This is a genomic window from Longispora albida DSM 44784, assembly GCF_000379825.1.
Lineage (GTDB): Bacteria > Actinomycetota > Actinomycetes > Mycobacteriales > Micromonosporaceae > Longispora > Longispora albida.
Genome location: NZ_KB903814.1, coordinates 115,344 through 173,014 on the forward strand (window position 1 = coordinate 115,344; position 57,671 = coordinate 173,014).

At 69.8% G+C, this 57,671-nt stretch carries 50 protein-coding genes and 1 tRNA gene (2 of these 51 cut by a window edge); 25 read left to right on the forward strand and 26 right to left on the reverse strand.

Annotated elements, in window-relative coordinates:
• The 3 genes from A3G1_RS33185 to A3G1_RS38150 form a co-directional block, all read left to right on the forward strand.
• A protein-coding gene (locus A3G1_RS33185) for a pyridoxal phosphate-dependent decarboxylase family protein (protein WP_051110427.1) crosses the window boundary here: on the forward strand, nt 1-23 show its 3' end. 1,384 nt of this gene lie to the left of the window's left edge; the window shows 23 of its 1,407 coding nt (coding positions 1,385-1,407); its start codon lies beyond the left edge, outside the window; its stop codon occupies nt 21-23.
• 467 nt (nt 24-490) lie between these two features.
• Nucleotides 491-1,282, forward strand: coding sequence for an AfsR/SARP family transcriptional regulator (locus tag A3G1_RS0104855; protein WP_018348342.1), 792 nt, complete (start codon nt 491-493; stop codon nt 1,280-1,282).
• A gap of 266 nt (nt 1,283-1,548) precedes the next feature.
• Nucleotides 1,549-2,187, forward strand: coding sequence for a helix-turn-helix transcriptional regulator (locus tag A3G1_RS38150; protein ID WP_018348343.1), 639 nt, complete (start codon nt 1,549-1,551; stop codon nt 2,185-2,187).
• 191 nt (nt 2,188-2,378) lie between these two features.
• Here A3G1_RS38150 and A3G1_RS0104865 read toward each other — a convergent pair whose 3' ends face one another.
• The gene (locus tag A3G1_RS0104865) at nt 2,379-3,404 is read right to left on the reverse strand and encodes an adenylosuccinate synthetase (RefSeq protein ID WP_018348344.1); all 1,026 of its coding nucleotides are present in this window, start codon (nt 3,402-3,404) and stop codon (nt 2,379-2,381) included.
• On the reverse strand, nt 3,401-4,309 hold the full coding sequence (locus A3G1_RS0104870) for a TrmB family transcriptional regulator (RefSeq protein ID WP_018348345.1): 909 nt from the start codon (nt 4,307-4,309) through the stop codon (nt 3,401-3,403). Before A3G1_RS0104870 ends, A3G1_RS0104865 begins: the two co-directional genes overlap by 4 nt.
• Nucleotides 4,310-4,416: 107 nt before the next feature.
• Between A3G1_RS0104870 and A3G1_RS0104875 the strand changes: the two genes are divergently transcribed.
• On the forward strand, nt 4,417-5,310 hold the full coding sequence (locus A3G1_RS0104875; protein WP_018348346.1) for a sulfite exporter TauE/SafE family protein: 894 nt from the start codon (nt 4,417-4,419) through the stop codon (nt 5,308-5,310).
• Between the two features lies 1 nt (nt 5,311).
• On the opposite strand, the gene A3G1_RS0104880 is transcribed toward A3G1_RS0104875, so the two are convergent.
• A complete protein-coding gene (locus A3G1_RS0104880) occupies nt 5,312-5,959 on the reverse strand; it encodes a GmrSD restriction endonuclease domain-containing protein (protein ID WP_018348347.1) in 648 nt (215 codons plus the stop codon).
• 165 nt (nt 5,960-6,124) lie between these two features.
• Here A3G1_RS0104880 and A3G1_RS0104885 point away from each other — a divergent pair, with 165 nt between their 5' ends.
• Complete coding sequence (locus A3G1_RS0104885; RefSeq protein WP_018348348.1) at nt 6,125-7,639, forward strand: carboxylesterase/lipase family protein; 1,515 nt, start codon at nt 6,125-6,127, stop codon at nt 7,637-7,639.
• 42 nt (nt 7,640-7,681) lie between these two features.
• On the opposite strand, the gene A3G1_RS0104890 is transcribed toward A3G1_RS0104885, so the two are convergent.
• The 5 genes from A3G1_RS0104890 to A3G1_RS0104910 form a co-directional block, all read right to left on the reverse strand.
• Nucleotides 7,682-8,137: a Cif family virulence factor gene (locus tag A3G1_RS0104890; protein ID WP_018348349.1), complete on the reverse strand. Its 456-nt coding sequence runs from the start codon at nt 8,135-8,137 to the stop codon at nt 7,682-7,684.
• A 137-nt stretch (nt 8,138-8,274) separates the two neighbouring features.
• Entirely contained in the window at nt 8,275-8,946 is a 672-nt protein-coding gene (locus A3G1_RS0104895; RefSeq protein WP_018348350.1) for a thioesterase II family protein, read from the reverse strand.
• 1 nt (nt 8,947) lies between these two features.
• On the reverse strand, nt 8,948-10,477 hold the full coding sequence (locus A3G1_RS0104900; protein ID WP_026211821.1) for a long-chain-fatty-acid--CoA ligase: 1,530 nt from the start codon (nt 10,475-10,477) through the stop codon (nt 8,948-8,950).
• 5 nt (nt 10,478-10,482) lie between these two features.
• The gene (locus tag A3G1_RS0104905) at nt 10,483-14,109 is read right to left on the reverse strand and encodes a type I polyketide synthase (protein WP_018348352.1); all 3,627 of its coding nucleotides are present in this window, start codon (nt 14,107-14,109) and stop codon (nt 10,483-10,485) included.
• Between the two features lie 29 nt (nt 14,110-14,138).
• The gene (locus tag A3G1_RS0104910) at nt 14,139-14,438 is read right to left on the reverse strand and encodes a hypothetical protein (RefSeq protein ID WP_157640916.1); all 300 of its coding nucleotides are present in this window, start codon (nt 14,436-14,438) and stop codon (nt 14,139-14,141) included.
• Nucleotides 14,439-14,659: 221 nt separating this feature from the next.
• Between A3G1_RS0104910 and A3G1_RS0104915 the strand changes: the two genes are divergently transcribed.
• From A3G1_RS0104915 to A3G1_RS0104965, 11 genes are all read left to right on the forward strand, one after another.
• Nucleotides 14,660-15,040 carry a cupin domain-containing protein gene (locus A3G1_RS0104915; protein WP_018348354.1) on the forward strand — a complete coding sequence of 127 codons (381 nt, stop codon included), beginning with the start codon at nt 14,660-14,662 and terminating at the stop codon, nt 15,038-15,040.
• Complete coding sequence (locus tag A3G1_RS0104920) at nt 15,037-16,296, forward strand: LLM class flavin-dependent oxidoreductase (RefSeq protein WP_018348355.1); 1,260 nt, start codon at nt 15,037-15,039, stop codon at nt 16,294-16,296. Before A3G1_RS0104915 ends, A3G1_RS0104920 begins: the two co-directional genes overlap by 4 nt.
• Nucleotides 16,293-17,084, forward strand: coding sequence for an alpha/beta fold hydrolase (locus tag A3G1_RS0104925; RefSeq protein WP_018348356.1), 792 nt, complete (start codon nt 16,293-16,295; stop codon nt 17,082-17,084). Before A3G1_RS0104920 ends, A3G1_RS0104925 begins: the two co-directional genes overlap by 4 nt.
• A 138-nt stretch (nt 17,085-17,222) precedes the next feature.
• Complete coding sequence (locus A3G1_RS0104930; RefSeq protein WP_018348357.1) at nt 17,223-17,990, forward strand: bestrophin-like domain; 768 nt, start codon at nt 17,223-17,225, stop codon at nt 17,988-17,990.
• Between the two features lie 67 nt (nt 17,991-18,057).
• On the forward strand, nt 18,058-18,312 hold the full coding sequence (locus tag A3G1_RS0104935) for a PLD nuclease N-terminal domain-containing protein (protein ID WP_018348358.1): 255 nt from the start codon (nt 18,058-18,060) through the stop codon (nt 18,310-18,312).
• Nucleotides 18,313-18,488: 176 nt separating this feature from the next.
• A complete protein-coding gene (locus tag A3G1_RS0104940) occupies nt 18,489-18,791 on the forward strand; it encodes an acyl carrier protein (protein ID WP_018348359.1) in 303 nt (100 codons plus the stop codon).
• Between the two features lie 168 nt (nt 18,792-18,959).
• A complete protein-coding gene (locus A3G1_RS0104945) occupies nt 18,960-25,061 on the forward strand; it encodes a type I polyketide synthase (RefSeq protein WP_018348360.1) in 6,102 nt (2,033 codons plus the stop codon).
• A complete protein-coding gene (locus A3G1_RS0104950) occupies nt 25,061-25,828 on the forward strand; it encodes a thioesterase II family protein (RefSeq protein ID WP_018348361.1) in 768 nt (255 codons plus the stop codon). Before A3G1_RS0104945 ends, A3G1_RS0104950 begins: the two co-directional genes overlap by 1 nt.
• A gap of 8 nt (nt 25,829-25,836) precedes the next feature.
• Entirely contained in the window at nt 25,837-26,205 is a 369-nt protein-coding gene (locus tag A3G1_RS0104955) for a hypothetical protein (RefSeq protein WP_018348362.1), read from the forward strand.
• A gap of 92 nt (nt 26,206-26,297) precedes the next feature.
• Complete coding sequence (locus A3G1_RS0104960) at nt 26,298-26,666, forward strand: hypothetical protein (protein WP_018348363.1); 369 nt, start codon at nt 26,298-26,300, stop codon at nt 26,664-26,666.
• Between the two features lie 57 nt (nt 26,667-26,723).
• The gene (locus A3G1_RS0104965) at nt 26,724-27,758 is read left to right on the forward strand and encodes a BUD32 family EKC/KEOPS complex subunit (RefSeq protein ID WP_018348364.1); all 1,035 of its coding nucleotides are present in this window, start codon (nt 26,724-26,726) and stop codon (nt 27,756-27,758) included.
• Here the strand turns inward: A3G1_RS0104965 and A3G1_RS33195 are convergent.
• From A3G1_RS33195 to A3G1_RS0104980, 3 genes are read right to left on the reverse strand one after another with little or no spacing between them, the layout of a single operon-like run.
• Nucleotides 27,743-29,338, reverse strand: a complete 1,596-nt coding sequence (locus A3G1_RS33195; protein WP_018348365.1) for an FAD-dependent monooxygenase — start codon at nt 29,336-29,338, stop codon at nt 27,743-27,745. The two genes, A3G1_RS0104965 and A3G1_RS33195, sit on opposite strands and share 16 nt — an antisense overlap.
• Nucleotides 29,314-30,405, reverse strand: a complete 1,092-nt coding sequence (locus A3G1_RS0104975; protein WP_245563447.1) for an alpha-hydroxy acid oxidase — start codon at nt 30,403-30,405, stop codon at nt 29,314-29,316. Before A3G1_RS0104975 ends, A3G1_RS33195 begins: the two co-directional genes overlap by 25 nt.
• Before the next feature lie 2 nt (nt 30,406-30,407).
• A complete protein-coding gene (locus A3G1_RS0104980) occupies nt 30,408-30,962 on the reverse strand; it encodes an EF-hand domain-containing protein (RefSeq protein WP_018348367.1) in 555 nt (184 codons plus the stop codon).
• A gap of 328 nt (nt 30,963-31,290) precedes the next feature.
• Between A3G1_RS0104980 and A3G1_RS0104985 the strand changes: the two genes are divergently transcribed.
• The 3 genes from A3G1_RS0104985 to A3G1_RS0104995 are packed head-to-tail and all read left to right on the forward strand — an operon-like array spanning nt 31,291 to nt 33,896.
• Nucleotides 31,291-32,709 carry an MFS transporter gene (locus A3G1_RS0104985; protein ID WP_018348368.1) on the forward strand — a complete coding sequence of 473 codons (1,419 nt, stop codon included), beginning with the start codon at nt 31,291-31,293 and terminating at the stop codon, nt 32,707-32,709.
• A 30-nt stretch (nt 32,710-32,739) separates the two neighbouring features.
• Complete coding sequence (locus A3G1_RS33200; protein ID WP_040477659.1) at nt 32,740-33,255, forward strand: HutD/Ves family protein; 516 nt, start codon at nt 32,740-32,742, stop codon at nt 33,253-33,255.
• On the forward strand, nt 33,252-33,896 hold the full coding sequence (locus A3G1_RS0104995) for a class I SAM-dependent DNA methyltransferase (protein WP_018348370.1): 645 nt from the start codon (nt 33,252-33,254) through the stop codon (nt 33,894-33,896). The genes A3G1_RS33200 and A3G1_RS0104995 overlap by 4 nt, the downstream gene beginning before the upstream one ends.
• A gap of 2 nt (nt 33,897-33,898) precedes the next feature.
• On the opposite strand, the gene A3G1_RS0105000 is transcribed toward A3G1_RS0104995, so the two are convergent.
• Together A3G1_RS0105000 and A3G1_RS0105005 are read right to left on the reverse strand one after the other, a co-directional pair.
• A complete protein-coding gene (locus tag A3G1_RS0105000; protein WP_211216223.1) occupies nt 33,899-35,173 on the reverse strand; it encodes an MFS transporter in 1,275 nt (424 codons plus the stop codon).
• Nucleotides 35,174-35,196: 23 nt separating this feature from the next.
• Complete coding sequence (locus A3G1_RS0105005; protein ID WP_018348372.1) at nt 35,197-35,838, reverse strand: hypothetical protein; 642 nt, start codon at nt 35,836-35,838, stop codon at nt 35,197-35,199.
• A gap of 1,068 nt (nt 35,839-36,906) precedes the next feature.
• Here A3G1_RS0105005 and A3G1_RS0105015 point away from each other — a divergent pair.
• Nucleotides 36,907-37,890 carry a phosphotransferase enzyme family protein gene (locus A3G1_RS0105015; RefSeq protein ID WP_018348374.1) on the forward strand — a complete coding sequence of 328 codons (984 nt, stop codon included), beginning with the start codon at nt 36,907-36,909 and terminating at the stop codon, nt 37,888-37,890.
• Between the two features lie 249 nt (nt 37,891-38,139).
• Here A3G1_RS0105015 and A3G1_RS38155 read toward each other — a convergent pair whose 3' ends face one another.
• Nucleotides 38,140-39,027, reverse strand: coding sequence for a hypothetical protein (locus A3G1_RS38155; protein WP_018348375.1), 888 nt, complete (start codon nt 39,025-39,027; stop codon nt 38,140-38,142).
• A 261-nt stretch (nt 39,028-39,288) separates the two neighbouring features.
• Between A3G1_RS38155 and A3G1_RS0105025 the strand changes: the two genes are divergently transcribed.
• Together A3G1_RS0105025 and A3G1_RS0105030 are read left to right on the forward strand one after the other, a co-directional pair.
• The gene (locus A3G1_RS0105025; RefSeq protein ID WP_157640917.1) at nt 39,289-39,912 is read left to right on the forward strand and encodes a hypothetical protein; all 624 of its coding nucleotides are present in this window, start codon (nt 39,289-39,291) and stop codon (nt 39,910-39,912) included.
• Between the two features lie 157 nt (nt 39,913-40,069).
• Complete coding sequence (locus A3G1_RS0105030) at nt 40,070-42,061, forward strand: galactose-binding domain-containing protein (protein ID WP_018348377.1); 1,992 nt, start codon at nt 40,070-40,072, stop codon at nt 42,059-42,061.
• 305 nt (nt 42,062-42,366) lie between these two features.
• Here the strand turns inward: A3G1_RS0105030 and A3G1_RS0105035 are convergent, their stop codons facing one another.
• Genes A3G1_RS0105035 through A3G1_RS41120 form a run of 3 tightly spaced genes read right to left on the reverse strand, consistent with a single transcriptional unit; the run spans nt 42,367 to nt 45,019 of the window.
• On the reverse strand, nt 42,367-43,032 hold the full coding sequence (locus tag A3G1_RS0105035) for a response regulator (RefSeq protein WP_018348378.1): 666 nt from the start codon (nt 43,030-43,032) through the stop codon (nt 42,367-42,369).
• The gene (locus A3G1_RS41115) at nt 43,029-44,105 is read right to left on the reverse strand and encodes a sensor histidine kinase (RefSeq protein WP_018348379.1); all 1,077 of its coding nucleotides are present in this window, start codon (nt 44,103-44,105) and stop codon (nt 43,029-43,031) included. The genes A3G1_RS0105035 and A3G1_RS41115 overlap by 4 nt, the downstream gene beginning before the upstream one ends.
• A gap of 5 nt (nt 44,106-44,110) precedes the next feature.
• Nucleotides 44,111-45,019: a hypothetical protein gene (locus A3G1_RS41120; RefSeq protein WP_018348380.1), complete on the reverse strand. Its 909-nt coding sequence runs from the start codon at nt 45,017-45,019 to the stop codon at nt 44,111-44,113.
• Nucleotides 45,020-45,180: 161 nt separating this feature from the next.
• Between A3G1_RS41120 and A3G1_RS0105050 the strand changes: the two genes are divergently transcribed.
• From A3G1_RS0105050 to A3G1_RS40330, 3 genes are all read left to right on the forward strand, one after another.
• The gene (locus A3G1_RS0105050) at nt 45,181-45,522 is read left to right on the forward strand and encodes a hypothetical protein (protein ID WP_018348381.1); all 342 of its coding nucleotides are present in this window, start codon (nt 45,181-45,183) and stop codon (nt 45,520-45,522) included.
• Entirely contained in the window at nt 45,519-47,108 is a 1,590-nt protein-coding gene (locus A3G1_RS0105055) for a hypothetical protein (protein WP_157640918.1), read from the forward strand. The genes A3G1_RS0105050 and A3G1_RS0105055 overlap by 4 nt, the downstream gene beginning before the upstream one ends.
• Nucleotides 47,109-47,184: 76 nt before the next feature.
• Nucleotides 47,185-47,273, forward strand: a tRNA-Arg gene (locus A3G1_RS40330).
• A 5-nt stretch (nt 47,274-47,278) separates the two neighbouring features.
• On the opposite strand, the gene A3G1_RS0105060 is transcribed toward A3G1_RS40330, so the two are convergent.
• The 9 genes from A3G1_RS0105060 to A3G1_RS0105100 all read right to left on the reverse strand — a co-directional run.
• Nucleotides 47,279-47,824 (reverse strand): 3'-5' exonuclease, encoded by a 546-nt coding sequence (locus A3G1_RS0105060; protein ID WP_018348383.1) that lies wholly within the window; start codon nt 47,822-47,824, stop codon nt 47,279-47,281.
• A 60-nt stretch (nt 47,825-47,884) separates the two neighbouring features.
• Nucleotides 47,885-49,345, reverse strand: coding sequence for an aminotransferase class I/II-fold pyridoxal phosphate-dependent enzyme (locus A3G1_RS33225; RefSeq protein ID WP_018348384.1), 1,461 nt, complete (start codon nt 49,343-49,345; stop codon nt 47,885-47,887).
• Nucleotides 49,338-50,912 carry an amino acid adenylation domain-containing protein gene (locus tag A3G1_RS33230; protein ID WP_051110430.1) on the reverse strand — a complete coding sequence of 525 codons (1,575 nt, stop codon included), beginning with the start codon at nt 50,910-50,912 and terminating at the stop codon, nt 49,338-49,340. Before A3G1_RS33230 ends, A3G1_RS33225 begins: the two co-directional genes overlap by 8 nt.
• Nucleotides 50,913-50,995: 83 nt before the next feature.
• Complete coding sequence (locus tag A3G1_RS0105075) at nt 50,996-52,861, reverse strand: ABC transporter ATP-binding protein (protein ID WP_018348386.1); 1,866 nt, start codon at nt 52,859-52,861, stop codon at nt 50,996-50,998.
• On the reverse strand, nt 52,858-54,609 hold the full coding sequence (locus A3G1_RS0105080; RefSeq protein WP_026211825.1) for an ABC transporter ATP-binding protein: 1,752 nt from the start codon (nt 54,607-54,609) through the stop codon (nt 52,858-52,860). The genes A3G1_RS0105075 and A3G1_RS0105080 overlap by 4 nt, the downstream gene beginning before the upstream one ends.
• Nucleotides 54,610-54,641: 32 nt before the next feature.
• Nucleotides 54,642-55,823 (reverse strand): nucleotidyltransferase family protein, encoded by a 1,182-nt coding sequence (locus tag A3G1_RS0105085; protein ID WP_018348388.1) that lies wholly within the window; start codon nt 55,821-55,823, stop codon nt 54,642-54,644.
• Nucleotides 55,813-56,871 carry a pyruvate kinase gene (gene pyk, locus A3G1_RS0105090; protein ID WP_018348389.1) on the reverse strand — a complete coding sequence of 353 codons (1,059 nt, stop codon included), beginning with the start codon at nt 56,869-56,871 and terminating at the stop codon, nt 55,813-55,815. Before pyk ends, A3G1_RS0105085 begins: the two co-directional genes overlap by 11 nt.
• A complete protein-coding gene (locus A3G1_RS0105095) occupies nt 56,865-57,656 on the reverse strand; it encodes a hypothetical protein (protein WP_018348390.1) in 792 nt (263 codons plus the stop codon). Before A3G1_RS0105095 ends, pyk begins: the two co-directional genes overlap by 7 nt.
• On the reverse strand, nt 57,653-57,671 hold the final stretch of the coding sequence (locus A3G1_RS0105100; protein WP_157640920.1) for a nucleoside monophosphate kinase. It continues 695 nt past the right edge of the window; the window shows 19 of its 714 coding nt (coding positions 696-714); its start codon lies beyond the right edge, outside the window; it ends in the stop codon at nt 57,653-57,655. The genes A3G1_RS0105095 and A3G1_RS0105100 overlap by 4 nt, the downstream gene beginning before the upstream one ends.

Consider the following 57,671-nt stretch of genomic DNA (forward strand, 5'->3'; position numbering starts at 1 on the left):
CGCTGGCCGCGTCGGGAACGTGACAGGACTGGGATCACCGGCAGGGCCGGACCCGCTTCGCAGCTCCCGGGCGCAGGACGCCCCGGGGGCTGCGAGCGTGTACGGGGCCCCTGGTCAGCGGGCGATCCGGGCTGCGGGCGCCCCGGCATTTTATCGCCGTCCATTGTAGACAATCCATGCCTGTTCTATCGGGTGAAACGGCATTCGGAGACTGTACGAACGTATTGAATGTCTCATGTGGGGTATGGGAGTATCCCCCGGTGCACCTGAGTCGTTTTCACACTTCTATCCGCCGGAGGCTGAGAAGTAAGTGATCAATAGCATCCGGCCGTGATCACGTGCGATGTCAGTAATCGTGTGATCAACGACGGATGCCCCAGCCCCTCCGAGCGTGTCCGCTACCGCCCGTATGTCGCACCGCTGAACAGGAGGCCGCCGAAGTGCCGCATGACTTGATCGCAACGACCGGATCGCAGGGCCAGGTGCCCCGATGTTGAACTATCTCGTCCTCGGATCGATGGAGATCCGCGGACCACAGGACAGCATCGTCCGCCCGGCGGGGACGATGCGCCAGACACTGCTCGCCACGTTCCTCGCGGCCGGCGACAAGCTCGTCACGATCGACGCGCTCGCCGAGGAGCTGTGGGGCACCACCCCGCCGTCCAAGATGGAGAACGCGCTCCAGGCCCAGGTGTCCCGGCTCCGCAGGACACTGGCGAAGCTGGAGCCCGACCGCAGGGAGCCGAGGCTGACCACGACAGCCTCCGGATACCGGCTGAACGTGCACTGGAGCGAGCTGGACGCGTGGTCGTTCCTCCGCACCGTCGAGGCCATCCGCAACCGGGCCGGCACCGACCTGCACCGCGACATCGCCGAGCTGCGTGAGGCCCTGGCACTGTGGCGGGGCCCGATCTTCGGCGGCCTGGCCGGCGGCCCGGTGTGCCAGACCGCAGCCATCAAGTACGCCGAGGCGCGGACCACGGCACTCGAGCTGCTCTACGACCTGGAGCTCAAGACCGGCGGCCACACCCGGATCATCCCGGAGCTGACCGAGCTGGTCGCGCAGAACGCGATGCAGGAGCACTTCTGCAGCCTGCTGATGGTCGCGCTCTACCGTTCCGGGCGGCAGATCGACGCGCTCACCGTGTACCGGCAGCTCCGCTACCGGCTCGCCGAGGAGCTGGGGGTCGAGCCCTCGCCGGTGCTGCGCAGGTACGAGAAGGCCATCCTGGACCACGATCCGCTCCTGATGCGGATGGAACACCAGATGGCGATGCGTTAGCGAGCCAGCTGGGCAACCGGGAAGGGGCGGCCGGGTGCGAGACCCGGCGCCGGGCAGCTGATCGTCACCCGCCTGTGATCAGCCAGCCGGCCGGCCACCGTCCCATCTCCGGCCGCCCGGCGCCCTGCCGGATCCCGCGTTCCAGGCCAGCAGCCCTGCGGCTGCGGGTCAGGTCACGCCCTGACGTTATGGCCGCGCGGCGCGCTGGCAACAGGACTCATGCCGCCGTACAGGGAACTTCAGCCGTCAGCTTCTACAGTCGCCGCATGATCAGCGATACCGTGTCCGGCCTGCTGGCCCGGGTCGTGCTGCACGCCGCCTGGCTCTACGGAGTGGAGGCGGCCGAGTTCGGGCGACTGCCGGGGCTGACCGCACCGGCTCTCTCCGCGACCGGCCCGGACTCCGGGCTTGTCCGGGTACCGGCAGCTTCGATGACCCGGCGGTGGAGCCTCGTGCAGCACCCGGCCCCGCCCCGGCACCAGCAGCTCGCCGAGGAGAGCATGGACAGCCCGCTCCCCGGCGCCGATCCGCACATGGCCGCGATGCTGCGGCGGTACGCGGAACTGGCCAGCCTGACCGCCCGCCTCGCACCGTGCTGGCTGGAGAAGTTCCGCTGCGAGCTGCTGGCCGCCCTGTCCAGCGGGGACTGCACCCTGGACTCCGTCGCCCGGCGGCTGACCGTGAGCGGGCGGAGCATGCAGCGGCGGCTCGCAGAGAAAGGCACGAACTGGCGGTCCGAGCTTGAGGCCGCGCGCTGCGAACAGGCGGCTGGCCTGCTCCGGGGCACGGATCTGAGCACAGAGGCCATCGCGGCGCGCACCGGCTACAGCGACGCGCGGGCACTCCGCCGGGCCTTCCGCCGCCGGATGGGGCGGACACCGGCGGAGTTCCGGCGCGAGCGGTAACCGGCAGCCCCCCACGGTTCGCGGTTTGCAGCTCAGTGCTCCGGGCTGCCGCACACAGCCCGGGCCGCGTGGCTGAGCGGCGGGCGGAGAATGCCGGCCATCCGCCGCGTACCGGTGTGGCCGGTCAGCGCAGGAGCGCCCAGAGCGCGAGCCTGGGCGCTTCCCGTCAGCCGCACAGCGGGGCGGGCCGCTCAGGCCGGCACCGGCGCCAGGTCGATGACGTCGCCGAGGCGATGGCCGGTGTCCAGGAAGGTCACTGGCGCGCCGGCTGCCTCCTCGACCTGGCGGATGAGGTCCCGCACGCGGGGCGTGATGGCGCCGGAGTCGCGGGCGCCGCGCATCCCCGGCTCGTAGTGGTCGCAGAACGTGAGGGCGATCTGGGTCGGCCCGTTGAGCATCGCCGCGTACTCCAGGAGCGCGAAGTCGATGCTCTCCGCCTTGCGCCGCGCCCGCCCGGTGACGACCCCGTACTCAGCGATGCCGCGCGCCACGGCCTCCGCCTCGGTCATCTCGTGGGGCAGCGGGCCCTGGCCGACCCGCGTGGGCATGGCCTTGACGACCATGACGACGTCGGTGGCCAGCCGCCAGTTGAGGCCCACGTCGTCCATCGCGGCGGCGGCCGTGCAGTTGTCCGACGTGGTGTAGGGGTAGTCGGGGCTGAAGGCCAGGGACAGCATCGTGCCCTGCGAGCCCTCGACGATCGCGGTCTTCCCCTCGGCGGCCGCCACGGTGTTGACCTCACGGGCGACGTCCATGACGTACGGGGCGAGCTCGGGGAGGTCCCGGGCCTGCTGCGCGCGGCGGAGGATGAAGTCGGCGCGGGCGTGGCCGTTGCCGGTACAGGTCGAGCCGATCAGCCCGGCGAGGTGAGCGTCGGCCTGCTCGGCCCGGATGTGCTCGGGGGTGATCACGGCGCAGCGCCCGTCGACGAACGCCCGGCCGGCCAGGCCGAACCGCTCGATCTCCCCCGCCAGGACCTGCGGGTCGACCAGGACGCCGGAGCCGACGGCGACCCTGGTACCCGGGTTGAGCCAGCCGGTGGGCAGCTGGCGGGCCTTGACGAGCGTGCCGTCCTCCAGGGTGACGCTGGCTCCGGCGTTGGTGCCGACCCCGGCGCGCACCGTGAGGTCCGCGTTGTGCTTCCTGGCGAGGTGGGCCGTTGTCTTGCCCTTGCCGGAGTCGCCCCACAGGGCATCGACGACGATGATGGCGCTCACTGGTGGCCTTTCTCGGGGGTGGCCGGCACCGGGCCGGTACCAGGGGTTGTCGCCGCCGGGTCCAGGAGGGCGGCGATCCCCTCGCCGCCCGCGCCGAACCCGACGATCGAGATGAGCTGCCGGGCCTGTTCCGGCGGGAGCAGGCGGGCCCGGAGCTGGACGAGGTGCGGGCCGAACTCCGCTTCGAGCTGCGGGCCGAGCCGCTCGTAGATGGCCGCCATGTAGGTCTCGTCGCGGATGAGCTTCTCCACGACCCACACGAGCGCCGGATGACGGGTGTAGACAGCGCCGACCGGCTCGTCGAACGACGCGACCAGGGCGGTGGTGTGGTCCGTGGCCAGGGTGAGCACGTGGCCGCCGACGCTGCGGGCTGCGGGCTCGTGCCGGTAGACCTCCGCGAACGCAAGGTCTGAGGACTCGTCGCCGGACACGTTCACCACGACCTGGCAGCCGGCCTCCGACGCCGCGCGCAGCGGGCCGGCCAGCCAGGTCAGGTCGCTGGCCGTCAGGCACAGGGCGACGCGCCGCCGGGCCTCCGCTACCAGGGTGAGGACCTGGCTGGTCACGGCGTCGCGGTCGCGGAGTGTGTACGCGGCCTGTTCCTCGGGGGCCGCGATCGCGCTCAGGTCGGCTATCAGGCTGTCGGCCCGCTCGGCGGTCTGCTGCTTGATCCGGCCGAGGACGTCGGCGGGCGGGCAGGCCACGTACCGGGCGGGGCCCTCCTGGGTGGCGCTGGTGACGACGCCACGGTCAGCCAGCGTGCCCAGGACCTGGTACACGTTCGCCCGGGGCATGCCGGCGTGCTTGGCCACCTCGTACCCGGTGGCGAGGGGCTGCTCCAGCAGCGCGACGTAGACGCGGGCCTCCTGTGAGGAGAAGCCCAGCTCAGTGAGGCGGTCGATCACATGGGCACACGCTACATGGGCGTAGTAGTCCAAGCAACTACTACTAGGCCGGCCAGGCCGGCGGGTAACTCTTGATTTTCCCTACTGGTTGAGTAGAGAATTGGCCGGTGATTGACTGGACGGTGGCTGCGGCCGGCCTGGTGGTCGGCCTCGTCGTCGGCCTCACCGGCATGGGCGGCGGCGCTCTGATGACGCCGGTGCTCGTCCTCTTCTTCGGCGTGCCGCCGCTGACGGCGGTGTCCAACGACCTGGTGGTCAGCGCGCTGATGAAGCCGGTCGGCGGGGCCGTGCACATCCGGCGGAAGACGGTCTCCTGGCCGCTCGTCGGGTGGCTGTGCGCGGGTAGCGTGCCTGCCGCCTTCGCCGGGGTCGCCGTGACCCGGGCGCTCGGCGGGGCCGACACCCAGCTCGTCGTCAAGATGGCTCTCGGGATCACGCTGGTGCTCGCCGCGGCCCTGATCGGCGTGAAGCAGTGGCTCCAGTCCCGGCGTACCGCTGCCGACGGCGGCGAGATCGTGGTCCGCCCGGTGCGGACGGTGCTGATCGGCGTCGTGGGCGGGCTGGTCGTCGGCATGACCTCGGTCGGGTCCGGCTCGCTCGTGGTGGTGGCGCTGCTGCTCGTGTACCCGGCGCTGGCCGCGAGCAAGCTGGTCGGGACGGACCTGGTGCAGGCCGTGCCGCTCGTGGCCGCCGCAGCGACCGGGCACCTGCTGTTCGGCGACTTCCACCTCGAACTGACCCTGTCGCTGCTGGCCGGCTCGATTCCCGGCGTGTGGGCCGGGGCGCGGTACTCGTCGCGGGCCAACGGGACGACCCTGCGGGCGCTGCTGGCCGTGGTGCTGCTCGCGAGCGGGCTCAAGATGCTCAACGTGCCCAATGAGCCGCTGGTCGTGGCGATCGTGGTGGCGGCGGGGCTGGTGGCGGTGGCCACCGTGCGAGCCAGGCGGGCCGCGGGTGGGGCACCCGCGCAGGCCAGCCCGGCTCTCGCCTCGGTCGACTGAGTTACTCGGTGCAGGTGCCGAGCATCTGGAGCACGGCTTCCTTCTCGGTCTCGGTGACCGCGAGGTCGTAGACGTACTTGATGTGGCCCCACGCGCGGGCGTATCCGCACCAGTACGTCCACAGTGGTGGCTTCCACTGGTCCGGCGACTGGTCGCCCTTCGCCCGGTTGGACGACGCGGACACCGCGATCAGCTGCGAGTGGACGAGGTCGTTGGCGAACACGCGGCGCTCGGCCGTCGTCCACGTGTCGGCACCGGAGCGCCACGCGTTGGCGAGCGGCACCATGTGGTCGATGTCGACGACGCCGGCGGAGCCGAGCACCCTGCCGTCGTACTCGCTGTACCAGCTGCCTTCCACCGCCCGGCACTCGCTGTCCTGGGTGACGCCGAGCCCGTCCCTGGCCAGCACGACCTCGCGGGTGTCGCAGGTGCCGTCCTGCTTGACCCAGTGCGGGAACAGCGCCCGCGAGTACCCGGTCATCGGGTGCGGGTCCTCGACGCGGAGCGTGTTCAGCTCGGCGCGGACCTTCTCGGCGGACGGCGGGGCGGGCATCGCCTCGGCCTGGCCTGCCAGCGCGGGGGCCGCGGCCCACAACAGCAGGGCGGACGCGGCCAGCGCCGCGGCGAGCGCTCTTCTCAGGACAGTCACACGGTTCTCCGTTCCACTATGGGCATTTCGGAGTTTTGGGGTGGCTTGGGTGTGAGCGTAATCGGCAAATGTGCTGGCGGGTGTGGTGACGCGGCCGGAACAATCGGCTGTGTTCCCGGCCGGAGCAGCGATCCGCGCCCGGCCCGCCGCGAGAAGGAGTCAGCGATGACCGTTGCCGGACTGTCCGGAGCCGAGCCCGAAGCCCGCGTGGCGGCCGGGGTGGTGCGCGGCAGGCGGGAGGCGGGCCTGGCGGTCTTCCGGGGCGTTCCTTTCGCCGAGCCGCCGGTCGGAGCGCTGCGGTTCGCGGCGCCGGAACCGGCCGGGAGCTGGAGCGGAGTGCGCGACGCCGGCACGTTCGGCCCGCCGCCTCCGCAGGCCAGCGTGTTCGGCATGGACGCGCTGCCGGAGGGCGCTGACTGGCTGACGATCAACGTGTGGTCTCCGGCTCAGGATCCTGACGCCGGGCTGCCGGTCATGGTGTGGATCCACGGCGGCGCGTACGTGATCGGCATGTCCGGGCTTCCGGAGTACGACGGCGGGCGGCTCGCGCGGGATGGCGGGGTCGTCGTGGTCACCTTCAACTACCGGGTGGGCGTCGAGGGGTTCGCGCAGATTCAGGGCGCGCCCGCGAACCGGGGCCTGCTCGACCAGGTCGCCGCGCTGGAGTGGGTGCGGGACAACATCCGGGCCTTCGGCGGCGACCCCGGGCGGGTCACGGTCTTCGGCGAGTCGGCGGGCGCTGGTTCGATCGCGGCGCTGCTGGCGATGCCCCGCGCGGCCGGGCTCTTCCAGCGGGCTGTCGCGCAGAGCGTGCCGGGTACGTACTTCACGCCGGAACTCGCCGCCGACGTCACCGCCGCCTGCGCTGCCGAGCTGGGCGCAGAGCCCACAGTGGCCGGGTTGTCGGCAGTGGACCCGGCCCGGCTCGCCGCTGCCGGGGACGCGGTCACCGCGAAGATCGGTCAGTGGGCCGGGCGCTGGGGGCAGCCGGCGCACAGGTCGATCCCGTTCGCACCCGTCGTCGACGGCGACGTCCTGCCCGTCACGCCCTGGCAGGCTCTCGCGGCCGGCGCTGCCCGGGGCATCGATCTCGTCGTCGGCCACACCCGCGAGGAACAGCGGTTGTTCACCGCGATCGAGGGGCTGCTCGGGCAGGTGACGGCCGAGCAGGCGGGCACGGCGCTGGAGCTGTTCGCCCCGGGCGGCGCACGCCCGTACCGGGAGGGGTTTCCGGAGGCTGGGCCGGACGAGCTGTACGAGCTGGTGCACTCCGACTGGCTGTTCCGGATGCCTTCGCTGCACCTCGCCGAGGCGCAGGCCAGGGGCGGCGGGCGCGCGTACCTGTACGAGCTGACCTGGCCAGCCCCGGGGATGGGTGGTGCGCTCGGTGCCTGTCACGGACTCGACGTGCCGCTCGTCTTCGGCAACCTGGGCGGTGGCCAGGCGGCGATGCTGATCGGGGAGGGTGAATCCGCGGAGGCCGAGGCGTTGTCCGCGTTCGTGCGGGGAGCGTGGACGGCGTTCGCTGCGAACGGCGATCCTGGCTGGCCGACCTACGACACCGGCGCACGTCTCACGCAGATCCTCGACGTCGAGCCGGTGGTCATCGCGTACCCGGAAGAGGTTTCGCGCGTGATCTGGCAGGACCACGTCTTCGGGCCGCTGCCGCTGAACGGGTAGAAGGGAAGGGCCGGGCGGTCACCGCCCGGCCCTGAAGCGTGGTCAGGAGGCCTGCACCAGCGTCGGCTTGGCCGGCCGGGTCACCTTGCCCGTCTCGTCGAACCCGTCGTTGTAGACGAACGCCGTCGGGATCCGGTCGTGGAACTGGTAGTCCGTCACGATCCGCCCGTCCTCGCCGAGCGCCACGACGTTCTGCCCGGCCATCTGCGGGTCGAGGCTCTGCTCGTGCACCATCACCCAGCTGAACCGGATCAGGTTGTGGTGCCCGATCGCCGTGTAGACCGGCTTGAACACGTAGCCCAGCGGCTGGTAGATGTCCGCCGTGTACGTGACCTGCTCGGCGATCGCGTCGTGGCCGACGAACGGGTCGCGGCGGTAGAAGACGTAGAGCGCGTCGGGCGCGTAGAGCTCGGCGACGCCACGCCTGCGGGTCTCCACGTCGGTGGCGTTCCAGAGCTTGACGTAACGCTCGGCGAAGGTGTTCGGGTTGGACTGCATGACGCCTCCAGATCAAGAGCGGGAACATTCAAGAACATCGAGTTGTACGAGTGACGATCTCCCCCGGCCCGGCACAGCACCCGGCCGTCAGGCGCACCTGTTCCGCGCGAGGCACCACGAGGACCGGGCACCCCGTTTCACGTCACCTCCCGGATCCGCCGGACCAGGTCCGCGACCACCGCCGGGGCCTGGCCAGCCAGGAAGAAGTGGTCGCCGGGGAACGTGGTGACCCCGGGGAACGAGGCCGCGCGGCTCCCCCAGTCCCGGTGCGCGGCCGGCGTGAACAGCTGGTCGTCCCGCCCGGCGTACGCGACGACCGGGCAGGCCAGCTTCGCGTGGTCGTCCCGGTAGCCGAGGACCACCGTGGTGTCGGCGGTCATGGCCGGCGCGATCAGCCCGCCCTGGGGAATCGGTGGCAGCGCCGCCGTACCAGGCTGGGCGTCGCCGGGCGACAGCCCGGCGGGAGCCCAGCCGGCCACCGCCAGCAGGGCGGGCACCGGGCGGGCGCTCAGCGCGAGCCGGTAGGCGAGCAGAGCGCCCATCGAGTGCCCGAACAGGACTCTCGGCCGCCCGTCGTGCTCGGCCGCCAGGACGCGGCCGAGTTCTGTCACGAGCGGGTCGAGCTCGGTGTAGGGCTGCTCGGCGTGCCGTTCCTGCCGGCCGGGCAGCTGTACCCGGCGGCAGGCGATGTCGCTCGGCAGGAGTTCCGGCCAGCCGCCGTACATGGTCGCGCCAGCCCCGCTGTGGTGGAACAGGTACAGCAGGACGCGCGCGTCGGGGTCCGGGTCGGACGGGTGCAGCCAGCCCATGTCAGGCCGGCTGGTACTCGTCGCGCAGCACCCGGCGGAGCACCTTGCCCGTCGGGTTCCTCGGCAGGTCCGGCACGAACTGGTAGCCGGTCGGGATCTTGAAGTCGGCGAGTTTGCCCCGGAGGAACTTCATCAGCTCGCGAGGCGTGGCCTCACCGCCCGGCCGGAGTACGACGGCGGCCCGGACGGTCTCGCCCCACCGCTCGTCGGGTACGCCGAACACGGCCACGTCCTCCACTGCCGGGTGCGCGCGCAGGTGGTCCTCGACCTCGACCGGGTAGATGTTCTGGCCGGCCACGATGATGGTGTCGTTGATCCGGTCCCGGAGGAACAGGTACCCGTCCTCGTCGAGGTAGCCCGAGTCGCCCATGTACAGCCAGTCGCCGCGGATCATGTCGGCGGAGGCTTCGGGCCGCCGCCAGTACTCGATGAAGTGGGCCGGGCTCTGGATGCAGACGCGGCCGATCTCGCCGCGCGGGAGTTCCTTGCCGTCCTCGTCGACGATCTTCACCTCGTTGCCGGGCATCACCCGGCCGGCCGAAGCCAGCTTCGGGTTACCCGGTACGTGCTCGGCCGCCGTCAGGCAGGTGACGAAGCTGCCCGTCTCCGCCGAGGCGTAGGCCTGGACCAGCTCGCACGGGAAACCCTCCGCGCAGCGGAGCATCAGCTCGCGGGTGATCGGCGACCCGCCGTAGACGATCTTGCGGAGCGAGGCGAACTGCTCGCGGCTGGCGGCCGGCTCGGCGAGCAGCATGTGCAGCATGGCCGGCGCGGCCCAGATCGTCGTGACCGCCTCGTCGTGGATCAGCTTGACGGCCTCCTCGGCGATGAAGGACCGCATCACGATGCTCGTGCCGCCGACGTTGAACTGGTGCATGAACCACGCCATCCCGCCGGCGTGCAGGCCGGGGAAGAGGCTCAGGCTCCGGTCCTCGGGCCGCCAGTCGATCCAGTCGAGGTGGTGCCGCTGCATGTTCGCGATGAACGTGAAGAACGTGCGGTGCGCGAGAACGACGCCCTTCGGCATCCCCGTCGTCCCGCTCGTGTACATCTGCACCACGGGATCGTCAGTCGTCGTACCGGGATGAAGGTCCTCAGTGGACGCTCCGGCCTTCCATGCCGCGAAACCGGCCCCGCCGTCGAGGTCGACCACCTTGCGGACGGTCGGCAGGTCACCGAGCGCCCGGTCGGCGACCTTGCGGAACTCCGGCTCCACGAACAGCACCTCGGCCTGCGAGTCGCGCAGGATGTGGTCGACCTCGGCGGCTGTCAGCCGCCAGTTGATCGGGACGAGCACCGTGCCGCTCTTCGCGCAGCCGATCGCCAGGTCGTAGTAGTAGTCGGTCTCCCGGCCGAGGAAGCACACCCGGGAACCCCGGCCCAGCCCCTCGGCGAGCAGGGCGTGCGCTGTCTGGTTGCTGGCCAGGTGCAGCTGGGCGTAGGTGGTGGCCCTGCCCTCGAAGACGATCGCTGGCACGTCCGGCCGGGTGCTGGCGTGCAGCACAGAACGGTCTTGCAGTGTTTCCGCCATGCTGGCTACCTCCTGCTGTGGACGGCCGACAGGTGGGCCGCGAGCGCTTCGGGGCTGGGGTGGTCGAAGACGACGGAGGGTTCGAGGGGCTGGCCGAGCGCGGTCTCCAGGGCCGTGCGGGCGTCGGCGGCGACGAGCGAGTCGACGCCGAGCTCCAGGAAGGTCGCCTGCGGGTCGATCCGCGCCGGGTCGTCGATCCGGAGCAGCCCGGCCAGGACCCCGAGCACCACACCCAGGGTGGTCCGCTCCCCCGGTTCCGTTATGACGTGCGGCTTGTCTTGTGCCAGGGCAGCGGCGGCGCGTACCCGGAGGAAGCTGATCCCGTGCAGCTCCGCGATCGTGTCGTCGCCGTCGAGCAGCAGCCCGTCGGCCGTGAAGCCGACGCCGATCGGGCCGGGCGGGGCGACCCGCAGCATGGCGCGCAGGCGTTCCCCGCGTGGCTTCCGGAACACCCGGACCGAGTGGATGCCAGCCGTCACGTACGTCGCGCCCGGCTCCACGAGTGCCGCGAGCCCGTGCGTGACCGCGTCCAGTACCGGCGGCGGCATGTGCTCCGACGCGGCGATGTCCCGGCCGTGCAGCTCGGCGACCGTCACGTCCGGCCCGTACCGCTCCACTGAGGACACCCGGCGGAACTGCGGGCCGTAGTCGAGCCCGACAGCCTCGTACGCCGCGTAGACCTCGTCCGCCGACAGCACACGGCCGGGAGCCCCGTCCGGAAGCCGCCAGCCCGAGTGCTCCGGCTTGTCGCCGAGGCGGGCGGTCACGAGCAGCCGGCCCCCGCTGCGGATCTCCACAGCGGAATCCTCGACCCGCGTTTCCAGAGTCACCTGCTCGTCCACGAAAAGCGCCTCGTGGAACCGGATCTGCTCGATCGTGCGGATCTCGCCGTGCACGGCGTCCGACAGTTCGAGCAGTGACTCGACGTACGCGGTGGCTGGGATGAAGACGCGGCCCTGGGCGGTATGGTCGGCCAGGTACGCGGGATTGCCGCGAGTCAGTCGCGCGCTGTGCTCCCGTACAAAATCGTGGTTGGAGGTCTCGGCACCCAGCAGGACTGGCCCGGTGGCCTGGCCCGATCCCGGCGGCAGCCAGTGCCTGCGGGAGTCGAAGGCATAGGCGGGAAGCTCGATCCGGTGCCCTGGCAGGCTTTTGTGCACCGCGTGCCAGTCGACGGAGTGCCCGGCCGTGTAGACCTCGGCCAGGGCCCGGCGGATGGCCGTGCCGTCGGTGTCGCGCGCGCTCAGGCTCGGAATCCAGCGGTGGCCGTCATCGGTGACGGTCTGGCGGCCGAGCGACAGCAGCGCGGAGGCCGGCCCGATCTCGATCATGACGTGCTTGCCGCGGTCGGCGACGGTGCGCATGCCCGCCTCGAAGTTCACCGCCTCCACCAGGTGCCTGGCCCAGTAGTCCGGCGTGGCCGGGTCGCCTTCGAGGTGCGTGATGAGCGTGAACTGCGGCTCGCCGAACTCGACCGCCGCCAGCGTCTCGCGCAGCCGGTCGGCCGCGTCCTTCAGCAGTGGCGAGTGGAACGGCGACGCGACGTGCAGCCGCGTGACGCCCTTCAGCTTCTTCGTGACCTCGGCGAGCGATGCGGCCCCGCCAGAGATCACGCACTGGTGGGGCGAGTTGATGGCTGCGATGGCCAGGTCGGGATAGCCGTCGAGCAGCGGAGCGACTTCGCTCACCGGGGCGGCCACCGCGGCCATCCCGCCCGGCGTCGGCACGCTCTCGATCAGCCACGCGCGCCGGACCAGGAAGGCGATGCCGTCGGCCAGGCCGAACAGCCCGGTGACCGTCGCGGCCACGATCTCGCCGACGCTGTGGCCGATCAGGGCGTTCGGCCGGATGCCCCAGGAGAGCCACAGCTGCGCGAGCGCGTACTCCACTGTGAACAGTGCGGCATGGGTGTGCACGGTCTCGCCGAGCCCGTCACCCGTCCACATCACGTCGAGGATCGAGCGGCCGATGAGCGGCGCGAACAGCCGGTCACACTCCTGTGCCGCCTCCCGGAACACCGGGAACTGCTCGAAGAGCGGCCGTCCCATGCCCGCGTACTGTGACCCGGAGCCGGTGAACAGGAACGCGACCTTGCCGACGCGCTTGGTGTCCGCCACCTCACGGGACAGCAGCCGTCCGAGGTCTGCGCGATCCTTCACGACTCCGGCGATGCGGTGCTTGAAGTGGGTGCGGCCGGCGTTGCGGGTGTGGCAGATGTCCGCGAGACCCAGCTCCGGGCGGGCCTCCAGGTAGGTGGCCAGGCTGCTCGCCTGGGCCTTGAGCGCTTCCCGGGATTTCGCGGAGAGCGTGAGTACGTGTGGGCCTCCGGCGGCCGGGGCGATGGCGGGCGCGACGCGCGGCGGCTCTTCGAGGATCGCGATGCCGATCGCGCCGGCCAGCCCGAAGGCGTTCACCGCGGCCCGGCGCGGGGTGTCCGCCTTCCACGGCTCGCACTCCACCGGGATGCGCACCGGGATGCTGTCCCACGGGATCCGGCTCGACGGCTTGTCGTAGAGGTGCGGATAGAAGACCTCGTTGGCGAACTGGAGAACGACCTTCACGATCCCGCCGAGGCCGGCAGCCGGTTCCATGTGCCCGATGTTCGACTTGAGCGACCCGACCGTCACGCCGCCGAACACCGAGACGATCGAGCCCATCTCGATCGGGTCGCCGAGCGGGGTACCGGTGCCGTGCGCCTCCACGTACTGGAGGTCGCCGTGGCCCAGCCCGGCGTCGGCGAGGGCCGCCCGCATGACGCCTTCCTGCGCGGTACCGTTCGGCGCGGTCAGGCCCGCGCTCTCCCCGTCCTGCCCGATCGCCGTGCCCGTGACGAGCGCGAGCACCCGGTCGCCGTCCCGCTGCGCGTCGGACAGCCTCTTGAGGACGAGCACGCCACAGCCCTCGGCCCTGCCGTACCCGTCGGCCGCGTCGTCGAAGGCCTTGCACCGCCCGTCCGGCGAGAGGACCTGGCCGTGGGAGAGGATCGTGAAGATCCGCGGATGGTGCAGGGCGTTCACTGCCCCGCACAGCGCGACCTCGCACTCGCCGTTGCGCAGGCCCTGGACGGCCTGGTGCAGGGCGGTGATCGACGAGGAGCAGGCGGTGTCGACCGTCAGGCTCGGCCCGCGCCAGCCCAGGAAGTAGGACAGGCGGCCGGACAGCGGGTAGCTGCCTATGCCCGTCGACAGGTTGCCGTCGAGCTCGGCGTACGACAGGTACTCCAGTTCGAGCGTGTAGTCGAAGGGTGTGGCTCCAATGTAGACTCCCCCGTTCCCGTGCTTGAGCTTCGCGTTGTCCAGCCCGGCGTTGTCCAGGGCCTCCCAGGCCGTCTCCAGCAGGAGCCGCTGCTGCGGGTCCATGTACTGCGCCTGCTTCGGCGAGATGTTGAAGAACCCGGCGTCGAACTCGTCGATCCGGTCGAGGAACCCGCCGGCCGTCGTGCCGAAGATCCCGGTACCGGGAGCCCACCGCTCCACCGGCAGCGGGCCGATGCCCGACCGCCCGGCGGCGAGGAAGTCACCGAATCCGTCCAGCGTGCGGTTGCCGCCCGGAAACCTCAGGCCGATCCCCACGATCGCCACCGGCTCCGGCTGATCGCGCCTGTCCTGCCTCGCTGCCGCCGCCTCGGCCATGCCCGCGCCCCCTTCCTGACCTGCTCGGTCTACAACTGCACGACGCTGCGCATCACGACGTCCCACAGCGCCGGCCTGCGCACGGGCGCCGGCACGACCGGCTCGGCGAACAGGTCACGCAGCGGGCCCGCTGCCAGGTACGCCATCAGGTCGGCTGTGGTGTCCATCCCGGACGGCTCCGCCGGCCTGCCGAACAACTCCACCAGCCGGGGGCCGATGTCGGGGGCCGCCGGGTCGACCTCGGTGACCAGCAGGGCCTCCAGCGCGCTGTGCCGCTCGGAGACCGGCAGGGCCAGCAGTCGCCGCACGGCCGGAGTAGGACCCGTCATCGCGCACATCCATTCAGCCGAGTCGGCGGTGGGTTCAACCTGGGCGGGTGGTTTGAGCTCCCTGGCGTGCTTTCGTACGCAAAGTCAAACAGAGCGGCTTGACGCCCGGCTGACGAGTCACTGACCGTCCACATTGGCCCTGTTCGGGTACCGCGCGCGTCAGTGTGCCGTCAGCACGCTTTGGGAGGCTGCGGCGGGAGTTTCTTTCACTGGAGGCCACTATGTCCGAGGGATCCCGCAAAATCGCCATCGCCCGGCTCTATACCGACGAGGCCGGCGAGTCGCACTTCATCGACGAGCTCGTCGAGGCACACGACGCGAACTTCGCCCCGCCGGCCCCGTCGATGTACGTGTCGACGCCGCAGGAGGCCAAGGCGTCCCTGTTCCTGCTGCTGCCCGCGGGCTACGACAGCCCGCTGCACCCGGCCCCGCGCCGCCAGATCATGACCCTGGTCAGCGGGGAACTCGCCGTCACCACCAGCGACGGCGGGGTCCGCCGCTTCCTGCCCGGCGAGACCGTGCTGGTCGAGGACACCTCGGGCAAGGGCCACGGCACCCGTAGCGTCGGCGGCGAATCCGTCGTGGCGGTGGTGCAGCTATGAGGATCACCGCCTTCGCGCAGGCGCCGTACCGGTTCATGCCGGACGACTTCGAGCAGCACCACAACTCGGTGTGCGACACGCCGTACTCGCTGGCCAACCGCGACGGGGTGTACGCCTCGATCAAGGACTTCATGGACGAGCTGCTGCACGCGGCCCGGGCCGGCCTCGACGGCATCACGCTCACCGAGCACGGGCAGAGCAGCTACGACATGATGCCCAACCCGGACCTGGTGGCCAGCGCGCTCGCGTACGCCACCGAGCTGGAGGGTCTCGACGTCGCGATCTACCCGATGGGCCGCTCGCTCGGCAAGACCCGGGAGCCGATCCGGGTCGCCGAGGAGTACGCGATGCTCGACGTGATCAGCGGCGGGCGGCTGGTGGCTGGCATCCCGGTCGGCCTCGGCTACGACGCCGCGATCAACAACGGCGTACCGCCGATCCAGATCCGCACCCGCTTCGACGAGAACCTCGAGCTCGTGCTGCGGGCGTGGCGCGACCAGGAGCCGTTCGCGTTCAACGGCCGGCACAGCCAGTACCCGATGGTGAACCTGTGGCCGCGTCCCCTCCAGGACAACGTGCCGGTCTTCATCACGGGCATCGGCAACCCGCGCACCATGCAGCTGACCCTCGAACGGGGCTTCGGCTTCAACTACTTCAGCTTCGGCGGCGCGAACCTGACGGCCCGCCGGATCTTCCCCAGGTACTGGGAGATCGCCGACTCGCTGGGCGTGCCGCGCAACCCGTTCCGGGTCGGTTTCCTCCAGACGATCGGCGTGGCGGCGACGGACGCGGAGGCCGAGCGGATCTACGCCGGACCGGCGGAGTACGCCTTCCGCAAGGGCCTCGGCAGCATCCCCTCGGAGAAACTGCTGATCCCCGGCGGGCTCGACATCCGCGGCCTGCAGGCCCTGCTGTCCGACCCGGCGGACTTCGGCATGACGGCGCAGATGAAGAACGCCACGTTCAAGGAGCTGTCCGACGCCGGCGCCGTGATCGTCGGCAGCCCGGCGACCGTCAGGGACCGGCTCACCGAGTTCTGCAAGGAACACGGCATCGGCAACCTGCACGCCATGCTCAGCTTCGGCAACCTGTCCCGGCAGGACGCCTTCGCGAACATCGAGATGTTCGCCTCCGAGGTCGCACCGGCCCTGCGCGGGCTGTGGGACGGCTCCGGATTCGCCCACCACTGGTGGCCGGAACGCCTCGGCGGCCAGCCCCAGGCCCACACCCCGGCAGCGGAGAGGGTCACACCGTGAACGTCACCGAACAGACCCTGGAGGTATGGGGCGGCAGGCTGTCCGTCCGGGTCAAGACCGCCGGCTCCGGCCCGCCGCTGCTGTACTTCCACCAGTCGGCAGGCCTGGCCATCGACCCGTTCGTTTCCCACCTCGCCGAGAAGTACACGGTGTACGCGCCGGAGCTGCCGGGCACCTCGGCCGGTGACCCGTACGCGATCCACGCCGTCGACGAGCTGTCCGACCTCGTGCTCGTGTACGAGGAGGTCGCCCGCAAGCTGGACATCTCCTCGGCTGTCCTCGCCGGCCAGTCCTTCGGCGGCATGCTCGCCTGTGAGCTGGCCGCGGCGTACCCGAGCCTGGCCACCAAGCTCGTCCTGCTCGCGCCGCTCGGGCTGTGGCGGGAGGACCTGCCGGTCACGAGCTGGATGACCGAGGCGCCGGAGAAGCTGCCCGGGCTGTTCTTCCACGACCCGGCCGGGCCGATCGCCCAGGCGGCGCTCAAGCTCCCCGAGGAGCCGGCCCAGATGGTCGCGGCCATCGCCCAGCGGGTGTGGAACAACGGGTGCGCCGGCAAGTTCATCTGGCCGATCCCCGACCGTGGCCTGCGCGGCCGCCTGCACCGGATCACCGCCCCGGCGCTGGTCGTGTGGGGCAAGGACGACCGGATCGCCCCGGCCGGGTACGCCGGGGAGTTCTCCACGCTGCTGTCGGGCAGCAAGGTCGCCCTGGTCGACGAGTGCGGGCACCTGCCGCAGGTGGAGAAGTACAAGGAGACGGCCGCCGCGGTGGACGAGTTCCTCGCCTGACGCACCGTGCGCCCCCGGCCGCTGCTCGGCGGCCGGGGGCGATCACCATCCATCGTGGACCGCTCCCACAGTGGAACGCGCACGCCATTCCTGGCGTGTCCCGGCCGGCCAGCGGCACGCGGCGGCAATATGGTTGCTATGCAGCACTTCGCCTGGATCATCGCTGTCCTGGTCGCGTGTTTCCTGGCCTGTACCGCCATGCTCGCGCTCCTCCGCCATCGGCGCCGCCGGCGGGACACCGACTCGCACAACGAGGCGTCCGCCGCGTTCATGGGCGTGGCCGGCACGTTCGCCGCGATCATCCTCGCCTTCGTCATAATCCTCGAGTACGAGGCGCTCAGCAGCGCGGAGCAGCAGACGTCCACCGAGGCCAGCCAGCTCCTCGAGCTGTACTGGGCCGCCCACGCCCTGCCGCCGGCCTCCGGTACGCCGCTCAAGGAGGCCGTCCTGCGCTACGGGGAACTCGTGGTCGGCGTCGAGTGGCCACGGATGGTGGACGGGAAGGTCGACGCGACGGAGGGCTGGGCGGCCGTGACGCGCATCCGGCTCGCCGTCGAGAACATCCAGCCGGCCGACGCCCGCCAGGCCACGTTCCTCGCCAGCGCCCAGCAGGCCACAGCCGACCTGGTCGCGGCCCGCCAGGCCCGGCTCGCCCTGGTCAACGCGACCGTCTCCCCCATCATCTGGCTCGTGCTGATCACGAGCTGCGCGGCGACGGTGTCCTGCGGGTTCCTGTTCCGCACCGAGCGGCTGAGCTCCCACGTGGTCATGATGGGCTCGATCATCGTCGTCATCGTCCTCAACCTCCTCGTCGTGTACGAACTGGACCATCCCTTCAGCCGGGGCATCGCCGTGTCCCCAGCGTCCATCAGCGACGCGCTCGACCACATCCGCAGGCTCGGTTGAGCGCTCCGCTGTGACCTGACTCGGAGAAAGTCGCATTCGACCGGGTACGCATGGGTTAGCGTGAACTATGGACCTCTACGCGGGGCTTGTCGACGACGACAAGAATGGTTTCTGGGCGTTCCTCACCGGCACGTGTGGCCTGCTGTGCTCACTGGGCAGCCTGGTGCTGTTCATCGCGGCCCTGATCAGCATCCTGCGCGCCGACCGGCTCAGCACGGCGGGCAAGGTGCTGTGGGCCGTCGTCGCGTTCGCGTTCCCCTTCGTCGGCAGCCTCGCCTGGTTCTTCTGGGGCAAGAACAACCAGGACAAGCTCGCCAGGTAACCCACTCGAAACGACCCGGGGCCGGCATACCGGCCCCGGATTTTTTACGCGCCGCGAACAGTGCCTGACACCGTCGCGGGACGGGATTTCGCGAGGTCAGCGACGATCAGTCACACGTCAGGAGGACGTCAGGCCCGGCTGCTTCACTCACTGGTGAGCCCGTCGGAAGGATCACCATGACGCCCACCCTGACCCGCCTGCACGGCATCCCGCGCTCCGAACGGTACGAGGCGCTCGAAGAGCTGGTGGTCGGCGAGTTCAAGGCCACACTGCTCATGACGCCGGACGAGGAGCTCCCGCTCGACGAGAGCTTCTTCGACATCGGCTTCACCTCGCTGCTGATCGCCGACATCAAGCAGAAGCTCGAAACGCTGCTCGGCTGCACGATCAGCGCGAACGTGCTCTTCAACAGCCCCACTGTGGAGCGGCTCGTCGAGCACCTCACCGACGAGGTGCTGACAGACCTGTTCCCGCGCTAGCGCCGCTGCCGCCGCTAAGCCCTGCTAGTCCTTCCTCCCCCCCTTGTTTCCTCGCTGGGCGCACCTGGCGCGATGAGCGCTGGCCGAGTCACCGCCAGCACGGCAGGCCGGCCGCCCAGCGAGCCCCCGCACCTCGCCGGGACGAACCCGGCGCGGAAGGAGTCTGCCATGCCTGCAGTGCCGGAGTCCGCGGTGGACGGACAGCCTGAGCCGGTCGCGATCGTCGGCGCTGGCCTGCGTTTCCCCGGCGGGAACGAGACCCTGGCCGGATTCGACGAGTTCCTCAGGGAGGGCCGGACCGGGATCGGGCCGGTGCCCGAGGACCGGTGGGATGCCGGGGCGTTCAGCTCGGACGATCCCGAGGCCAAGGGTGTCATCAAGACGATCGGGTGCGGGTTCCTCGACCAGATCGACCAGTTCGACGCGCCGTTCTTCAGTGTGTCCCCGCTGGAGGCGCAGTACACCGACCCGCAGCAGCGGCTCCTGCTGGAGACGGCGTGGGAGGCGCTGGAGAACGCCAACATCAACCCGGCGGCGCTCCGGCACGGCAACGGCGGCGTGTACATCGGGGCCAGCTCGATCGACTACGCGCTCGAACTCGACTCGATCCCCTACGACGAGCTCGACGGGCACCTGGCCGCCGGGATCACCACGTTCCCGATGTCCGGCCGGTTGTCCTACTTCCTCGGCTGGCGCGGGCCGAGCCTGAGCACCGACACTGCCTGCGCCTCCTCGCTGACGGCCCTGCACCTGGCCGCCGAGGGGCTGCGGAGCGGGCAGTGCGACATCGCGCTGGCCGGTGCCGTGTCCGCGATCCACCACCCGAAGATCCTGGTGGTGTTCTCGCACGCGAACATGCTCGCGCCGGACGGCCGGTGCAAGACGTTCGACGAGTCGGCCGACGGGTACGTGCGGGCCGAGGGCTGCGGCGTGCTCGTCCTCAAGCGCCTGTCCGACGCGCAGCGCGACGGGGACCGGATCCTGGCTCTCGTGCGGGGTACCGCGATCGGCCAGGACGGGGAGAGCGCCGGCCTGACCGTGCCGAACGGTACGGCGCAGGAGCGGGTGATGCGCTCGGCCATCGCGAACGCGAAGCTCGACCCGGCCGACATCCAGTACGTGGAGGCGCACGGCACCGGTACGGCGCTGGGTGACCCGATCGAGATGGGCGCGATCAGCGCGGTGTTCCGCGACTCGCACACCTTGGACGGCCCGGTGACCGTGGCCTCGCTGAAGACGAACGTCGGGCACATGGAACCGGTGGCCGGGATCGGCAGCGTGATCAAGACCGTGCTCCAGATGCGCGCGGAGACGTTCTACCCGCACCTGAACCTGGTCAACCCGTCCGGCCGCATCCCGTGGGACTCGATCCCGGTGACGGTGCCGACGGAGTGCCGGCCGTGGGAGGCTCCGGTCCGCCGGGCCGTGGTCAACAGCTTCGGCTTCGCTGGCGGTATCGCCTCTGCGGTCATCGAGGAGGCTCCGGCCACGGCGGAGGTCCAGCCGGAGGCGGCCGGGCCGCAGGTGTTCACGGTGTCGGCGAAGAGCAAGCGGTCGCTGAAGCTGCTCGTGGAGCGGTACCAGAAAATGCTCCTGGACGATCCGGCCGTGAGTGCCGCAGACCTCTGCTACACCACCAACGTCGGGCGTTCGCACTTCCCGCTGAGGCTCGCCGGCGTGGCCGACGGCCGCGAGGAGCTGGCCGCGCTGCTCGGCAAGCTCGCCGGTCAGGCCGACAAGGCGGCCCCGGGCAAGATCCGCAAGGTCGCGTTCCTGTTCACGGGCCAGGGCTCGCAGTATCCGGGCATGGGCCGGGCGCTGTACGAGCAGTTCCCGGTGTTCCGCGAGCACTACGACGCGTGTGACGAGCTGTTCCGCCCGCACCTCGGGAAGTCGCTGCTGGAGCTGGGTGAGGAGATCCACGAGACGCGGTTCACGCAGCCGGCGCTGTTCGCGCTGGAGTACGCGCTGGCGAAGCTGTGGCTGTCGTGGGGCGCGCGGCCGAACGTGCTGATCGGGCACAGCATCGGTGAGGTGGTGGCGGCGGCGATCGCCGGGCTGTTCAGCCTCCAGGACGCGGTGCGGCTGGTCGCGGCCCGGGCCCGCCTGATGCAGTCGGTGACCGCGCCGGGTGGCATGGCGGCCATCAGCGCTCCGGTGGCTGAGGTGGAGCCGCTGCTGGCCGGGTACACGGATCTGGCTGTCGCCGCCATCAACTCCCCGCGGCAGTGTGTCGTGTCCGGTGGCCGCGACTCGCTGTCCGCTGTGATGAAAGCCTTGCAGGACAAGGGTTTGAAGGTCACGCAGCTAGCGGTGTCGCACGCCTTCCACTCGCCGCTGATGACCGAGGTGTTCGAGGACTTCCGCAAGGAGATCCGCGACATCGTTTTCACCGAGCCGTCGATGACCCTGGTGTCGAACCTGACGGGCAAGGTCGCCAGGTTCGCGGAACTGTCCACTCCGGACTACTGGATCCGGCACATCGGCGAGGCCGTCAACTTCGAGGCGGGCATGCGCACCGTCGACAAGCGCGGCGGGCACGTGTTCATCGAGGTCGGCCCGTCGCGGGCGCTGACGGCACTGGCCCGCCAGTGCGTCGCGCCCGAGGACCACCGCTGGCTGAGCAGCCTGGACCCGCGCGACCCGGCGGGGCTGACCGTCCGCGACGCCCTCGCGCAGTACTACTCCGCCGGCCTGCCCGTCTCCTGGCCCGGCTTCCACCAGGGCCGTGAGCAGCGGAAGATCACCCTGCCGGCGTACGCGTTCGACCGCAAGCGCTACTGGCTGCCACTCAAGGGCCGCAGGCACGGCCTGGCCGGCTCGGCGAAGAGCGGCAGCGTGCACCACCCGCTGCTGGGCTCGAAGATCGGCGACGGGGAGTACAGCGCGCGGATCAGCGCGGACAACCCGGGCTACCTGGCCGACCACGTCATCATGGGCAAGGTCGTGTTCCCCGGCACCGGGTACCTGGAGACGATCCTCGCCCTCCAGGACGCGGTGTACGGCGACACACGCCGCCCGGTCCGCGACGCCCGCATCCTCGAACCGCTGTTCCTCGGCGACGAGACGGTGGAACTCCGCACCCGGCTCTCCGGCTCCGACGTCGAGATCGTCAGCCGGGTCGAGGGCATCGAGCGCAGGCACTTCACCGCCCGGCTCGGTGACCGGCCCGGCGACTCGCTGACCAGGGCCGGCCGGGAGCTGAAGGTCCTCGGGTCGGGGCTGGGCGAGCCGGACGAGGTGTTCGACGCGGAGGCGGCGTACGACGTCTACGCCGACGCCGGCCTGGCGTACGGCCCGATGTTCCGGCGGATGCGCACGGTCGACCGGCACGGCGACAACCTCGCCGTCGGCGACCTGCGCGGCGCGGACGTCGGCATCCTCGAACACGTGTCGCCGTACCTGGTCGACGCCGCCGCGCACGCCTTCGCCGCGATCGGCAACGACGGCAACAGCTACCTGCCGGTCGGCTACGACTGGTTCCGGGCGTTCAAGCGGCCCAAGGCCGACAGCCTGCGGGTGCTCGTGCGGCGCAGCCCGTCCGTGCCGGAGTGGGCGGACATCGCGATCGACCTGCTGGCCTTCGAGGGCGACACGGCGGTGTTCGAGCTGCGCGGGCTGGGCATGAAGCAGGTGGCGTCGGCGAAGCGGTCGAGCCTGGTCCACGAGCTGCGCTGGATCAAGCGCTCGCTGACCGGCGCGACGGAGGAACGCCGCGTCCTGTCGACCCGCCCGATCGAGTGGGCCATCCACACACCGTCCACAGCGGACATCGAACGCGAGCTGCGCGCGGGCCGGGTGACCGACGTCTGCTGGTTCTGGACACCGGGCGGGGATCTGCGGGAGGAGTGCGAGCGCAACTACAAGGACCTGCTGGAGTTCCTGGCGGTCCTGGGCCGGGAGGGCTTCGGGCGCGACCAGCGGCTGTGGCTGGTCACGCAGGGCGCGCAGGTACTGCCGGGTGACATCTCCCAGGAGCCTGCCGCCGCCGCGAGCCTGTGGGGCTTCGGGCACACGCTGCTCAACGAGTTCCCGGCGTACCGGGCCACGATGGTCGACCTGCCCGCCGACGGCGACACCACGCTGCTGGCCGAGGAATGGCAGGTGAAGGGCGGCGGCGAGTTCCAGGTCGCGTACCGGGACGGGCACCGGCACGTGCGCCGGCTGTCGCCGATCGCGCCGGGGGCCGCGCCGTCGACGGAGAACGAGGCGCTGACGATCAAGGAGTACGGCCAGTTCGCGAACCTGCGGCTGGCCCCGGCCGAGGACCCGGAGCCGCAGGGTGACGAGGTGACGGTGGCCGTGCACGCGGCCGGCCTCAACTTCAAGGACGTGCTCAACGCGCTGGGCATGCTCAAGGAGTACGGCGAGCAGCCGCTGGGCTTCGAGGCGGCGGGCACCGTGGTCGCGGCTGGCCCGCGCGCCACGCACCGGGTCGGCGACGAGGTCATCCTGAACTACCTCGGGACGATGCGCCGCCGGATCAACGTGCCCTCGCCGGTCGCCGTGCCGAAGCCTGCGAACGTGAGCTTCACGGAGGCGGCCGGGCTGGCTGCGGTGTACGTGACCGCCCACTACGCCCTGCACACGCTCGCCGGGATCAAGGCAGGCGACAAGGTGCTGATCCACGCCGCCGCCGGTGGCGTGGGGCAGGCCGCCGTGCAGATCGCCCAGGCCGCCGGCGCCGAGGTCTACGCGACAGCCAGCCCGCACAAGTGGGACCTGCTCCGCGAGCAGGGCATCACCCACCTCTACAACTCGCGGACCCTGGACTTCGCCGACCAGCTGCTCGCCGACACGGGTGGTGGCGGTGTCGACATCGTCCTCAACAGCCTGAACCGGGACTACATCCCGGCAGGCATCCGGTCCCTCGCCGAGGGCGGCCGGTTCGTGGAGATGGGCAAGGTGGGCGCGTGGACGACCGAGCAGGTCCGCGAGGTCCGGCCCGACGTCGCCTACCACAACTTCGACCTCAGCGAGCTGCCGTGGGAGGACGCGCTGCGGGTCACCGCCGAGATCCTGTCCACAGTGGTCGCCCAGGTCGGTCGTGGCGAGCTCACACCCATCAAGACCACGGTGTACGGGCTGGACGAGGTCGAAGAAGCATTCGGCGTACTGAGCCGGGGCGCCAACATCGGCAAGCTCGTCCTCGACTTCAGCCCCGAGCCGGCACCCAGGCCGGTGCGGCTCGACCCGGAGCACACGTTCCTGATCACGGGCGGCCTCGGCGCGCTCGGCCTGGTGACGGCCGAGAAGCTGATCGCGATGGGAGCCAGGCACCTGGAGCTGGTCAGCCGGGGCGGCAAGCCGGCCGCCGACGTGGCGGACCTGTACGAGTCACTGCAGGGCAAGGCGGCCATCACCGTCCACAGTGGTGACATCGGCGAGCCTGCCGACGTGGCCCGGATCATGGCAGCAGTGAAGGCCGCGGGCCGGCCCCTCGGCGGCATCGTCCACTCGGCCGGCATCCTGCTGGACGCACCCGTCACGGCCCAGACCTGGGACACCATCGACGCGGTACTCCGCCCGAAGGTCTACGGCACCAAGCTCCTCCACGAGGCTTCCAAGGACTTCCCTGAACTCCAGTTCTTCCTCGGGTACTCCTCGGCGGCCCCTGTGGTCGGCACGCCCGGCCAGGCCAACTACTCGGCGGCCAACGCGTACCTGGACAACCTGCTGGTGTGGCGGGCGGCCAGCGGCCAGCCCGGCCTGAGCATCAACTGGGGACCGTGGGGCGAGGTCGGCATGTCGGCCAGGCTCAGCGGCCAGCTGCTCAAGCGCTGGGCAGAGGAAGGCATCAAGCTGACCAGCCCGGCGGCCGGCATGCGGGCGCTCGGCGGCCTGCTGGCCGGGCACTGGTCACAGGCAGTGGTCGGCGAGTGCGACTGGGACCGGTTCATCTCGGCGAAACCGATCTCCAACAGCCTGTACCAGAAGATGATGCCCGAGGGCGGCTCCGGCACCGGCAAGGGCGTCGACCTCGAAGCGCTCACGGCGGCCCCGCGCCGCGACCGGCTGGCGCTGATCGACGAGTTCGTCCGGGGCCGGGTCGCCGCGGTGCTGCACTTCGACGACCCGGAGTCGGTGGACTCCGCGACGGAGTTCATCCGGCTCGGGCTGGACTCGCTGGTCGCCGTCGAGCTGAAGAACGCGCTGGAGGCGGCCTTCCGGGTACCGCTGCCGGCTTCGGTCGCCCTGGACTACCCGACGTCGGAGGTGCTGTCGGAGTACATCGACACGCAGCTGGTGCAGGAAACGGCGGACGTGTGATGGGCGGCGGGGACTGGTTCTGGCCGACCGAGCCCGACCCGGACGCGACGATCAGGCTCTTCATGTTCCCGTACGCGGGCGGCAGCGCACCGATCTTCGAAGAGTGGCGGCCGCTGTTCCCTGCGGACGTGTCGATGCAGGCTGTGCAGCTGCCCGGCCGGTTCAACCGGGGCTCCGAGCCCCGGCACCGGGACATGGAACCGCTGGTCGAGGCGGTCGCGGAGGCGTTCATGTCCGAGCTGGACCACCGGCCGTACGCGCTGTTCGGCCACTCGATGGGCGCGCTGCTGGCCTACCGGCTGGCCGTGCGGCTGGAGGAGGAGACGGGTGCGGGTCCCGTGCTGCTCGGCGCGGCCGGCTGGTCACCGGAGGGGTTCACCATGCCCAGCATGGAACTGGTGAACCTCCCCCAGCCGGAGCTGGTCGACTGGATCGTGAACCTGGGCTCGCTGCCACCGGCGGCGTACGCGCCCGAGGTGCTCGACCTGACTGTCCCGCCGGTCCGGGCCGACCTGGAGATCTGCGCGAAGTACCTCGACGACGGCGCGCGGGTGTCCTGCCCGATCGTCAGCTACAGCGGGCGGGACGACCCGCTGCACGACCGGTCCGGGCCGGGTTCCTGGGCCGGGCGGACGCCGGAGTTCCTCGGCAACTCCGAGTTCCCCGGCGGGCACTTCTTCCTCTACGACGCGGTACTGCCGATCGCGGCCGACCTGACCCGGCACCTGCTCCGGGCCGCAGAGACCGCACCGGCCTGGAACTTCTAGGAGGACTCGTGAACTACAACCAGATCGCGGCACGCTACATCGAGGCGTGGAACACCGCCGACCCGGCGGAGCGACGGAAGATCATCGATGAGATCTGGGCCGAGGACGGCTCGTACCGCAACCGGCTGTTCGTCGCCGACGGCCGGGACATGCTCGACGCGGTCGCCGGCACCGCCCAGTCGGAGTACGCGGAGAAGGGCCTGTCCTACCGGACCTGCGGCGACGCGTACGGCCACCACAACGGATTCAAGTTCACCTGGGTACTCGCCGACGCCCAGGGCGTGGTGGACACCTACGGCGAGGAGTTCGTGATCCTCGACGAGGCCGGCCGGATCAAGACCTGCTACCAGTTCGGGCTCCGGCCGCCGGCCATCTGAACCCGCGTACGGCCCCGCTCCGTGCGGCTGGATGTTTCACGTGAATCATCCTATTTGCCGGGCAGGGCCACCCGGAAGAGAGGACACGAGCAATGGACTACAACCGGCTCGCCGACCGCTACATCGCCTCGTGGAACGCTGACGACCCGGCCGAGCGCCGCAAGATCATTGACGAGATCTGGGCGGAGGACGGCACGTACGTCAACCGGGTCTTCGCCGTGCAGGGCCGCGACTACATCGACTTCGCGGTGGGGCGGGCGCACGCCGAGTACGCGCAGAAGGGTTTCTCCTTCCGCTCCCAGGGCAACGCCTACGGGCACCACAACGGCTTCAAGTTCGGCTGGGTGATGGTGGACGAGCGGGGCGAGGTGGACACGTACGGCGAGGACTTCATGCTCGTCGACGACAATGGACAGATCACTGTGGACTACCAGTTCGCGATGAAACGCCCCTCCGTGTAGCCACCGCCGGGGCCTGGTGCCGTCACCTGGCCAGGCCCCCGCGCTACCTTTCACGGCATGTCCTTCACCAAGATCTCGCAGGCGCTGGCCTCGGCGAGCGACGAGCAGCTCGGCCTGCTCGTCCAGAACGCGGCCGTGCTGGGCATCGGCGGCGCTTCCGGCGTCGCCGACGTGGACGGCGTGCCCGTGTTCGTCAAGCGCATCCCGCTCACCGACCTGGAACGCTTCCACCCCCAGTCCACGGCGAACCTGTTCGGCCTGCCGCCACACTGCCAATATGGCGTCGGCGGAGCCGGATTCGGCGCCTGGCGCGAGCTGGCTGCGCACCGGCTGACGACCGGCTGGGTCCTGGCCGGAAAAACCAGAAGCTTTCCTCTGCTGTACCACTGGCGTGTGCTCCCCGGTGCTCCCTCAGTCCCGGAGGAGCACGCTGACATCGAGGCCGTCGCCAGCCTGTGGGACGGGTCGCCAGCCGTGCGGAGGCGGCTGGAGGCCCTGGCCGGAGCAACGTGGAGTGTGGCGCTGTTCCTGGAGTACGTGCCGCACAACCTCGACGAGTGGCTGGCGGCCGGCGCGCCCGATCTCCAGCTGGTCGAGCGGGAGCTGCTGGCCGGTACCGCGTTCATGCGGGCCAGCGGGCTCCTGCACTTCGACCCGCACTTCCGCAACGTGCTCACCGACGGCAACCGGCTGCTGTTCGGCGACCTCGGGCTGGCCACCTCCCCGGCCTTCGAGCTGTCGGCCACGGAGCGGGAGTTCGCGGCCCGCAACGCCGGGCACGACGAGGGGTACGTGACGATGTGCCTGGTCAACTGGCTGGTCAGGACGGTGGTCGGCGCTCCGGCGGGCACCACGACAGCCGAACGCTACGCCTACGTGCGGCGGGTCGCCGCCGGGCACGAGCCCACCGGCGTACCGGACGACGTCGCCGCGATGATCATGCGGCACGCGCCACTGACGACGGTGATGAACGACTTCTACTGGCAGGTGTTCGGCGGCAACCCGGCAGCGGAGTTCCCGGCCACTGCGGTCGAACACCACCTCGCTGCCCGGGTGCCTGGGGCCGCCCAGGCTGGTCACCGGCCCGGCTGACCCTCACTTTCGGTGAACTGAGGTGCTCCGCAAGCTCGGTGGATGGCGGCCGTGATCTGCTCCGTGTCAGCAGTGGGCAGGACGGCCGCGATGTGCCCGTCGGGGCGGATGAGGTGCGCACTGCCGGGAGTGGCGGAGAGCAGAGCGGCGATCCGGCCGTCGTCGTCGAGGTGGGGCAGGGCGTGCACCCGGGTCGCGGGGCCGGCCGCGTGGCGGGCTTCCGTGAGGCGGGCCGGGTCGGCCAGCAGCAGGAGGAAACCTGTGCCGATCAGCTGCCGCAGCCGGGTGGGGCGGCCTCCCGCCTGGCACGGGGCATCGGGACAGAGGACGCCTGGCACCGGCGGCCGCGCGGCCAGCGGCCGTTCGTCGAAGGCACCGGGGTGGTCGGGCGGCGTGGTCAGGGGCGAGTGGAGGTACCAGTATGGTTCCGCCTGGTTCCCTGAGTTGACGGCGTCGCGGGCGGCGGGGTCGGTGAGTGCGCGTTCGAGGGTGTCGTGCGCGTGCTGGCGGTCGGCCACGGTCTGCGGGATGAGGAACCGCAGCGTGCCGTTGGTGACGCGCAGGTTCTCCAGCGCCGCAGGGTGACGCTCGGCGTGGTAGCTGTCGAGCAGGGCGGCGGGGGCCTGTCCATGCCAGGTGAGGGCGAGTTTCCACGCAAGGTTGTCCGCGTCCTGCAGGCCCGAGTTCAGGCCCCTGGCACCGTGCGGGATGAACCGGTGCGCGGCGTCGCCAGCCAGGAAGACCACGCGGTCCCGGGCGAAGGACGGTGCCAGGCGCTGTTCGACGTGATAGACGCTGGCCCACCGCACCTCGTACGGCCGGTCGCCGATCACGGCGCGGACCCGCTGGTCGAACCGCCCGCTGGCCCGGTCGGCCGCGAGGTCGAAGCCGGGTTCGACCTGCCAGTCGACGCGCCAGGTCTCTTCCGGGCACTGGTGGATGAGCACCTGCCGTCCCGGGTGGAACGGCGGGTCGAAGTGGAAGCGGCGTTCGCGGGGGAACGGCAGGTCGGCACGCAGGTCGACGATGAGGAACCTGTCGGGATAAGACCGGCCTTCGAAGCCGATTCCGGCGACGTCGCGGACCGTGCTGTGCGCGCCGTCGGCTCCGATCAGGTGGCTGCCCGCCAGTACCCGGGTGCCGGTGTCCACCAGCACGCCGTCCGGGCTGATCGTGGCGTCGGCCACCGGCTCGCCCCAGCGCAGCTCGATCAGTGGTTCCCGTGCGGCCCGGTCCCGCAGCGCTGCCTCGACCTCGGTCTGGGAGATGTTGGCCCACGGCGGGAACGGGCTGTCGCCGGGATCGGGGTATGTGACGGCGCGCAGTTCCTGACCCCGGTAGTAGGTCCGGCCGGTCCCCCACGGCGTCGCGTGCGCCAGGATCCGCCCCGCGCAGCCGGCCCGGTCGAAGATGTCGAACACGTCGCGCTGGAACGCGATGGCGCGGGACCCTTCCGTGTTGGGCCCGGTGCGGGCCTCCAGGATGACCACCGGCACCTTGTGCCGGGCGAGCAGCAGGGCGGTGGTCAGGCCGACGGGCCCCGCCCCGGCGATGATCACCGGGCGAGCAGCCGTGCCCACGTCCCGGTCTCCGCCACGATCAGGCTCCGGTCCAGGTCGTCAGGTCCGGAGCATCCGCACAGCGCGAGCGCGGTCAGCAGTTCCTCGCTGATCATCTCCAGGAGGTGTCCCGCCGCGTCCTCGCCGCCGGCCGCCAGCGCCCACAGCACCGGCCGGCCAGCGAAGACGCCTCGCGCTCCCAGCGCCAGTGCCTTCACCACGTCGGAACCGGTGCGCACGCCACCGTCCACATACACGTCGCACCGGCCGGCCACCGCTGCGGCGATGCCGGGCAGTGCCAGCAGCGCGGGTACCGCGGCGTCGAGCTGCCGGCCACCGTGGTTGGACACGATGACCCCGTCCACACCCGCATCCGCTGCCCGTACCGCGTCGGCGGCGGTCAGCACTCCCTTCAGGATCAGCGGCAGGGAGCTCAGTCCCCGGTACCAGTCCAGGTCCCGCCAGGTCGTCGTCTGGTCGAGCCCGGCGTCGAGGAGCTGTTTCAGTGTCGGCGCGGCAGCTGGGGACTGCGCGCCCAGGTTGACCGCCGCCGCAGGGAACGGCTGCTGGAACCGGTGCGCGCGGTCGCGTGGCCGTACCCCGTGCACCGGGGAATCGGCGGTCAGCACCACTCCCCGGTAGCCGGCGGCCTGGGCCCGCGCGACGAGGCCCGCGACCAGATCCCGGTCCCGTAGCGGGTAAACCTGCAGCCACAGTGGACTGCCGCCCGCAGCGACGGCGATGTCTTCCAGCGTGTGCCCGGCGTACATGCTGACGACCATCAGTGCCCCGTGCCGGCTGGCTGCGCGGGCCACGGCCAGTTCCCCGTCCGGATGCACCATGGTGTGATAGGCCAGCGGCGCGATCCCTACCGGCAGGCCCACCTGAGTGCCCGCGAAACTGGTGGCGGCTGTGACCGCCGAGACATCGGCCAGCACTCTCGGAGCCAGCCACAGACCGGCGAAGCTGGCCAGGTTGCCGCGCAGTGTGCTCTCCCCGCCAGCGCCGCCGGTGATGTAGTCCCACACCGCCGGGGGCGTCACCGCTCTGGCCAGCGCTTCGTACCCGGCCACAGTCGTCGGCCGCACGGTCAGACCTTGCCGAACATCCAGTTGCCGGGGGCGTCGGGATCCGAGCTGGTGTAGAACTCGGCGACGCCGCGCTTGATCTCCTCGACGCTCAGGCCGCCGTCACCGTCACGGTCCATCCGGCCGAAGGCCGAACGGCACTCGTCCTCCGTCAGCTCGGCCAGTCCCGGGAGGTGCCGGAACTCGGGATAGCTGATCAGTCCGTCACCGTCGACATCGGTGATGACGTTGCAGGCCGCGACGACTCTCCCGAACGTCGCCTCGACCGCGTCGCCCTCCTGGAAGTCGGCGGACAGCAGGCGATCACGGAACTCCTGCCGCACGATCCTGCCGTCGCCGTCGGCGTCCGCCCCGCTCAGCGCGGTCCACAGTTCCTCGTAGGCCGACAGCACAGCCTGGGCCCGCTCGTTGTCGTCCGGTACGGAGAAATAGGCCAGGAACCGGCGGGCGATCGACTGGAAGTCAGCGGCCTCCAGGTAGCCGCTGCCATCGGCGTCGAGCATGTCGAAACGCTTGTCGAGCTTGCGAACCAGGAAATCCGGCGCCACTGCGGACATCACGCCACCCCTCATCACGGCGATCCATGCGGGGGGCGATGCGCAGCAAATGTCGCTTCATACGATACCGGTGACCCTCGGACGGCCACGCCGGAACGCGTCAGGCGCTGGCCGGCCGCCGGGGTATCCGGGCCTCGCGAAGATCCACCGTAGACCCGCCGTTGTCGTGATCTCCCCGCGCACGCCGGCTGTGTGCGGGTCTCGAAAACCAGTCTTCCGCTTTTACTGGTGTTACCGGTACGCTCCCAGGTGCGACATTCCGCCCACTCAGCCGACGCTGCCCCCGAACCTCCGGCAGGCCGGTCCGCGCCATCCGAGGAGCCTGCGCATGAGTACGTCCGCGACCGCCTCCGTCGCACCGGCCACCGCCCGGCCCTACCGGGGCACGCTGCTGGTGCTGCTCGCCGCCACGTTCATGAGCGTGCTGGACTTCTTCATCGTCAACGTGGCCGTGCCGTCCATCCAGCGCGACCTCAAGGCGAGCGCGGCGTCGATCCAGTTCGTCGTCGCCGGGTACGCGCTGGCATACGCGGCGGGCCTGATCATCGGCGGGCGGCTCGGCGACATCTTCGGCCGCCGGCGGATGTTCATGACCGGCATGGTGCTGTTCACGCTGTCGTCGGCGGCGTGCGGGCTGGCCCAGGATCCCGGGTTCCTGGTCGGGGCGCGGGTCGTGCAGGGGCTGTCGGGCGCGCTGATGTCCCCGCAGGTCCTGTCGATCATCACCACGACGTTCGACGGGGAGCAGCGGGCGAAGGCCTTCAACGTGTACGGCGTCGTCCAGGGCGTCTCGGCCGTGTTCGGCCAGCTCATCGGCGGCCTGCTGATCCAGGCTGACCTCTTCGGCTCCGGCTGGCGGGCCTGCTTCCTCATCAACGTGCCGATCGGGATCGCGGCCCTCGCGCTGGCTCCCCGGCTCATCCCGGAGTCGCAGGCGCCCGGCAAGCCCCGGCTCGACTTCGGCGGCATGATCCTGGTGACTGCCGCACTGGTCGCCGTCGTGCTGCCGCTGATCGAGGGCAGGCAGGAGGGCTGGCCGGCCTGGGCCTGGCTGCTGCTGGCCGCCGCACTGCCGCTGTTCGCCATCTTCGCCGTGTTCGAGAACGCATACACCAGGCGCGGCGGGTTCCCCCTCGTCGACCTGGGGCTGTTCCGGGAGCGGGCCTTCACGGCAGGGCTGGCGACCCAGGTGGTCTTCTACGCGGGCCAGGCCTCGTTCTTCCTGCTGTTCGCCGTGTACGTCCAGTTCGGGCACAACATCGGCGCCCTCGGGGCCGGCCTGATCTTCGTGGCGATCGGCGCCGGGTACATGGCCACGGCGATGGCGGCCCGGGCTGTCGCGATGCGGCTCGGCCGGCAGGTGATCGCGCTCGGTGGCGTGCTCCGCGTGATCGGGCTGGCGCTGATGCTGGTGACGGTCAGCCAGATCGGCACGACGGGCAACATCGCCTGGCTGCTGCCGGCGCTCGTGATCGACGGAGCCGGCATGGGCTTCGCCGTCGCCCCGCTCGCCCAGACCGTGCTGTCCCGGCTCAAGCCACAGCACGCCGGCGCGGCTTCCGGTGTGCTGACCACGAGCGTGTGGATCGGCGCGGCGCTGGGCGTGGCCGTGGCTGGTGTCATCTTCTACGCGCACACCGACCTCGCCAGGGCGTTCAGCGACAGCCTGGTGTACTTCCTCGGGGTCAGCGCCCTGGTCGTCGTCCTCGTGCAGTTCCTCCCGAAGGCACCGGGAGGCGCGAAGTAGCCGGGGCTCCGGCCCATTAGGCTCTTGCCCGTGAAACTTCTGCCTGCTGCCGATCGCCCCGCCACCCCCTGGAAGAACGGTGGCGGGGTGACCCGTGAGGTGGCCAGCGGGCCGGACGGTACGGGGCTGGACGACTTCGGCTGGCGGGTCAGCCTGGCCGACGTCGCCGCGAGCGGCCCGTTCTCGGCGTTCCCCGGCATCGACCGCGTGATCACGGTGGTGGACGGCCCGGGGATGGCGCTCACCGTGGACGGCGTGCGGACGGTGATCAGCGAGCGGTACCAGCCGTTCGCGTTCCCCGGCGAGGCCGTCACCGGCTGCGAGCTGCTCGGCGGCCCCCTGGTCGACTTCAATGTGATGACGCGGCGCGGCCAGTATGAGCCTGCCGTCGAGTTCGTGCCAGGCGGCCCGGTGGCCGGCCCCGCGCTGATCGTCGTCATGGACGGCTACGACGCCGTGCTCCTCGACCAGGGCGAAGAGTTCACTGTGGACGGAGCCGCGGCCGTCGTGCGGATCACGGCCCTGGCCGGGGACACGCAGCCGTGAGTGCCGGAGACTGGCTGGCCGACACCCGCACGTCGTACGACACGGTCGCTGCCAGCTACGCGGAGAAGATGCGCGGCTACCTCGACCAGCTGCCGTACATGCTCGCCGCCCTGTCGCTGTTCGCCGACCAGGTGCGCGCAGGCGGCGACGGTCCCGTGGCGGATATCGGCTGCGGCCCGGGGCACATCACCGCTCACCTGCGCGGGCTCGGGCTCGACGCGTTCGGGATCGACCTCTCCCCCGCGATGATCGAGGTGGCGCGGCGCGATCACCCCGGCCTGCGGTTCGAGACCGGTTCCATGACCGACCTGCGGCTCGATGACGCTTCGGTCGCGGGCCTGATCGCCTTCTGGTCCCTCATCCACGTACCCGACGAGCTGGTCCCCGGCGTGCTCGGCCACTTCCACCGGGTGCTGCGCCCGGGTGCCCCGCTGCTGGCCGGCTTCCACACTGGCGACGAGACGCGGCTCAAGACCGAGGGTTACGGCGGCCACCCGATGAAGGTGTACGTCCACCGCCGCCAGCCGGACCAGGTGACGGCCTGGCTGCGTGCGGCCGGGTTCACGGTCGAGACCACGATGCTGCTGGGGCTGGACGGCGACATGCCGGGGGCGATCATCTTCGCGAAGGCAGCGGCCTGACCTCACTCCGAGCGGGGCAGGATCACCGCTGACGCGCAGTACAGCACCGCGCCGGCCAGCAGCACCGCCCGGACCGGGAGGACTGTCGCCATCAGCCCACCGGCCAGGATGAACACCGGCTGGGCCGCCGACTGCGTGAAGCCCCACAGGCTCGACACCCGGGCCATGAGGTCGTCGGGCGTCGCGAGCTGCCGGTATGTCGACATCGACGTGTTGACCATGCCGGCGAAGAACAGCACGCCGGTGAAGGCCACCAGGCACATCACCCAGCCGGCCCGGCCCGGCACCGCGAGCGGGATGAGGAACTGCCAGGGTCCGCGCGCCATGCTGGTCCACCAGATCGACCGGACCGCGCCGAGCCGGGTGGCCAGCCGGGGCGCGAGCCGCGCGCCGGCCAGCCCCGCCAGGGAGGGCAGCGCCATGACCAGGCCGAACTCCAGCGGGGTGAAGCGCAGTTCGCGCAGATAGTACACAGTGATCAGTGGTGCCGACATCATGACGGCGCCGGCGAACAGGATCCAGCTCGCGAAGTGCCGGCGCAGCACCCGGTGACCGCTGACGAAGCGCAGCCCACCGGTCAGGGTCGCCCAGCGGGACTCGTGTGTGGCCGGGGCCGGGGGTGCCGGTTCGGGACGGCGGATCGACCGGACGGCGGCGGCGCTGGCCAGGAACGACAGGGCATCGATCAGCAGCGCGCCGAACACGGTGAACAACCCGGCGAGCGCGCCACCCAGCGCGGAACCAGCCGACACGCTCACCCAGCGGGTCGATTCGAGCCGGCCGTTGGCCTCGGCCAGCCGACCGGCCGCCGTGCCCGGCTCGGGCTCCGGCGACCGTTGGCCGGCCAGTGCCGCAGGCTCCCGGGCCGGGCGCAGGATCAGGTCCTTCAGGTGCGCCTGAGCCCCGGCGTCGAACGCGACCACACCGACAGCGTTCAGAGCGGCCACCACGCACAGCTGGACGTAGCTGAGCACGCCGGCCCACGCGGCCACGGGCACGCTGAGCAGTGCGGCGAAACGGAGGATGTCGGAGCCGATCAGCACCGGCCGTTTCCGGCGGAACTCGACAGCCCCGCCCACCGGGAAGGCGAGTGCCAGCACCGTCACCGCTGTCACGGCCGCCAGTACCGATACTTCCAGCGTCGACGCGCCCAGCTCGGTGACCGCGACGATCGGCATCGCCACCGAGCCCACCGCGCTGCCGAACTGGCTGACCGCCGTGCCCGCCCAGAGTCTGCGGAAGTCACCGTTCATCGCCAGCCCCCGTTGATCACCCAAAGTCGATGAGTCTATGCGGGAGGTCAGCGGGCGGCCAGTTCCCGCTCACGGTCGCAGACGGCGCCAGCCAGCGCCCTGGGGTCACACCGGATCAGGTGGTCGCGGATCAGCAGGTGCACGAAGCGGTACTCGTTGTCCACACTGGCCAGCAGGCTGCGGTCCACGGCGAACGTGAGGAACTCCTGCCGCCACGGCCGGGGCTCGCCGACCAGCCCGAGGGCGAACATCGCGAGCGGCCTGACCAGTACCGGGTGCAGCACGTCGCCGAACACCATGCCGGTGATCACGCCGAAGGCCAGCCCGCCGCACGTCTCCAGCACCGTCGCCAGCGTCACGAACGAGGCTGTGATCCCGGCGGTGGCCGCGACGGCGAGGAGGAACACGGCGCGGACGCCGACGCCGTTCATCGGCCTGACCCACCACGCGCTGGCCGAGGCCTTGAGCGCGAGGCTGATCCCGAGCAGCAGCCCGAAGCCGAGGCCTGCCGCCCAGGCGAGGACGAGCCAGCCTCTCGGCCCGTCGGCCCAGATCACCCAGCCGGTGAACGTGAACAGCGGCAGGACCAGCACCGTGACGAACAGCAGGTAGGCACCGGCACCCTCGTCGTCGGCGAACTTCACCAGGACCAGGGCCAGCAGCGGCAGGGTCATGGCCAGGATCGCCACCCGACCAGGCCAGGAGTTGCAGGCCACGCACGCACTCCCACGCCCCGGTGCGGCCGGCCGGCGTGCGGCGGCGGGCCAGAACCTCCACTATGTACGCGTCGAACAGTGCCTTCCTGCGCCCCGCCGTCTCGCCCGGGGCGTCGAGGATCGCGGTGTCCCGGTCGGCGTACGCCAGCGTCATGATGTTGAGCGGGGACGTGAGCAGCCCCCACAGCTCGGGGTCGCCGTCGAGCGCCTCGGCGGCGCCGTGCAGCCGGTCGCCGCTCAGCGCGAAGAAGCCGAGGACCTGTTCCCTGCTGAGCGGCTTGATCCGGACCGCGCCGTAGAGCCGGAGCCGGGCCCGCAGCGCCTCGTAGTCGGCGAGCCGGCTGCACACCGCCATCTGCGGCACCTCGAACTGGTGCTGGAGCAGGTTCAGCTCGTGCACGCACCATTCGCGGTCCTCGCGTGCGACCTCGTCCAGCCCGTCGAGCAGCAGCGTGAGCCTGCCAGCCGCGAGCCAGGCCCGGCCGCTCGCCTCCGGAATGCGGTACCGGCGTTCGAGCTGCCGGACCAGCAGCCCGACGAACTCGTCCGAGGCGGCCTTGGCCTCACGCCGCTTCTGCCAGGCGAGGAGGAACCCGCGCCGGGTCAGCCAGACCGGCGGCGTCCAGCGGACCTTGATCCGGGACGCCGACCAGTCGGCGAGGTCGAGGAGCACCGGGATCGGGCGGGTGTCGTCGGCGGCAGCCTGGGTGACCAGTTCGGTGGCGAGTTCCAGCAGCGCAGAGCTGGGAGGGGCCCGGTCTCGCGGCCGAGCCCCCTCGGCGGGCAGGGCTGTGTGAGCCGGCAGGAGGGGATCACCTGCTGCTCCAGCTTGTTGCCGACGGTGTCGCCAGCCTCGATCCTCAGCGCTGCGAAGCCGTTAGTGGCGCCCAGGCTTCGCGTAGCGGCACGGTTCGGCAGGCGTTCACCGGCGGGCATCTGGGCTTACTCGAAAGGTAAGCATGAGCCTGCTCGCCCGCTTTCCGGCGTGGGTCGCTCGAATTGCGTTGGCATAAGATGCATTACCGTCGATACGCTGCGCGGATGGCTGAGCTCGTGTCGAAGCGCGCACAGGTCGCACGCATCCGGCGTACCGCCGTGCGAGCGCTCGCGGACTACCCGGTCACCGATCCCCACCTGACGTTCATCGCGCACGGCGAGAACACCACGTTCCGGGTGGACTCCGGCGGCGGCCGGTACCTGATGCGCGTGCACCGGCCCAACAGGCACGGCCCCGGCGTCGATTCGCACGCCGCCGTGCGGTCGGAGCTGGCCTGGCTGGCCGCGTTGCGGGCGGACACCGACCTCAGCGTGCCGGAGCCCATCCACACCCGCGGCGGGCGGCCGACGGCCGCCGCCGACGGCCGGGTCTGCTCGCTTCTCGGCTGGCAGGAAGGGAGAATGCGGGCGGCGAACCCGCGTCCCGTGCACTTCCGGCGCCTTGGCGGCGTCCTCGCCCGCCTGCATGAGCACGCTTCGGGATGGGTACCCCCGCAGGGCTTCACCCGGATGCGCTGGGACTGGGAAACCTTCTTCGGCGACACGATGGAGTACGGTGGCGTGTCCGCGGCCGGGTGCTGGGACCTGCTACCGGCGGCCGTGCGCACCCAGTTCAGCGAGGTCGCGTCCCGGATGCGCGCTGTCATGGCGTCTCTGGGTTCGGCGCCGGGCGCCTTCGGGCTGATCCATGCGGATCTGCACCTCGAGAACGCACTCTTCGACGGTGACGTGGTGCGGCTGATCGACTTCGACGACTGCGGATTCGGGTACTGGCTCTATGACCTCGCGGTGCCGTTGTGGGAGTACCGGGACCGGCCAGACTACGAAGAGCTGCGTGCGGCGCTCATAGAGGGTTACAGCCAGCGCCGCGAACCGCCCGATCTCACGCACCTGGACGATTTCCTCGCCACGCGGCATGTGGGGTTCGGGCTGTGGTTCGCGGGTATGGCACAGGTCAACCCGGCGTTTGCCGCTGGGATGGACCGGACGATGGGCTGGATTCAGCGGTCACCCGACCAACTCCTGTGATCGCTTCGCCGGTCACGCGCCTTGGTACTGCCGAGCCGCCGCCACAGCGAGCTTCGAACGGGGTAGCCAGCGTCGCCGCAGAGGACGACGAGGCCTCGCTGCCAACTGGGCAGGAGCCTGAGCAGAGCAGGTACGAGGCACAGCAGTTGTCACCACTGCGCCTGGCCCGATCGCCACCCGGTTGTAGTCGCCTGTTCAAGGACAGAATGCGCCGCCCTGCCGCGCGATCCGCTCACACATCGGCGACCATCAACGAGGGCGGTCGCGGAGTTCGAGGTCCGTCCAGTAGTCCTGGACCGAGTGCCGGCCGATCGCCCACTCCACCTGCGCGACCGTCGGCTCCCCTGCCGCGTCCCGGTCCCAGTCGAGGACCCACAGATCCGTCTCCGGCTCCCACTGCGCCCGCAGTTCCACGCCGTAGTAGTCGGCGTAGTCCGCACAGAACTTACGGACCGCCGAGGCCCGGGCCACCGGGAACCTGGTCGCCTCGGCAAGAGGCGACAGCCCGGGCCCGGCGGCCCGGACCTCGGCCCAGTCAACGCCGTAGATCGTGAGCAGCGCGTCGACGTCCGACACCAGGAACATGGGCACCGCGACCGTCGCGCCCTTCGACCGGCCTGCGGCGGCGGTCCGCTCCATGTGCGGACGGAGCCAGCCAGCCGCGACGCAGAAATCCAGGTCGAGACGACGCACACCCAGCCGCTCGGCGGCACCGTCGAGTGTCACCATCGGGCCGGCGACGTCGACGGGCTCGGCGGCCAGAGCCTCAAGGTCCACAAGGGCGTACCTGCCGAGCGGGCCAGCCGTGATGCCCTTCTCGGCGGTGATCCGCTGGAAGTCCTCCCTGTTCCAGCCCAGCAGCTCCAGTGCGCCGCTCGCCGACTTGCTCTCCGCCCGCCAGGCCTGCCGGCGCTCCACGACCTCCGCGATCGCTTCCTTCGTGAGCCGGTCGAGATCATTCAGCCGGAAGATCGGGAAGCCCCTGTGCTCACCGGTCGGGGTGAGCACACCGGCCGCCACCAGGTCGTCGATGTCACTCGGCTTGACTCGCAGCCCGGTGCGCTCCGACAGCCGCTCTGCGGACCGGTGACTGCCAATCGGGGACGTGGACACCCTGGCCTGCTCGTTTTCGCTCACGACCTACGGTAACCACCCAGGCGCGCCCCAGCGGCCCCGGGCCATGCCTCGCCGAGGCCAGACCCGGCCAGCACTGCCGCCTGGGCGGTGCCGGAAGGTGAACCTGGGCGACACGGCGCGCCCGGTGACCGAAGCGCCTGTACTCCAGAGGATCGAGGCTGGCGACACCGCGACCGCCTGGCCGGGACCTGGCACCAGCCGGTCAGCATCGACCAGCGGCAGTACCTCGGGACCGCCCACCTCGGAACCTGAATCGCTCGCATGACCCCTCCTGAAACGGCTATCGCCCGCACCAACTCCGGTCGCGGCGATCCGATTCCCGTCGCGGCGAGGTGGCGTAGCCATGTCGACATGTACAACGGGGAGGCGCTGATTGTCCTCGGAGACCTTCACGCGACGGCGGTCAGCGCCGATGAGACGGCCCACGTCATCGTGGCCGGCACGTTGATCGCGCGTTCCGTGTGGAGCGAGGGCAACGTGCTGGCCGGCGATGTCGACGCCCAGCTCGTCTACGGTTCCTACCAGGCGGGCACTCTCGGAGTCAGCGGCACACTGCGTGCCTGCCTTGTGGTCAACACCATGCACGGTTTCGACGCGGGCGCCATCGAGGCCGGCTTCGTCTTCGACGGCGACACAGGGTTTCTGTCGCCGCAGGACGAACAGCAGCTCCACGAGCTGGCCACACGCGTACCGCAGTCCGTGGTTCGCGCGGACGGACAGGGAAGCGACATGGTCGGGCGCGTGGACATGCGCGAACTCATCCGGCACGTCAACGCGGGCGGCAGCCCCTCGCCTGAGGGCAGCGCACCGCTGGTGGATGAGGGACAAGCGATCAACACCATCGATTCGCCGGCCGGTCTCCACAGGGGAGTGATCGCCGGCTGATGGAGCATCGCCGGAATCAGGCCATTGACCTGGACCGCTGGCAGCTCTTCGGCGGCGTGGAGCGGCACGGGAAAAACATGAGCTTGACTCGCGTATGTGCCGGCGGTCACCATCACCCAGATGAATGCCTACCGCGGGGCGCGCACAGGAGGTTCACATGAGACGGCATCGCAAGGTCCTGTCACTCGTGGTGGCGGTGCTGGCCACCATCGCGCTCACCGTCGGCGCCCCACCGGCGTCGTCGGCCGCGCCGAACTGGTGGGAGCCGCCGAACCGGCCGAGTCCCGACAGCGAGATCGGCGCGACCGGTGCCCCGTTCACCGGCACCGAGAACGGGGAGGTCCGCGGCTTCGTCGACGGCCACAACCACGTTCTCGCCAACGAGGGCTTCGGCGGCAGGCTGATCTGCGGCAAGGCGTTCTCGCCCGCGGGCGTCGCCGACGCGCTGAAGGACTGCCCCGAGCACTACCCCGACGGCACGGGCGCCCTCTTCGAGAACCTCACCGCCGATCCGGACGGGCACCACGACCCGGTCGGCTGGCCGACTTTCAAGGAATGGCCGACCCACAAGTCGCTGACGCACCAGCAGAACTACTACGCCTGGATCGAGCGGGCGTGGCGCGGCGGGGTACGCGTCATGGTCAACGACCTGGTGACCAACGGCGTCCTGTGCGCACTGCCGATCATGCCGAAGGACCGCGGCTGCGACGAGATGGACGCGATCCGGCTCCAGGCACGCAAGTCCTGGGAGATGCAGGACTACATCGACGGTATCTACGGCGGCCCGGGCAAGGGCTTCTTCCGGATCGTCACCAGCCCGGAGCAGGCCCGCCAGGTGGCGAAGGACGGCAAACTGGCGGTCATCCTCGGGGTGGAGACCTCCGAACCCTTCGGCTGCAAAATGATCATGGACGTCGCGCAGTGCAACGAAGCGCAGATCGACGCCGGGATCAGCGAGCTGTACTCGCTCGGCGTGCGCAGCATGTTCCTGTGCCACAAGTTCGACAACGGCCTGTGCGGCGTGCGCTTCGACTCGGGCAGCATCGGCCAGGTCCTCCAGGCCGGCCAGTTCTCCTGCTGTGCCACCACGTGGAACACCGAGGTGTGCGCGGGTCCGCAGCAGGACAACCCGATCATTCCCCAGGACCCGGCCAAGCGCTGCAACACCCGAGGGCTCACCCGGCTCGGCGAGCACGCGCTGCGCCGCATGATGGAGCGGCACATGATGGTCGAGATCGACCACATGAGCGTCAAGGCGGCGGGGCGCACCCTGGACATCCTCGAGGCGGAGAAGTACCCGGGCGTGCTGTCCACGCACAGCTGGATGGACGCGGGCTGGACTGAGCGGGTGTACAAGCTGGGCGGCTTCATCACCGGCTACGACAACGCCTCGGAGAGCTTCGTCGCCGAGTGGCAGCGCAACAAGGCCCTGCGTGACCAGTACAACGTCGGCTACGGCTTCGGCTCCGACATGAACGGTGTCGGCGGCTGGCCCGGACCGCGCACCGGCGCGCCCAACCCGGTCGTCTACCCGTATCGCAGTTTCGACGGTGCCACGCTCATGAATCGTCAGAAGACCGGCGACCGGGTCTGGGACATCAACGTCGACGGCGCCGCCCACTACGGCCTGATCCCGGACTGGATCGAGGACGTCCGCATGGTCGGCGGGCAGGATGTCATCAACGACATGGCCAGGGGCGCGGAGTCGTACCTGAGGACCTGGGAGGCCACCGCCGCACATGGCCTCAGCACCAACCTCGCCCGCGGAAAACCGGCCACGGCCAGTTCGGTGGAGTGGAACCCGTTCGTGAACTTCCAGCCATCGCAGGCTGTCGACGGCAACCGCGGCACCCGGTGGTCCAGCTCCTGGAACGACGGGCAGTGGTGGTATGTCGATCTCGGCTCCGAACAGACTGTCGGCCGGGTGACCATCGACTGGGAGCCCGCATACGCGTCCGAGTACCGCATCGAGCAGTGGAGTGAGGCCAGCCAGGCCTGGCAAACGGCCTGGTCGACCACCGCCGGACGCGGCGGCGTCGAGACCGCACGGTTCCAGCCGGTCACCACACGCTGGGTGCGGTTCTACGGCGTCAAACGGGCCACCCGCTACTGCTTCTCGTTCTGGGAGTTCGGCGTCTACGCCTCGTAGCGGTTTCTTTCAGATCCGAGCGAGTGTGTGGCCTCCGCTATGGATGGCCACACACTCACTTTTGCGGCGCGGCTTCCATCGCTGGGAACGGTGTCGTTCCACATGATCGGGAACGTCGGGCGCCGAGCCGGGGTCACGGGCGCGGACCAGCTCAAGTCGATGTTTGCCACCCGAGGGCTGTCAGGCACCTCGGTTCGTGATCAGGCGGACTGTTGCTGCCAAGTCAGTCGGCACACCCTTCCCAGGAGGGATCCTCTGCAGGAGGCTGGCCAGTCCGGACCAGGCCGCCAGCGCCCCGCAGGCGGTCAGGACCCGGGTACGACGAGGCCTGACTGGTAGGCCAGGACGACGGCCTGCGCGCGGTCCCTGGCACCGATCTTGGCGAGGATCCGTTTCACATGCGTCTTGGCCGTGGACTCGGCGATGGCGAGCGTGGCTGCGATGTCGTCGTTGGAGTGGCCGAGCGCGATCAGCCGGAGCACCTGGGCCTCCCGTGGCGTGATCCGGGCGAGGAGCTGGCCCGGCCCGGGTGTCCCCGGCTGGCTGCGGCGGACGAAGTGCTCGACGAGGTCCTGGGTGACGGCCGGGTCGAGCAGTGCCTCACCGGCCGCGACGGTCCGCACCGCGTCGATCAGGCGCTCCGGGGAGGACCGCTTGAGCAGGAACCCGCTCGCTCCGGCCCGCAGCGCACCCCACACGTACTCGTCGTGCCGGAACGTGGTCAGCACGAGCACCCGGCTGGGCAGCCCGGCCGCCACGATCCGCCGGGTGGCCTCGATGCCGTCGACGCCGGGCATCCGCACGTCCATCAGCACGACGTCCGGTACCAGCTCGTGGCAGCTGTCGACTGCCGCCAGCCCGTCGCGCGCCTCGCCGGTCACCGCGATCCCCTGGGCTGTGCCGAGCACGGCGCGCAGCCCGGCCCGCATCAGCGAGTCGTCGTCGGCCAGGAGTACCCGGATCGCGGTCACGGCAGCGGGAGCAGCACGCGCAGCCGGAACCCGCCCCGTTCACCTCCCCCGTGCTCGACCGTGCCGGCGAAGACCGACGCGCGTTCGGTGATGCCGAGCAGGCCACGGCCCGGCTGGTACCCGGGTTGCGGGCCGCGCCCGTCGTCGGACACGTCGACTTCGAGCTGTTCCCCGCTGTCGCGGACCGACACGGCCGCCGTGGTGGCCCGGCCGTGCCGGAGGGCGTTGGTGAGTGCCTCCTGGACGATCCGGTACACCGACAGGCCGAGGCTGTGCGGGAGGCCGTCCGTGCCGGGGGCGACGTCGAGCGTCACGGCCAGGCCGGTCTCGGTCATCCGCTGGGCGAGCCGGGGCAGCTCGCCGAGGCCGGGGTGCAGGCCGCTGTCCGGGCTGGCCCGCAGGACACCGAGGACACGGTCGAGGTCGTCGAGGGCTTCGCGGCCGGTGCGCTCGGCGCTGAGCAGCAGGTCGCGGGCCTGGCTGGGATCGGTTTCCAGGATCAGGCGGCTCGCTCCGGCCTGCACGACCATCACGTTCAGCGTGTGCCCGACCAGGTCGTGGAGCTCGCGGGCGATGCGGGCCCGCTCGTCGGAGATCGACTCGCGGCGGAGCACGATCCGCTCGGCCTCCAGCTGTTCCCTGCGCCGCGCGTTCCCGTAGCCGGCGGCCCAGGCCAGCAGCCACACGAACAGCACGCCCGCCGGGGCGCTGGCCATCACCTCGAACCGCGCGAAGTAGGCCACCACGCCCGCCAGCGCGATGACCGGACCCCACCAGGCCCACCGGCGCGCCGAGTAGTGGCCGAGGAAGAACAACCCCATGAGATTCGTGTACGGGGCCACGAGGCTCGGCGGCAGCAGCCACACGTCGGCGAGCAGCGCGGCCGTGCCGCACAGGTAAGCCAGGACCGGCAGCCGGCGGCTCAGGCCCAGGCTCCCGGCCAGCGCCACGCTGACCAGCAGCGCGAGCGGCCACCGGCCGGCCAGGTCGCCAGCGGTGACCACCCGCTCGGTGAGCAGGAGGAGCAGCGCGCCGCCGGCCAGCCCCAGCTGCCGTGGTACCCGTCGGAACATGCCGCCTAGCCCACCACACTCGCGTGTTCCTGGCGAGTGGCGGTTCTCAGCGCCCTGACCGTCACTCCCCCAGCGACGAGCAGCACGACGACTCCGGCCACGCTCAGCGCCCCGATCGGCAGGCCCGGCTCGGTCCACGGCCGGCCAGCGTAGGCGGTGACCGACACCCCGGCGAACAACGCCCCGTACCCGGCGATACCGAGCAGCATCGTCCCCAGCCGCCCCCTGGCCGTCAACGTCCCGAGTTCGAGCAGGATGGCGAGCGCCGCCAGGACCTGGAACCCGTGCAGGCCCACGGCGTGGGCGAGCCGCCCGCTGCCCTCTGTCCCGATGACCACCTCGTGCGGTACGCCGCCCGTGGCCGTGACGACCTGCTCGCCGAGCGCGGCCAGGTCCGCCCCGATCTTGCCGGCGGCGAGCGTCACGAGCAGCCCGGCTGCGGCTCCGGCCCGCGCGGCCGCCGAGCCCCTGAACTGCACCGCGACCCGCACGAGCTGCACGATCAGCGCGAGGACGACGGCGAACACCGTCTGCGCCATCAGCCCCCACACGATCACGTCGAACCCGGGGCCGGGGTTGAAATGCGAGGGCACGCCGCGCCACGCCTGCATGGTGATCAGGGCGACCTCGAACACCGACCCGCCACCGAGCAGGCCCACCGGTATCCAGCCCCACCGCCGCTCGGGCAGTCCCCGCTGTACCCAGGCCGCCGACAGCAGGGTCAGCCCGAACGACAGGCCGAAGATGGCCGGCTTGCGCCAGGACACCGGCCCGGCCCATGATCCGTCCACTGTGGCCAGCAGGAGGTGCGGGAGGCCGGAGGCCACGAGCAGCCACCCGGCCCAGTACAGGAATCGCTGTTGCGGGGTCTGGGGGCGCACAGCCTGCCAGCAGGCCGGGACGAGCGTGGTCACGAAAGACTCCTCCGTTAGGTCTTCCGCGCACGCTAAGCCCACTGAGCAGCGAAAACGTCCCCCTGCGAAGGTCAGCGGGCCTACACCACCGGAGGTACGCCACCCCTGAGGGACCCTGACGGACATCGGAGTTGATCACTGTTCCGTGTCATCATTGCGCCATGATGGACACCGAGATCGCCAGCCGGATCGACCTCGACGAGGACAGCCTGTTCGAGCTGCTGTCCCGTGAGCTGACTCTCGGGGTCGGCCCGCAGGACCCGGCCGCACGCCGGGCGTTCGGCCGAGCCTGGTTCACGGCGAACCTCGGCCGGCTACGGGCTGCCGTGTGCGGGGCGCCGGCCATCACGGCGTTCCGAGCCGACAAGGCCGACGTGGCCACGACGATCTCCGCCGTCGCCGACCTGGTCGCGTCCGTCACCTCAGCCCCGGCCGCGTGCACCGTCGCCACGCTCCTGGTCAGGTACGGCCTGAACAGGCTGTGCGGAGGCGGGCCGGCATGAGCGGGGAGGCGGCCCGGCTGTTCGCGATGCTGGCCGAGGGCCTGGGGCAGGAGGTGCATCCGGAGACCGTCGACGCGTCGCGGCTCGCAGGCAACCTCCGCAGGCATGTCGACCAGGGCCTGTGGGCACCCGAGGAATGGCCAGAGCTCGCCGAATTCCTCGCAGGCACCAACCACCGGATCATCGGAGATCCCGGCCGCCAGTACAACCACTCCCTGTGGGAGGCCGTCTGCCGGGCCTACCGCCGGATCCGTCCCGACGCGGTCACAAGCCAGACGCTGGACACGATCCTGGTGGAGACGCTGTCCTCCGGCGTCCCCGGCGCGTTCAGCACCCGGGCAGGCGACGAGTACCTGATCGTGGTCGACAACTTCTTCCACGACTTCCTCTACCACCTGGTCAAGCTCATGGTCGTGGCGTGGGACCCGCTGCCGGCTCCTGGCACCGCCGATCCGGCCTGGCGCCCGGCTGGAGCCCCGCGAAACCTGCGGGAGGGCCGGCTGGAGATGGCCGCCAGGTCACTGCGCGTGGCCCTCGGGATGATCCGGCGGAACGGGCGCATGAGCCGCCCGGTGCAGGTACTGCTGCCCACCGCCATGAGCCTGCACGCTGGCGACTTCACCGATCGGGCGCAGTACTTCATCCTCGCCCACGAGGCAGCCCACATCCTGCTGGGGCACCACGCGGCGGAAGGACGCCGGCTGGGTGTCGGCGGCGTGGAGGTCAGCGCGGGGCAGTGCGACCACTCGCACGGCATCGAGGAGGCGGCCGACCTCCTGGCGGCCCGCGCCCTGATGGAAATCGAGTGGGACGACGAGAACCCGCTGTCCCGCGAGTTCCTCGCCACGCAGAGCGCGCACCTGTTCCTCGGCGCGCTCCACCTGTACGAAGAGGCGTACTACATCGTCCCGCCGGTGAGCCATCCGCACCCCATCACCCGGGTGAACAACGTCCTGCGGAAACTCTCCGTCCGGGCGGACAGCCCGCGTGAGCTGGTGCACCCGATCTTCGACGCGCCGATCCTGAACACCTTCGAGCGGCTGGCCCTCGCCTCGGTCAGTGCCGAGATCCACGAGCGGCCGTTCGACGACTACATACGCACCATCGCCGGCAGCCCCCACTTCCACGTGGACGATCCCGGCAGCCACGAACTGGCCTATGTGGACATCCTGGAGGCCGCGCACATCGGCGGCCAGCTCGCCAACGTCCTCGCCCTCATTGCTGAGACCCTGGCCGAGCCGAGGGCGCTGAGGCGAGCCGTCCGCGCGCTCAGCGAGCCGCTCGCCGCCCTGGCCGCCGAGCGCCCGCCGCCGGAGGCCCTCGCCCATCTGGTCAAGGCGGAGTTCGGCCGGCGGATCGTGCTGAGCGACACGCCGATCTTCGTACAGCTCCGGCAGAACTGGCAGCCTGAGCCCGGTACGCCGTTCCACTCGTGGGCCGCGGGCCTGCCAGGGTTCTCCGATCTGGTGCTCGACACGTGTACCGAGTTCGTCTCCGTGCACGTGGCGCGCAACGGGCCCGACGCTCTCGCCGTCCTCACCAGCGAGGCCGAGCGCGTGGTCGAGGAATGGCTGACCGGGCCATAGCCTCGTCAGCCGTGGATCAGTGCCCGATCAGGGGCGGCTGCCAGACTGGGTACAGAAAGAAAACAGCAAGGAACTGGGAGAGGTCCCCGTAGTGGCCTATCGGGATCTGGGCTCCGGCCCGGAGGGGTCGCAAGACCCCCGCAGGTTCGAATCCTGCCCTCTCCGCTCGTTCACAGGTGGCCGGCGGTGTGGAGCTGGAGCAGCAGGGCGCCGATGTTCCACGCGTCGTCGGCGCCACTGTGGTGCCTGCCCTCCAGCGGCAGGCCCGCGATGCCGAGTGCCCGGGACATCCCCGGCCGCTTCTTCAGGCCGTGCGCCTCGGTGAACAGTTTCTTCAGGTTGATGTGCCGCTGCCCGAAGGGGTACGTGCCCCGGCCGCGGCACTGCCGTTCGAACTGGAGCCGGTCGTACTCACCCCAGCTCACCCACCGCCGGGTCAGCGAGTCGGCCTCGGTGCGCAGCAGCGCGCAGGCCTCGTCGAAGCTCACACCAGAGGCTGCCTGGGCCGGCGTGATCCCGGTCAGCTCCGTGCAGAAGGCGCTCACCTCGGATCTGGCCGGCCGGACGTAGATGCCGCGCTTGCTGACCCGCTCGCCGGCGGCGAGGTCCACCACGCACAGCCCGATCTCGATGATCTCGCTGACCTGGCCGGGCGGCGGGTCACCGGTCCAGCAGGTGGCTTCGACGTCAATGACATTGATCAGGTTGTCGTTCACGACGTGATCGTAGGGACCGCGCCCTCCCGCTGAGAACGATTTTTCGTGTGGCTGCTGCCATCAGCCACCTGGCGACAGCGGCAGGGTGTAAAACGTGCCGCCCTGACCGCGCAGGGTGTCGAGGCGATCCTGGTGCTGTTCAGTCCATGCCTCACCCGGCACTGCGAGCGGCACTCCGGGCGGGTAGGCAACCACGAGCCTGTCCACATTGCCCTCAGTCAGATGGTCGGGGCAATCGGGCACGGGCCGATTGACCCGGCGTGCGATGAAACGCAGCGCGTCCAGCAGCCGGTCGACCTGCTGAAGATCTGTGCCGATGTGAATATTGAGCAGGAAGCCTCCTGGCAGCGTGCGCGACACGTAGATCCGATGGTCACGGAACAGCCGTGTCCGCATCTGTTCGCCGTTGAGGTTGAGCCCCGTCGAATCGATCCGCACCTTCGTCGGATCCACCGCGAAGTACCCCTGGCATCCGGGATCGGTAGCCGAATACGGATCGGTCGTCGAATATGCCTTGAGCTTCGGATCAACCGCGATGGTTTCACACACGTACCGGGCGAGTTCGATCGACCTTCGGACAGCTCGCTCGCCCTGGGCCTGAGCATGCGCCCGAGCCAGATCCAGAGAAGCCAGAATCGGAATGCTCGGTGAGGTCGAATGCCGTCCGTACAGGCTGGTACGCACCGAGGCGACCAGCTGCTCGTCTCCGAGAACATGCAGGTAGGAACCCTGCCTGGCCGCACTCATCGACTTGTGTGCCGACTGCGTGACCAGAATCCCCGCCCGCTCGCGCCCGATGTCCAGGTTCGCCGCCGCCGAAAGGCCGCTGAACTGGCGAAGTTCCCCGTGGAAAGCGTTGATCGCCGACCACGCCTCGTCTACCAGGAAGCTCGTCGTTTCCGGCGAGGCCTCCCGGCAGGCGGCCAGAATCGCGGGCACGTTGTACAGCACCCCGTCGTAGGACGAACCCGCCAGTACCACCGTGTCATACGGGACACCCGCCTGGACCGCCTCCCGCATCTGCCGGAGCATCCCCGGCACATCCAGCAGTGGCTGGCGTACTGGATGACGAACGTCCAAGCTGGGCGCGTATTCAACCGAGGCTCTCGCACGGGCAGTCGCGACGTGGAGCGAGTGGTGCGCTGTCCTGTCCACCAGAAAGCGGCGGCCGGCACCGTCCCAGGTGTCTACGGCCACCTGGTTGGACAGGGTCGTGCCGCAGGTTCCGAAGAACGTGTGCGTGCTGCCGAAAGCCTCGGCGGCCAGCTGCTCGGCGAGCTCCAGCGGGCCTGACGGATAGAAGAAGGTGTCCAGCACCTCCCCGGAGTAGGTCATCTCGGAGGCAAGGAACTCCGGTCCGAAAATCTGCCAGTACTTGTCGCGGAGCCGGCCACTGTCCCGGACGCTCTGGCCCTGAGACCACGGCAGGGCATGGAATGACACGATGTCAGCCGCCGGCCGACCGGCGGACTGCACGCGCAACACAGCGTCGGCGAACGGCGCATAGGTCTCGTCATGCATGGACCGGGCCAGCAAGCGCTCGGTAGTCGACCTTCCCGCTGCTGTTCCGCGGCAGGGAGTCGAGCCGTGCCCAGCGGCGCGGGAACATCGCAGCCGGCAGCCTTTCGCGCACCACCGCATAGAGCACTTCCTGCCCGACGGTCGCCTCGGCCACGTAGTGGACAGCCAGCTGCCGCTGACCGTTGTGCTGTTCTGCGACCACTGCGCACCATTCCACACCCGGGACCTGGGTCAGTACGGCCTCGATCTCGTCGAGTTCGATACGCACACCCGCGATCTTGACCTGACGATCGGCTCGGCCCAGGCAGTGAGCGAGGCCGTTCTCGAATCGGGCGAGATCCCTGGTGCGATAGAGCCGCCCGGTCGGCGAGTCCGGATCGAAGGGGTCGGCAAAGAAGGCTTCCCTGGTCAGTTCTGGATCATCCAGGTACCCCAGGCCGACGCCGGCCCCGCCGACAAAGAGTTCGCCTGTCTCTCCTGCGTCAGCCGGGCGCCACGCTCCCGCCTCGTTCACCAGCAGGTACAGCACGGCGTTGGGGACAGGAGTTCCTACCGGAATCTGAGGCCGGTCCAGGTCCGTGCCTTGGCAGCGGTACAGGGACACGTCGTCCGAGCACTCGGTCGACCCGTAGGCGTTGTACAACTCCACACCGGGGAAGACCTCTGCCACCCTGGCTGCCAGCCCCGTGTCGAGCTTCTCCCCTGTCGAGATCAGGCATCGCAGGTCGGGGAGGGCAGCTGAGTGTTTCCTCGCTTCACCAGCCAGCCAGCCAATCACCGTGGGGACAAGTTCCGCCACCGTTGTCTGGGTCCGGGCAAGACATCCGGCCAGGCGCCTCCCGAACTGCGTGTCGGCCTCGGAGACGACCGCGACGGTGCCTCCGACCAGCAGTGCGGCGAGCATCTGCCAGATGGAGATAACGTACCCGGGTGAGGCGCTGAACCCGATCGTGTCCGACTCACTGAGGCCGAGAGTCCGGACCATGGACAGCAGATGATTGACCATCCCCTGGTGGGTGGCCACCGCGCCCTTGGGCTGGCCCGTGCTGCCTGACGTGTAGATCACGTAGCGCGGTTCATCGGGCTCCGGGGACCGCGGCACAGCCGGCACTGACGGAGGAACCTCGCTGCCGGGTGCGGCGAGCAGGGAAACCCCGGCCTCGGCGCAGGCTGACGCAAGCGTGCTCGCGCAAGCCCCTGTTGCCCGGAGCCCAATCGCACAAAAGGGCTCCGATCTGCGGAGCACACCGGCAATCCTGGCGGCTGGCCAGGCATGATCGAGTGGCAGGTAGACGGCACCGATGCTCTCCACCGCGAGGAAAGCCGCGATGATGTCCACCCCGCGGTCACCGGCTACCGCCACCCGGTCACCCTCACCGCATCCCGCGTCCAGGAGGATCGTCCGGAACTGCCAGGCCCGATGGCACAGACCCTGGTAGCTCACCTGCCTGTCGTCCGCCAGCACCGCTGTCCGGTCAGGTTCGGCTGCGGCCCGGCGCGTCACCTGTGCGGCGACACCGGCCCAGCTCATGTCAAACAGAACCGGATTCCGCAGCGCCCGTTCCACTGCCAGGCGCCCGGTCCCCTCATGTAGCCGCAGACTAGCCAGCCCCCCGTGTTTCACGCTCTCTTCCTTTCCCGTCGTCCGGCCTAGACAGCCGGTGCTGCGAACTGGGCCTTGTACAGCCGGGCATAGGCGCCATCCGCCGAAAGCAATTCGAGATGCGTACCCTGCTCGGCAATGCTTCCGTTCTCCATGACCAGGATCGTGTCGGCGTCACGGATCGTCGACAGTCGGTGGGCGATCACGAAACTCGTCCGCCCCTGGCTCAGCCGGTCCATCGCCTCGCGGACGAGCACCTCGGTCCGGGAGTCGACCAGGCTGGTCGCCTCGTCGAGCACGAGAATCGCCGGGTCCGCGAGGAAAGCCCGCGCGATGGTTATCAGCTGGCGCTCGCCGGCGCTGATCCCGCCCCCCTCGTCATCGATGACCGTGTCGTACCCGTCCGGTAGCGTGCGGATGAAGTGATCGGCATGCGCCGCGCGGGCCGCTTCTTCGATCTCTTCCCGGCTGGCACCTTCGCGGCCATACCCGATGTTGTCGGCGATAGAGCCTCCGAACAACCAGCTCTCCTGCAGCACCATGCCAACTGCTGACCGCAGCTGCTGGCGGGAGAGGCTCGCGATGTCGACACCGTCGAGGGTGATGCGGCCTCCCGTGAGTTCGTAGAAGCGCATCAGCAGGTTGACCAGCGTGGTCTTCCCCGCGCCTGTCGGGCCGACGATCGCGACCGTCTGGCCGGGCTGCGCCTCCAGCGAGAGGCCATCGATCAGCGGGCTGTCCGGCTCGTACCGGAAGGAGATCGCTTCGAAACTGACCCTGCCCTTGACCGCCTGGGGCGCCAGCGTGGCACTGCCATCCGGTTCAAGTTCGGAAGCGTCAAGCAGCTCGAAAACCCGCCTGGCAGAAGCGATTCCTGACTGCACGAGCCCGGTCAGACTCGTCACCTGCGTCAGCGGTCCGCTGAGCTGGCGGGAGTACTGCACGAACGCCTGCACGTCTCCGACGGACAACGTTCCGGAAATCACCCTCAGGCAGCCAACGACGGCTACCAGCACGTACCCGATGTTGTTGACGAAGTTCATCATGGGCTGGATGGCACCGCTGAACAGCTGTGCCCGGTAACTGGACTGGAAGGCTGCCTCGTTGTGCTTGCGGAACTCCTCCGCCGAGGGTTCCACATGGCCGAAGGCCCGGATCAGAGGGAGTCCGGCATAGGCCTCCTCCACGTGCGCGTTCACCTCACCGATCGCCTTCCACTGGCGATCGAACTGAGGCTTGGCCCGTTTCCCCAGCACCGTGGTGAGGACAATCGCTCCTGGAACCGCGATCATCGCGATCAGGGACAGCACGGGCGAGATCCAGAACATCATCGCCACCACACCAGCGATGAGAAGCAGCGAGTTGCTCAGCTGGCTCATTGTCTGCTGGAGGGTCTGCACCACGTTGTCGATGTCGTTGGTCGCCCGGCTGAGCACCTCGCCGCGCTTGCTCGCGTCGAAATAGGACAAGGGCAGCCGGCTCAGCTTGGCCTGCACCTCTGCCCTCAGCTGGTGGGCGGACTGCTGGATGGCTTTGGTCGCCTGCCGCCCCTGGGCGATCCAGCACAGCCCCGACAGGCCGTACGTGAGCAGCGCGATCAGCAGCACCCAGCCCACGGCCGCCAGGTCGATATCCTGCCCAGGTACGAAATCTGTGGACCGTAGCAATCCTGCCAGAGCGTCGTGCCCCTGCCGTTCGAGCTTGGCGATCGCCTCGGCTTTGGAAGTCCCCGCCTCAGTCTGCTGGCCGAGCACACCAGCAACGACAAGGTTCGTGGCGTGCCCCAGCAGCAGCGGGCCGATCACGTTCAGGGTGATACTTGCCAGGCCGAGCGCGAGCATGGCAGCGAACGCCCGTTGAACCCGGACTTTGGCCAGCAGCCTCCGGCCGGTGCTGCCGAACTCGCCCGTCACGCTTCCTCCTCGATGAGCTGAGAGAGAACTATCTCCCGGTAGACGGAGCTGTTCGCCAGCAGATCATCATGGGTGCCTGCCGCCACGACCTCACCGGATTCAAGAACAATGATCTGATCGGCGTCTCGGATCGTGCTGATCCGCTGGGCGACCACCACGACGGTGGCTTCCGCGACCTCGGCTGCGAGCGCTGCACGCACCCGGGCGTCTGTCGAGTAGTCAAGGGCGGAGAACGAGTCGTCAAACAGGTAGATCTGAGGTCGCCGGATGAGGACCCTCGCGATGGCCAGGCGCTGGCGCTGACCACCCGACAGGTTCGTACCGCCCTGGGAAACCTGGGCGGACAGGCCACCGTCGAGCTCTTCGACGAACTCCCGGGCCTGCGCGACCTCCAGTGCCCGCCACAACTCGGTGTCGGTGGCTTCTGGCCGGCCAAATCTCAGATTGGAGGCGATCGTGCCAGCGAACAGGCGGGGGGCCTGCGGCACTATGCCAACCGTTGAGGCCAGTACTCCGGGGTCCAGGTTCCGGACATCCACTCCGCCGACCAGTACCTGACCGCCGGTGGGATCGGCCAGCCGGGGAACGAGCCCGATCAAGGTGCTCTTCCCGCTCCCAGTCGAGCCGATCAGAGCGGTGGTCCGCCCGGGCCGGGCCACCAGGTTGATGCCTCGCAGAATCGGATCCTGAGCGCCTGGATACCTGAACTCGACATCCGCCAGTTCCAGATATCCGGGCTCCGGTAGCTGGCGCACGGGGTCGGCAGGCGGGATCAGGCTCGACTCAGTGCCGAGCACCTCGGAGATCCGCTCGGCGCACACTTCAGCGCGAGGCACCATCATGAGCATGAAGGTCGCTGTGGTCACCGCGACAAGAATGACAGTGAGATAGCCGAGGAACGCCGTGAGTGCGCCGACTTGCATGTAGCCACCGTCGATCCGGAGGGCCCCGAGCCAGACCAGTGGCACGCTGAACAGGTTCACCACGGTTGCCGACAGCGGGAACATGAGGCTGGTCAGGCGACCGGCCCTAAGCGACACATCCCTCAGCCCGCCGTTCACCTCGGCGAAGCGCCGCTCCTCGAACTCGTCCCTGGTGAACGCTCGGATCACCCTGATCCCGCTGATCTGCTCGCGGAGCACCCGGTTGACCGTGTCCACCCTGCGCTGCATCGTCCGGAAGATCGGCTGCAGAGCCCTGACGATCAGGTACATGAGTCCAGCGAGAGCAGGCACAACGACGAGAAGGGCGAGCGCCAGGAGCACGTCCTGGCTGAACGCCAGGACTACCCCGCCAAGGCCCATGATCGGCGCCAGCACCAGCATCGTGAAACTCGCCAGTACCAGCGACTGAACCTGCTGAACGTCGTTGGTCGTGCGGGTGAGTAGGGAGGACGTGCCGAACTGCGCGACCTCCCTTGAGGAGTAGGTCTGCACCCGGTCGAAGATCTTCGTCCGGAGGTCCCGGCCGACCGCAGCCGAAACCCATGCGCCGCACCACACAGCACCCACTGTGCAGGCCACCTGAACAACTGTTACCGCGAGCATCGCGCCTCCCAGGCGAAGGATGTATCCCGTATCGCCCTTGAGCAGCCCGTTGTCCACAATGTCGGCGTTCAGCGTCGGCAGGTACAGCACGGCTGCTCCCTGTGCGACCTGTAGTGCCAGGAGCAGCAGAATGCGGCGGCGGTACGGAGCCAGCTGCGCACGGAGCAATGGAATCAGGGCTTCAGCCGATGCCACGGTCATATTCCCTTTCGGAGTGTTCTCGCCAACGCCAGTCAGACCACAGCGCGAGGCCCGGGGACCGTGCTGCGAGAGGTCAGCGAACGCCACCTGGGTGCGCCGAACAGGCGATCGGCGAAGTCACGGTCCCAGCGCTGGGGTGCCCCGTCCAGGACCCCGTAGGTATCCAGGAGGGCGGGATCCCTGGGCACGAACTCGGATAGGAGGTTCGTGTCGATCTCGCCCGGATACAACAGCGCAGCGTGGTGCAGCGCGTAGCTGACGCTGTCCTCACAGCCGTACTCCCGAACCTGGGCCGCCAGCCGCTCCAGGCAGCCAGCGTCTTGTTTCCGCAGCAACTCCACAAGGTCAAGGAACTTCAGCACGGTCAAGTCCTTGCCCATCTCGATGTACATGAGCGTCGTCGCCTCGACATGGGCCTGCACGCACATGTCGATGATCTGGTCTACGGGCTCCAGCATCCACGCCGGCGTACCGAAGGCCACAGTCCTGACCGCCCGGGTCAGGAAGTCCCCTACGTCAGCGGTGATACCCGATCTCGGCTGGAACAGCGCGAAGCAGGGGTCAAGGACGAAGGTCTCGACGTCGTCGCGCTGGGCGGGCTTGAGGAACGGCAGCGTGGAGTTCGCCAGGTTGATCTTCCAGGTCAGCTGAGTCCGCCGGTCGAAGGGCACAACGCGCTCTGCGTTCCGCGACAGGTGCCCTTGCTCGTAGCCCAGCTCGCTGGCCATGTCGGTGAACTCGGGGAGCGCCTCCGGGCGCAGCAGCACGTCCAGGTCACCCATCCGCCGGAGCCCGAGATCGTGATACACACCCTCAGTCAGCACCGGCCCCTTGCGAATCGCGTACTCGATGCCCCGCCTGTTGAGACCCCGGATTACCTTGGAGTACTCGTCTCCGATGGCCAGGTTGCGGCGCTTGTTTCCCTCATATGCATACGCGTAGATCCAGCGGTACGGTGCCAGCGTTCGGCCATCGGCGTCATGCACGAGCCTCAGCTGCGTCAGATGGCGGCTAACCAGCGGTAACACCCCGTGGCGGCTGGTCTGGTCGAGGAAGTATCCCCAGTCCAGGTCACGGCCTTTTTCCGCAAGGAACTGGTGCACCTCCTCGCACTGCGCCTCGGTCAGCCGCAGCCGCGACAACGCCAGCAGGAGGCTGGCTTCGGGCCGCAGTCCGCGCAGACCACTCCACGCGAGGACTTTGTCATCCGACACTGGTTCCCCCGTTTACTGGTTTGCCCGATTGATCCAGATACAGCTCCGCGCGCCTGATGACCGTGCGGAGCACCTCCACCACACGCACCGGATGCAGGCCGTACCCTGTCTCGCCGGTCACAAGAAGGGCACTGGCACCGTCGAGGACCGCATTGGCTACATCCGACACCTCCGCCCGCGATGGCATCCGGCTCTCCCGCATGGAATGGAGAAGCTGAGTAGCCACAATGGATGACTTACGCCTTCGCGCACACTCTGCCACAATCCGCTTCTGCACGAAGGGCACGTCCTCGAAGGGGATCTCGACCGCCAGGTCTCCCCGCGCGACCATCAGGCCATCAAACGCCTCGGCCATGTCCTCCAGCTCACGCAGTGCCTGCGGGTGCTCGACCTTGCCGACCAGCAGCTGGTGGGGCGCCAGGGACCTCAGCTCGTGGTAGTCGGCAGCAGAACAGGCGAAGGACAGCGCCACGATGTCGGCCCCGAGCTGCTGTGCGAATCGAAGGTCCGACACGTCGCGGTCCGTAAGGCCAGGCAGCACATTGGACGATCCCGGCATCGACAGCCCTCGCCCTGACGTGACCAGCCCACCTTGGCTCACCACGCATCTGACCTCGGCTGGGCTGACATCGACGATATCGAGGACGATGGCGCCGTCGTCGATGAGGACCCTTCCTCCTGCGGGCACCCGATCCACCAGCCACGGGTACAGAGTCCATGTCTGGTGGGAGTGCGCCTCGCTCCGGGACACCGTCAGCGTGACGACCTCCCCGTCCGACCACTGCGCCCGCCCGCCAGGCAGAACGCCGAGCCGGTTCTTCCGGCCCTGCAGGTCCGCGAGTAGCTGGACCGGGCGGCCTGCGGCGGCAGCGGCCTCACGTACGTGCCGTGCCACCGCAGCGTGCCAGTCCCTTGTTCCGCTGCTCAGGCTGAGCCTGACCACGTCCAGGCCGGCACGTACCATGCCCTCGATGCACGATCGGCTCTGGCTAATCGGACCGAGCGTCGCCATAATCGCCGTGCCCCGCCCGGCCTCAGAGTTCAGCACGGCGCAAGCTCCTTCGCACTGCACCGGTGGTACTCCCTGCGGAACGTCCCCGGATCTGTCACCACGACAGGGGTGACGCCGTGCAGGATGCCAGCTCCGGGCAGATTGTTGACGAACACGATCTGATCCGGGCCGACAGATGGCAGCACGACACCGCCTTCGGCACACACTGCCTCATGGTGCTCAGCTCTGAGGACCGGCTTGCTGCCTTCGGTCGCCTCGTCGGACCACTCGAAGACATCTTCGAACCCGAGCGACCTGCCAGCCATGTAGGGCCGGATGTCAACCAGAAGCAGGTCACCTCCCCCGAAGCCGGTGACCGGCCCGTAGAGGTGGGAGAACAAGAGCGCGTCCCGGTCGATGTGCAGCTGCTTGAAGCTCCAGCTGCTGCCGTAGAGCTCCAGCGGGATCGAACCGTCGGAGATCGTGCCGGTCTTGACCTTGAAACCAGCCGGGGCTGGCCGCTGGAGGCCCTCACACCGGAACACCTCCCACACACTGCGGAATAGCTCCTCGTGAAAGACCCGAGCGTTCTCGACGTCGAAGTACTCGGCGACTCCGGTCACAATGGCCGCCCCGGGGCCAGGGTCAGCTCCATCGCGGATCAGGAGCGCGGCGACGGCCCTGGCCAGGCTTGCAGGAACGCGGACCCCTTCTGCCTGCGTCAGGTGTTCGGCGAGGTCGACCCGGAACCTGGCGAACGGAGCCTGTGCTGGCAGCGGCAAAGCGGCCAGGCTGTCGAGCGCCGCCCTGCGCACAGCCATCATGTCTGTTCCGGCGCTCATGCGAGGCTTCCTCCG

Bases quoted from the DNA above. Each gene is read 5' to 3' on its own strand.
- A3G1_RS0104855 (WP_018348342.1), top strand. From the start codon at position 491: ATGTTGAACTATCTCGTCCTCGGATCGATGGAGATCCGCGGACCACAG.
- A3G1_RS38150 (WP_018348343.1), top strand. From the start codon at position 1,549: ATGATCAGCGATACCGTGTCCGGCCTGCTGGCCCGGGTCGTGCTGCAC.
- A3G1_RS0104885 (WP_018348348.1), top strand. From the start codon at position 6,125: ATGACCGTTGCCGGACTGTCCGGAGCCGAGCCCGAAGCCCGCGTGGCG.
- A3G1_RS0104890 (WP_018348349.1), bottom strand. From the start codon at position 8,137: ATGCAGTCCAACCCGAACACCTTCGCCGAGCGTTACGTCAAGCTCTGG.
- A3G1_RS0104895 (WP_018348350.1), bottom strand. From the start codon at position 8,946: ATGGGCTGGCTGCACCCGTCCGACCCGGACCCCGACGCGCGCGTCCTG.
- A3G1_RS0104900 (WP_026211821.1), bottom strand. From the start codon at position 10,477: ATGGCGGAAACACTGCAAGACCGTTCTGTGCTGCACGCCAGCACCCGG.
- A3G1_RS0104905 (WP_018348352.1), bottom strand. From the start codon at position 14,109: ATGGCCGAGGCGGCGGCAGCGAGGCAGGACAGGCGCGATCAGCCGGAG.
- A3G1_RS0104910 (WP_157640916.1), bottom strand. From the start codon at position 14,438: ATGACGGGTCCTACTCCGGCCGTGCGGCGACTGCTGGCCCTGCCGGTC.
- A3G1_RS0104915 (WP_018348354.1), top strand. From the start codon at position 14,660: ATGTCCGAGGGATCCCGCAAAATCGCCATCGCCCGGCTCTATACCGAC.
- A3G1_RS0104920 (WP_018348355.1), top strand. From the start codon at position 15,037: ATGAGGATCACCGCCTTCGCGCAGGCGCCGTACCGGTTCATGCCGGAC.
- A3G1_RS0104930 (WP_018348357.1), top strand. From the start codon at position 17,223: ATGCAGCACTTCGCCTGGATCATCGCTGTCCTGGTCGCGTGTTTCCTG.
- A3G1_RS0104935 (WP_018348358.1), top strand. From the start codon at position 18,058: ATGGACCTCTACGCGGGGCTTGTCGACGACGACAAGAATGGTTTCTGG.
- A3G1_RS0104940 (WP_018348359.1), top strand. From the start codon at position 18,489: ATGACGCCCACCCTGACCCGCCTGCACGGCATCCCGCGCTCCGAACGG.
- A3G1_RS0104945 (WP_018348360.1), top strand. From the start codon at position 18,960: ATGCCTGCAGTGCCGGAGTCCGCGGTGGACGGACAGCCTGAGCCGGTC.
- A3G1_RS0104950 (WP_018348361.1), top strand. From the start codon at position 25,061: ATGGGCGGCGGGGACTGGTTCTGGCCGACCGAGCCCGACCCGGACGCG.
- A3G1_RS0104960 (WP_018348363.1), top strand. From the start codon at position 26,298: ATGGACTACAACCGGCTCGCCGACCGCTACATCGCCTCGTGGAACGCT.
- A3G1_RS0104965 (WP_018348364.1), top strand. From the start codon at position 26,724: ATGTCCTTCACCAAGATCTCGCAGGCGCTGGCCTCGGCGAGCGACGAG.
- A3G1_RS0104980 (WP_018348367.1), bottom strand. From the start codon at position 30,962: ATGTCCGCAGTGGCGCCGGATTTCCTGGTTCGCAAGCTCGACAAGCGT.
- A3G1_RS0104985 (WP_018348368.1), top strand. From the start codon at position 31,291: ATGAGTACGTCCGCGACCGCCTCCGTCGCACCGGCCACCGCCCGGCCC.
- A3G1_RS0105015 (WP_018348374.1), top strand. From the start codon at position 36,907: ATGGCTGAGCTCGTGTCGAAGCGCGCACAGGTCGCACGCATCCGGCGT.
- A3G1_RS0105025 (WP_157640917.1), top strand. From the start codon at position 39,289: ATGACCCCTCCTGAAACGGCTATCGCCCGCACCAACTCCGGTCGCGGC.
- A3G1_RS0105030 (WP_018348377.1), top strand. From the start codon at position 40,070: ATGAGACGGCATCGCAAGGTCCTGTCACTCGTGGTGGCGGTGCTGGCC.
- A3G1_RS41115 (WP_018348379.1), bottom strand. From the start codon at position 44,105: ATGTTCCGACGGGTACCACGGCAGCTGGGGCTGGCCGGCGGCGCGCTG.
- A3G1_RS0105050 (WP_018348381.1), top strand. From the start codon at position 45,181: ATGATGGACACCGAGATCGCCAGCCGGATCGACCTCGACGAGGACAGC.
- A3G1_RS0105055 (WP_157640918.1), top strand. From the start codon at position 45,519: ATGAGCGGGGAGGCGGCCCGGCTGTTCGCGATGCTGGCCGAGGGCCTG.
- A3G1_RS33225 (WP_018348384.1), bottom strand. From the start codon at position 49,345: ATGCATGACGAGACCTATGCGCCGTTCGCCGACGCTGTGTTGCGCGTG.
- A3G1_RS0105080 (WP_026211825.1), bottom strand. From the start codon at position 54,609: ATGACCGTGGCATCGGCTGAAGCCCTGATTCCATTGCTCCGTGCGCAG.
- A3G1_RS0105095 (WP_018348390.1), bottom strand. From the start codon at position 57,656: ATGAGCGCCGGAACAGACATGATGGCTGTGCGCAGGGCGGCGCTCGAC.